This window comes from Streptosporangium sp. NPDC002544 (assembly GCF_040295965.1).
Classification (GTDB): Bacteria; Actinomycetota; Actinomycetes; order Streptosporangiales; family Streptosporangiaceae; genus Streptosporangium.
The window spans coordinates 284,171-340,514 of the sequence record NZ_JBEOWJ010000003.1; the positions used below are offsets into that span (position 1 = coordinate 284,171).

General features: G+C 69.9%; 56 protein-coding genes (2 of these 56 cut by a window edge). 31 read left to right on the forward strand and 25 right to left on the reverse strand.

The features are described from left to right. The 3 genes from ABT061_RS06060 to aceB all read right to left on the reverse strand — a co-directional run. On the reverse strand, positions 1–294 hold the start of the coding sequence (locus tag ABT061_RS06060; RefSeq protein WP_350913197.1) for an FAD-binding oxidoreductase. It extends 1,164 nt beyond the left edge of the window; the window shows 294 of its 1,458 coding nt (coding positions 1–294); the start codon lies at positions 292–294; the stop codon falls past the left edge of the window. A 94-nt stretch (positions 295–388) separates the two neighbouring features. Next, a complete protein-coding gene (locus ABT061_RS06065) occupies positions 389–1,003 on the reverse strand; it encodes a DUF1016 N-terminal domain-containing protein (protein WP_350913199.1) in 615 nt (204 codons plus the stop codon). A 109-nt stretch (positions 1,004–1,112) separates the two neighbouring features. Then, positions 1,113–2,699, reverse strand: a complete 1,587-nt coding sequence (gene aceB, locus ABT061_RS06070) for a malate synthase A (protein WP_350913201.1) — start codon at positions 2,697–2,699, stop codon at positions 1,113–1,115. A gap of 232 nt (positions 2,700–2,931) precedes the next feature. On the opposite strand from aceB, the gene ABT061_RS06075 reads away from it, so the two are divergent. Next, positions 2,932–3,621 (forward strand): DUF4097 family beta strand repeat-containing protein, encoded by a 690-nt coding sequence (locus tag ABT061_RS06075; protein ID WP_350913203.1) that lies wholly within the window; start codon positions 2,932–2,934, stop codon positions 3,619–3,621. A 188-nt stretch (positions 3,622–3,809) separates the two neighbouring features. Next, positions 3,810–5,219 (forward strand): GTPase HflX, encoded by a 1,410-nt coding sequence (hflX, locus tag ABT061_RS06080; RefSeq protein WP_350913205.1) that lies wholly within the window; start codon positions 3,810–3,812, stop codon positions 5,217–5,219. Positions 5,220–5,279: 60 nt separating this feature from the next. Here hflX and ABT061_RS06085 read toward each other — a convergent pair whose 3' ends face one another. Genes ABT061_RS06085 through ABT061_RS06105 form a run of 5 tightly spaced genes read right to left on the reverse strand, consistent with a single transcriptional unit; the run spans position 5,280 to position 9,285 of the window. Beyond that, on the reverse strand, positions 5,280–6,857 hold the full coding sequence (locus tag ABT061_RS06085) for a SpoIIE family protein phosphatase (RefSeq protein ID WP_350913207.1): 1,578 nt from the start codon (positions 6,855–6,857) through the stop codon (positions 5,280–5,282). Then, the gene (locus ABT061_RS06090; protein WP_350913209.1) at positions 6,850–7,059 is read right to left on the reverse strand and encodes an ATP-binding protein; all 210 of its coding nucleotides are present in this window, start codon (positions 7,057–7,059) and stop codon (positions 6,850–6,852) included. Before ABT061_RS06090 ends, ABT061_RS06085 begins: the two co-directional genes overlap by 8 nt. Next, a complete protein-coding gene (locus tag ABT061_RS06095) occupies positions 7,056–8,066 on the reverse strand; it encodes an ATP-binding protein (protein WP_350913211.1) in 1,011 nt (336 codons plus the stop codon). The genes ABT061_RS06090 and ABT061_RS06095 overlap by 4 nt, the downstream gene beginning before the upstream one ends. Further along, complete coding sequence (locus ABT061_RS06100) at positions 8,063–8,455, reverse strand: anti-sigma regulatory factor (protein ID WP_350913213.1); 393 nt, start codon at positions 8,453–8,455, stop codon at positions 8,063–8,065. The genes ABT061_RS06095 and ABT061_RS06100 overlap by 4 nt, the downstream gene beginning before the upstream one ends. Then, entirely contained in the window at positions 8,452–9,285 is an 834-nt protein-coding gene (locus tag ABT061_RS06105; protein ID WP_350913215.1) for an STAS domain-containing protein, read from the reverse strand. Before ABT061_RS06105 ends, ABT061_RS06100 begins: the two co-directional genes overlap by 4 nt. 736 nt (positions 9,286–10,021) lie before the next feature. Between ABT061_RS06105 and hutI the strand changes: the two genes are divergently transcribed. The 4 genes from hutI to ABT061_RS06125 all read left to right on the forward strand — a co-directional run bounded on the left by hutI (position 10,022) and on the right by ABT061_RS06125 (position 15,761). Then, positions 10,022–11,230 (forward strand): imidazolonepropionase, encoded by a 1,209-nt coding sequence (gene hutI / locus ABT061_RS06110; RefSeq protein WP_343979893.1) that lies wholly within the window; start codon positions 10,022–10,024, stop codon positions 11,228–11,230. A 58-nt stretch (positions 11,231–11,288) separates the two neighbouring features. Next, the gene (locus ABT061_RS06115; protein WP_350913217.1) at positions 11,289–12,140 is read left to right on the forward strand and encodes a DegV family protein; all 852 of its coding nucleotides are present in this window, start codon (positions 11,289–11,291) and stop codon (positions 12,138–12,140) included. 139 nt (positions 12,141–12,279) lie between these two features. Continuing rightward, positions 12,280–13,257: a helix-hairpin-helix domain-containing protein gene (locus ABT061_RS06120; RefSeq protein WP_350913219.1), complete on the forward strand. Its 978-nt coding sequence runs from the start codon at positions 12,280–12,282 to the stop codon at positions 13,255–13,257. A gap of 26 nt (positions 13,258–13,283) precedes the next feature. Further along, positions 13,284–15,761 carry a ComEC/Rec2 family competence protein gene (locus ABT061_RS06125; RefSeq protein ID WP_350913221.1) on the forward strand — a complete coding sequence of 826 codons (2,478 nt, stop codon included), beginning with the start codon at positions 13,284–13,286 and terminating at the stop codon, positions 15,759–15,761. On the opposite strand, the gene ABT061_RS06130 is transcribed toward ABT061_RS06125, so the two are convergent. Further along, complete coding sequence (locus tag ABT061_RS06130; protein WP_350913223.1) at positions 15,758–15,913, reverse strand: hypothetical protein; 156 nt, start codon at positions 15,911–15,913, stop codon at positions 15,758–15,760. The genes ABT061_RS06125 and ABT061_RS06130 overlap by 4 nt on opposite strands. A 109-nt stretch (positions 15,914–16,022) precedes the next feature. Here ABT061_RS06130 and holA point away from each other — a divergent pair, with 109 nt between their 5' ends. Next, positions 16,023–16,994, forward strand: coding sequence for a DNA polymerase III subunit delta (holA, locus tag ABT061_RS06135; protein WP_350913225.1), 972 nt, complete (start codon positions 16,023–16,025; stop codon positions 16,992–16,994). Positions 16,995–17,273: 279 nt separating this feature from the next. Here holA and rpsT read toward each other — a convergent pair whose 3' ends face one another. After that, positions 17,274–17,549 (reverse strand): 30S ribosomal protein S20, encoded by a 276-nt coding sequence (gene rpsT, locus ABT061_RS06140; RefSeq protein WP_350913227.1) that lies wholly within the window; start codon positions 17,547–17,549, stop codon positions 17,274–17,276. A gap of 168 nt (positions 17,550–17,717) precedes the next feature. Next, complete coding sequence (locus ABT061_RS06145) at positions 17,718–18,719, reverse strand: glycoside hydrolase family 18 protein (RefSeq protein ID WP_350913229.1); 1,002 nt, start codon at positions 18,717–18,719, stop codon at positions 17,718–17,720. 74 nt (positions 18,720–18,793) lie between these two features. Between ABT061_RS06145 and lepA the strand changes: the two genes are divergently transcribed. Then, positions 18,794–20,632: a translation elongation factor 4 gene (gene lepA / locus ABT061_RS06150; protein ID WP_350913437.1), complete on the forward strand. Its 1,839-nt coding sequence runs from the start codon at positions 18,794–18,796 to the stop codon at positions 20,630–20,632. Between the two features lie 95 nt (positions 20,633–20,727). Further along, the gene (locus tag ABT061_RS06155) at positions 20,728–21,363 is read left to right on the forward strand and encodes an MOSC domain-containing protein (protein ID WP_350913231.1); all 636 of its coding nucleotides are present in this window, start codon (positions 20,728–20,730) and stop codon (positions 21,361–21,363) included. 76 nt (positions 21,364–21,439) lie between these two features. Here ABT061_RS06155 and ABT061_RS06160 read toward each other — a convergent pair whose 3' ends face one another. Further along, on the reverse strand, positions 21,440–22,717 hold the full coding sequence (locus ABT061_RS06160; RefSeq protein ID WP_350913233.1) for a glycoside hydrolase family 18 protein: 1,278 nt from the start codon (positions 22,715–22,717) through the stop codon (positions 21,440–21,442). A gap of 185 nt (positions 22,718–22,902) precedes the next feature. On the opposite strand from ABT061_RS06160, the gene hemW reads away from it, so the two are divergent. Further along, entirely contained in the window at positions 22,903–24,114 is a 1,212-nt protein-coding gene (hemW, locus tag ABT061_RS06165) for a radical SAM family heme chaperone HemW (RefSeq protein ID WP_350913235.1), read from the forward strand. Between the two features lie 13 nt (positions 24,115–24,127). Here the strand turns inward: hemW and ABT061_RS06170 are convergent, their stop codons facing one another. The 3 genes from ABT061_RS06170 to ABT061_RS06180 are packed head-to-tail and all read right to left on the reverse strand — an operon-like array spanning position 24,128 to position 26,417. Then, the gene (locus tag ABT061_RS06170) at positions 24,128–24,778 is read right to left on the reverse strand and encodes a DUF4870 domain-containing protein (RefSeq protein ID WP_350913237.1); all 651 of its coding nucleotides are present in this window, start codon (positions 24,776–24,778) and stop codon (positions 24,128–24,130) included. A 24-nt stretch (positions 24,779–24,802) separates the two neighbouring features. Next, positions 24,803–25,618: a DUF3097 domain-containing protein gene (locus ABT061_RS06175; protein ID WP_350913239.1), complete on the reverse strand. Its 816-nt coding sequence runs from the start codon at positions 25,616–25,618 to the stop codon at positions 24,803–24,805. A gap of 58 nt (positions 25,619–25,676) precedes the next feature. After that, positions 25,677–26,417, reverse strand: a complete 741-nt coding sequence (locus tag ABT061_RS06180) for a hypothetical protein (RefSeq protein ID WP_350913240.1) — start codon at positions 26,415–26,417, stop codon at positions 25,677–25,679. Positions 26,418–26,600: 183 nt separating this feature from the next. Between ABT061_RS06180 and hrcA the strand changes: the two genes are divergently transcribed. The 3 genes from hrcA to ABT061_RS06195 are packed head-to-tail and all read left to right on the forward strand — an operon-like array spanning position 26,601 to position 29,533. After that, positions 26,601–27,614 carry a heat-inducible transcriptional repressor HrcA gene (hrcA, locus tag ABT061_RS06185; RefSeq protein ID WP_350913439.1) on the forward strand — a complete coding sequence of 338 codons (1,014 nt, stop codon included), beginning with the start codon at positions 26,601–26,603 and terminating at the stop codon, positions 27,612–27,614. A gap of 14 nt (positions 27,615–27,628) precedes the next feature. Beyond that, the gene (gene dnaJ / locus ABT061_RS06190) at positions 27,629–28,768 is read left to right on the forward strand and encodes a molecular chaperone DnaJ (RefSeq protein ID WP_350913242.1); all 1,140 of its coding nucleotides are present in this window, start codon (positions 27,629–27,631) and stop codon (positions 28,766–28,768) included. 33 nt (positions 28,769–28,801) lie between these two features. Beyond that, complete coding sequence (locus tag ABT061_RS06195) at positions 28,802–29,533, forward strand: 16S rRNA (uracil(1498)-N(3))-methyltransferase (protein WP_350913244.1); 732 nt, start codon at positions 28,802–28,804, stop codon at positions 29,531–29,533. A gap of 142 nt (positions 29,534–29,675) precedes the next feature. On the opposite strand, the gene ABT061_RS06200 is transcribed toward ABT061_RS06195, so the two are convergent. Further along, positions 29,676–30,371, reverse strand: coding sequence for a hypothetical protein (locus ABT061_RS06200; protein WP_350913246.1), 696 nt, complete (start codon positions 30,369–30,371; stop codon positions 29,676–29,678). Further along, entirely contained in the window at positions 30,368–30,847 is a 480-nt protein-coding gene (locus tag ABT061_RS06205) for a SigE family RNA polymerase sigma factor (RefSeq protein ID WP_089209491.1), read from the reverse strand. Before ABT061_RS06205 ends, ABT061_RS06200 begins: the two co-directional genes overlap by 4 nt. A gap of 282 nt (positions 30,848–31,129) precedes the next feature. Between ABT061_RS06205 and ABT061_RS06210 the strand changes: the two genes are divergently transcribed. The 7 genes from ABT061_RS06210 to era all read left to right on the forward strand — a co-directional run bounded on the left by ABT061_RS06210 (position 31,130) and on the right by era (position 36,817). Continuing rightward, on the forward strand, positions 31,130–31,480 hold the full coding sequence (locus ABT061_RS06210) for a histidine triad nucleotide-binding protein (protein ID WP_030903982.1): 351 nt from the start codon (positions 31,130–31,132) through the stop codon (positions 31,478–31,480). Positions 31,481–31,572: 92 nt separating this feature from the next. Continuing rightward, positions 31,573–32,637 (forward strand): PhoH family protein, encoded by a 1,065-nt coding sequence (locus ABT061_RS06215; protein WP_350913248.1) that lies wholly within the window; start codon positions 31,573–31,575, stop codon positions 32,635–32,637. Between the two features lie 55 nt (positions 32,638–32,692). Then, complete coding sequence (gene ybeY, locus ABT061_RS06220) at positions 32,693–33,175, forward strand: rRNA maturation RNase YbeY (protein ID WP_343979833.1); 483 nt, start codon at positions 32,693–32,695, stop codon at positions 33,173–33,175. Further along, entirely contained in the window at positions 33,172–34,473 is a 1,302-nt protein-coding gene (locus ABT061_RS06225; RefSeq protein ID WP_350913250.1) for a hemolysin family protein, read from the forward strand. The genes ybeY and ABT061_RS06225 overlap by 4 nt, the downstream gene beginning before the upstream one ends. 383 nt (positions 34,474–34,856) lie before the next feature. Next, on the forward strand, positions 34,857–35,465 hold the full coding sequence (locus tag ABT061_RS06230) for a hypothetical protein (protein WP_350913252.1): 609 nt from the start codon (positions 34,857–34,859) through the stop codon (positions 35,463–35,465). Positions 35,466–35,546: 81 nt separating this feature from the next. Continuing rightward, complete coding sequence (locus tag ABT061_RS06235; protein ID WP_350913254.1) at positions 35,547–35,879, forward strand: cytidine deaminase-like protein; 333 nt, start codon at positions 35,547–35,549, stop codon at positions 35,877–35,879. Between the two features lie 17 nt (positions 35,880–35,896). Continuing rightward, positions 35,897–36,817 carry a GTPase Era gene (era, locus tag ABT061_RS06240; protein ID WP_350913256.1) on the forward strand — a complete coding sequence of 307 codons (921 nt, stop codon included), beginning with the start codon at positions 35,897–35,899 and terminating at the stop codon, positions 36,815–36,817. An 80-nt stretch (positions 36,818–36,897) separates the two neighbouring features. Here the strand turns inward: era and ABT061_RS06245 are convergent, their stop codons facing one another. The 7 genes from ABT061_RS06245 to ABT061_RS06275 form a co-directional block, all read right to left on the reverse strand. Then, positions 36,898–37,614 carry an urease accessory protein UreD gene (locus ABT061_RS06245; protein ID WP_350913258.1) on the reverse strand — a complete coding sequence of 239 codons (717 nt, stop codon included), beginning with the start codon at positions 37,612–37,614 and terminating at the stop codon, positions 36,898–36,900. 96 nt (positions 37,615–37,710) lie between these two features. Beyond that, positions 37,711–38,379: an urease accessory protein UreG gene (gene ureG, locus ABT061_RS06250; protein WP_350913260.1), complete on the reverse strand. Its 669-nt coding sequence runs from the start codon at positions 38,377–38,379 to the stop codon at positions 37,711–37,713. 27 nt (positions 38,380–38,406) lie between these two features. Next, entirely contained in the window at positions 38,407–39,084 is a 678-nt protein-coding gene (locus ABT061_RS06255) for an urease accessory protein UreF (protein WP_350913262.1), read from the reverse strand. A 28-nt stretch (positions 39,085–39,112) separates the two neighbouring features. Then, positions 39,113–40,840 carry an urease subunit alpha gene (locus ABT061_RS06260; protein ID WP_451934983.1) on the reverse strand — a complete coding sequence of 576 codons (1,728 nt, stop codon included), beginning with the start codon at positions 40,838–40,840 and terminating at the stop codon, positions 39,113–39,115. Further along, on the reverse strand, positions 40,818–41,144 hold the full coding sequence (locus ABT061_RS06265; protein WP_350913266.1) for an urease subunit beta: 327 nt from the start codon (positions 41,142–41,144) through the stop codon (positions 40,818–40,820). The genes ABT061_RS06260 and ABT061_RS06265 overlap by 23 nt, the downstream gene beginning before the upstream one ends. Positions 41,145–41,166: 22 nt before the next feature. Beyond that, the gene (locus ABT061_RS06270) at positions 41,167–41,469 is read right to left on the reverse strand and encodes an urease subunit gamma (protein ID WP_343978549.1); all 303 of its coding nucleotides are present in this window, start codon (positions 41,467–41,469) and stop codon (positions 41,167–41,169) included. A gap of 139 nt (positions 41,470–41,608) precedes the next feature. Beyond that, positions 41,609–43,165, reverse strand: coding sequence for an endonuclease/exonuclease/phosphatase family protein (locus ABT061_RS06275; RefSeq protein WP_350913268.1), 1,557 nt, complete (start codon positions 43,163–43,165; stop codon positions 41,609–41,611). A gap of 303 nt (positions 43,166–43,468) precedes the next feature. Here ABT061_RS06275 and urtA point away from each other — a divergent pair, with 303 nt between their 5' ends. From urtA to ABT061_RS06310, 7 genes are all read left to right on the forward strand, one after another. Next, positions 43,469–44,704, forward strand: a complete 1,236-nt coding sequence (gene urtA / locus ABT061_RS06280) for an urea ABC transporter substrate-binding protein (RefSeq protein ID WP_350913270.1) — start codon at positions 43,469–43,471, stop codon at positions 44,702–44,704. Positions 44,705–44,823: 119 nt separating this feature from the next. Beyond that, positions 44,824–45,690, forward strand: coding sequence for an urea ABC transporter permease subunit UrtB (gene urtB / locus ABT061_RS06285; protein WP_350913272.1), 867 nt, complete (start codon positions 44,824–44,826; stop codon positions 45,688–45,690). Next, positions 45,687–46,796, forward strand: coding sequence for an urea ABC transporter permease subunit UrtC (gene urtC, locus ABT061_RS06290; RefSeq protein WP_350913274.1), 1,110 nt, complete (start codon positions 45,687–45,689; stop codon positions 46,794–46,796). The genes urtB and urtC overlap by 4 nt, the downstream gene beginning before the upstream one ends. Next, positions 46,793–47,551, forward strand: a complete 759-nt coding sequence (gene urtD / locus ABT061_RS06295; RefSeq protein ID WP_350913276.1) for an urea ABC transporter ATP-binding protein UrtD — start codon at positions 46,793–46,795, stop codon at positions 47,549–47,551. Before urtC ends, urtD begins: the two co-directional genes overlap by 4 nt. Continuing rightward, complete coding sequence (gene urtE / locus ABT061_RS06300; RefSeq protein WP_343978534.1) at positions 47,529–48,218, forward strand: urea ABC transporter ATP-binding subunit UrtE; 690 nt, start codon at positions 47,529–47,531, stop codon at positions 48,216–48,218. The genes urtD and urtE overlap by 23 nt, the downstream gene beginning before the upstream one ends. Positions 48,219–48,331: 113 nt before the next feature. Next, a complete protein-coding gene (locus ABT061_RS06305; RefSeq protein ID WP_350913280.1) occupies positions 48,332–49,705 on the forward strand; it encodes a transporter substrate-binding domain-containing protein in 1,374 nt (457 codons plus the stop codon). After that, positions 49,702–50,766 carry a hypothetical protein gene (locus tag ABT061_RS06310; protein WP_350913282.1) on the forward strand — a complete coding sequence of 355 codons (1,065 nt, stop codon included), beginning with the start codon at positions 49,702–49,704 and terminating at the stop codon, positions 50,764–50,766. Before ABT061_RS06305 ends, ABT061_RS06310 begins: the two co-directional genes overlap by 4 nt. Here ABT061_RS06310 and ABT061_RS06315 read toward each other — a convergent pair. Next, positions 50,760–51,005 carry a DUF2630 family protein gene (locus tag ABT061_RS06315; protein WP_350913284.1) on the reverse strand — a complete coding sequence of 82 codons (246 nt, stop codon included), beginning with the start codon at positions 51,003–51,005 and terminating at the stop codon, positions 50,760–50,762. The genes ABT061_RS06310 and ABT061_RS06315 overlap by 7 nt on opposite strands. A gap of 294 nt (positions 51,006–51,299) precedes the next feature. Here ABT061_RS06315 and leuA point away from each other — a divergent pair, with 294 nt between their 5' ends. The 4 genes from leuA to ABT061_RS06335 form a co-directional block, all read left to right on the forward strand. Further along, positions 51,300–53,012, forward strand: a complete 1,713-nt coding sequence (gene leuA, locus ABT061_RS06320) for a 2-isopropylmalate synthase (RefSeq protein WP_350913286.1) — start codon at positions 51,300–51,302, stop codon at positions 53,010–53,012. A gap of 198 nt (positions 53,013–53,210) precedes the next feature. Next, on the forward strand, positions 53,211–54,905 hold the full coding sequence (locus ABT061_RS06325) for an FUSC family protein (RefSeq protein WP_350913288.1): 1,695 nt from the start codon (positions 53,211–53,213) through the stop codon (positions 54,903–54,905). A 13-nt stretch (positions 54,906–54,918) separates the two neighbouring features. Continuing rightward, the gene (locus tag ABT061_RS06330) at positions 54,919–55,422 is read left to right on the forward strand and encodes a MarR family winged helix-turn-helix transcriptional regulator (RefSeq protein ID WP_350913290.1); all 504 of its coding nucleotides are present in this window, start codon (positions 54,919–54,921) and stop codon (positions 55,420–55,422) included. A 719-nt stretch (positions 55,423–56,141) separates the two neighbouring features. After that, positions 56,142–56,344: the 5' portion of an SSI family serine proteinase inhibitor gene (locus ABT061_RS06335; protein WP_350913293.1), read on the forward strand. It continues 112 nt past the right edge of the window; only the first 203 of its 315 coding nucleotides appear in the window; the start codon lies at positions 56,142–56,144; its stop codon lies off the right edge, out of view.

Here is a 56,344-nt window from a genome sequence, read left to right on the forward strand (position 1 = left end):
CCGCATCTTCGAGGTCACCACCAGCACCCCGTCGGTCCTCGGCAGAGCCCCGCCGGACAGACCCGTCCCGGCGCCCCTGGCCACGAACGGCAGGCCGTACTCGTTGCAGATCCTCACCACGGCCGCGATCTGCTCGGCGCTCTCCGGAAGCACCACGACGCCGGGAGTGGCCCGGTGGTGGGTCAGCCCGTCACATTCGTAGGTGCGCAGCCGCACGGGGTCGGTGATCACCGACCCGGGGCCGAGGAGCTCCTCGAACCTGCGGGCCGACTCGTCCAGCGTCTTCGTCGACATCGTTCCTCCTGCGATGTGACCGAGGGTCCGGCGACGACGGGAATGCCGTCGCCGTCGCCCACCGGCCTGCATCGGCCGATTAACGACATAACCCTCATCTCGCATTCTCGCTCAGTGCGGGGGCACCGGCGTTCCTGCCGTGCCTGGGGCCCTCGTCCAGCAGGCCGGCGAACTCCCGCTGGGCGGACCGGCAGTCGGGGACCGGCGAGATACGGGCGGGGCCTGGCGGGGAGTGACGGATACGGAGGTGGAGCCGACCTTTGATCATCGTGATCAGGACGCCCCTGGCCCACCCCTCGTCCGCGGTCTTGCGCGCGTAGAACTCCCTCGTCGTCCGGCTGTCCAGCATGTCCAGCAGGACGATGTGGTGGCCCCACGGGATCGGCCGCCCGGTCTGCGGGACGGAGTCCGGCCAGGCCGCCGCGAATGCCCTCATGTAGAGGAGGTTGGTCCGCGAGTAGCCCATGGCCTCGGGGAACGCGCCGCGCAGGTCGATCGAGAGCCGGGGCACCGCCTTCCTGCCCCAGTCATCGTCCGTCTGCCGTTCGAGGATGTGGCGGCCGATCCGCCAGTACTGCCGGATCAGCTCGGCATCGGTGGTGAGCAGGGCCACCCGCCCCCGGCTGCCGGTGATCTCGCGCTTGACGGCGTCGAGCAGCGACCCGTAGTCGCCCCGACCGGCTTCCTCGCCGTTCCTGTCATCACTCATGCACGCAAAGTATCCACTCGGCCCGGCCTCCGCATCCGCCGCCGGTGACCGCCTGGAGTGAGGAATCCTCGTCAGGGGATGAGGATTCCTCACCGTCGGGCCGGTCATGTCATGGCATACGCGCATAGGCAGGGAGAGTAAGGAACTCCGCGAAGTCGTCGTCCAGGGCGACCTCCTTGAACAGCGCGGTCGCCTGGTCGTAAAGGGCCTCGTCGTATCCGGGCTCTTCCTTGATCTTGGCGAGCTCCTCGTCGATGATCTGCTCGACCAGTTCCCTGGTCACCACGGCGCCGGTGTCGGCGAGCTTGATGTCGTTGTGGATCCACTGCCAGATCTGGGAGCGGGAGATCTCGGCGGTCGCCGCGTCCTCCATCAGGTTGTGGATCGCGACCGCGCCCAGCCCGCCCATCCAGGCGGCCAGGTAGCGCAGTGCCACGTCCACGTTGTTGCGCAGCCCCGCCTCGGTGATGTCGCCGGGAGTCTGGGCGACCGCGAGCAGGTCGGCGGCGGAGACGGAGACATCCTCGCGCAGGCGGTCGAGCTGGTTCGGCCGTGACCCGAGGACGGCGTCGAAGACGTCGCGGCAGATCGGCACCAGGTCGGGGTGGGCGACCCACGAACCGTCGAAGCCGTCGCCGGACTCGCGGGTCTTGTCGGCGGTGACCTTCTCCAGAGCGATCTTGTTGACCTCGGGGTCGCGGCGGGAGGGGATGAACGCGGCCATCCCGCCGATGGCGTGGGCCCCGCGCCGGTGGCAGGTGCTGACCAGGAGTTCGGTGTAGGCGCGCATGAACGGGGCGGTCATCGTCACCGCGTTCCGCTCGGGCAGCAGGAACTCGCGGCCGCGGGTGCGGAACTTCTTGATCACGCTGAAGAGGTAGTCCCAGCGGCCCGCGTTGAGGCCGGCGGAGTGGTCGCGGAGCTCATAGAGGATCTCCTCCATCTCGAACGCGGCCGGGTAGGTCTCGATGAGCACCGTCGCCCGGATCGTGCCCTGGGTGATGTCGAGCAGTTCCTGGGCCCTGACGAAGACGTCGTTCCAGAGGCGGGCCTCCAGGTGTGACTCCATCTTCGGCAGGTAGAAGTAGGGGCCCTTGCCCTTGGCGATCTGCCGCTGCGCCGAGTGGAAGAAGTAGAGCCCGAAGTCGACGAGGGAGGCGGAGAACGGCACCCCGTCGAGGGTGAGGTGCTTCTCGTCCAGGTGCCATCCACGAGGGCGGACCACGATGGTGGCCAGCTCGGAGTCGGGCTTGAGGGCGTAGCTCTTCTCCCCGGCGGAGAAGTCGATGGTCCGGTCGAGCGCGTCGCGGAGGTTGAGCTGGCCGTTGACGGTGTTTTCCCAGGTGGGAGCGTTGGCGTCTTCGAAGTCGGCCAGCCAGACCTTGGCGCCGGAGTTCAGCGCGTTGATCGTCATCTTCCGGTCGACCGGGCCGGTGATCTCCACGCGGCGGTCCTCCAGGCCGGGCGCGGGCGGGGCGACGTGCCACTCGGACTCGCGCACGTGCCTGGTCTCGGGCAGGAAGTCGAGGGTGCCGCCCGCCGACAGCTCCGCCTGACGGTCCTGGCGGGCCTGGAGCAGCTCCAGACGCCGGTCGTTGAACTCGCGCTGGAGGGTGGCCACGAAGGCCAGTGCCTCCGACGTGAGGATCTCGTCAAAGCGGTCCTGACCGGGGCCACTGATCTCAACACCGTCCATGAGCCCTCTTTCCGTATCATGGAAAACCACTTCTGAATTGTGGAATAGACGCTACTTGACGGCCGGTTCTCGGTCAAAGGCAGGGTCCTCCTCAGGGGTCGCTCGGGGAATTCCCCGATGATCCGGGGGATGTACTGGGAGACAGTTGGATCAGCGCCTCCCGGTAGAGGGAGAGGACGGACAAGTCGCGAATGGGAAGCGGAGACTTCCCGGGAAGTCGAGGATTGAGCGCATGAAGAGGAACACGCTCGTCGCCGGTGGGCTGTTGGGGGCGGTTTTCATGCTCTCGGGGTGCGAGTTCGCCCTGGACTTCCGTGACCGGCAGCAGGACGTCGTCTCCTACGACGTCACCGGCAGGGTGACGGCCCTGGACGTCGCCACGGGCTCGGGCGACATCGTGGTCACCGAGTCGGACCGGCAGGCCGTCCACGTGACCGAGACCATCCACTGGCGCGGCGGCGACAAGCCCACCACCGAGCATCCGGTGGACGGCGGCACGCTCACCCTGCGGCACCGCTGCGACGGGATGAGCTGCTCGGTCGACTACAAGGTCGAGATCCCGCCAGGTCTGACGGCCAAGCTCGACACCGGTTCCGGGACCATCACGCTGCGTGGGCTGACCGGGGGAGTGAGCGCCGAGAGCGGCTCCGGCGACATCGAGGCGGGAAACCTGGGTTCCAAGCAGTTCACCGCCGACACCGGCTCCGGCGAGGTCGAGGCGAGGTTCGCGGTCATGCCCGACAGGGTGGAGATCAAGACCGGTTCCGGCGACGTGGCCGCGTACCTTCCCAAGGGCGGCTACGACGTGACCACCGAGACCGGCTCCGGCGACGAGACCGTGGAGGTCGTCAGGGACCCCTCGGCGCCGCACAAGATCACGCTGAAGACCGGCTCCGGCGACGCCCGGGTCCTGCTCTCCTGAACCCGACACCGACACCGCGCCGGTCGGGGGGGCGGAGCGGTGATAACCAGGTGATGACGGAGCGGTTCCCATGGCACCATCGAGGGGAAGAGACCCGGGGTGTTCGGGCGTTCACTCATATGAGAAGAACGCATACGGACCCACCATCTGAATGGAGCGACGACATAGACACTCGTGAGCCGCTGGACATGGACATCGATCGATTCGACGACCTGCTCGACACCGGTGAGATGGATCTGGCCGAGCGCCAGGCGCTCCGCCGGGTGGCGGGCCTTTCCACGGAGCTGGAAGACGTCACCGAGGTCGAATACCGCCAGCTGCGACTTGAGCGGGTCGTCCTGGTCGGCGTCTGGACCTCCGGTACGGCGACCGACGCCGAGAACTCCCTCCTGGAGCTCAAACTCCTCGCCGAGACCGCGGGTTCACAGGTGCTGGAGGGGCTGATCCAGCGCCGCCAGAAGCCCGACACGGCGACCTACATCGGTTCGGGCAAGGCGCAGGAGCTCGCCGACATCGTCTCCGCCACCGGTGCCGACACCGTGGTGTGCGACGGTGAGCTGAGCCCCGGCCAGCTCCGCCAGCTCGAGGAGACGGTCAAGGTCAAGGTCATCGACCGGACCATGCTGATCCTCGACATCTTCGCCCAGCACGCCAAGAGCCGCGAGGGCAAGGCCCAGGTCGAGCTCGCGCAGCTCAACTACCTTCTGCCGCGCCTGCGAGGCTGGGGTGGCAACCTGTCCCGCCAGGTCGGCGGGCGCGCCGCGGGCGGCGTCGGCATGGGCGGTCGCGGTCCCGGTGAGACCAAGATCGAGCTGGACCGCCGCCGGATCCGCGAGCGGATGGCCAAGCTACGCCGCCAGATCGGCGAGATGACCACCGCCCGCGAGACCAAGCGGGCGCGACGCCTGCAGCGCGAGGTCCCGGCCGTGGCCATCGCCGGATACACCAACGCGGGCAAGTCCTCGCTGCTGAACCGGCTGACCGGTGCCGGAGTGCTGGTCGAGGACGCCCTGTTCGCCACGCTCGACCCGACGGTCCGCAGGGCGCACACGCCCGACGGCCGCCTGTTCACGCTGGCCGACACGGTCGGGTTCGTCCGGCACCTGCCGCACCAGCTCGTCGAGGCGTTCCGCTCCACGCTTGAGGAGGTCGGCGATGCCGACCTGATCCTGCACGTGGTCGACGGCTCGCACCCCGACCCCGAGTCGCAGCTCGCCGCGGTGCGTGAGGTGTTCGCCGATATCGAGGGCGCCCGCGACATCCCGGAGATCGTGGTCATCAACAAGGCCGACGCCGCCGACCCGGTGGTGCTGGCCCAGCTGACCGCGCGGGAGAAGCACACGGTCGTGGTCTCGGCCCGCACGGGCGCCGGGATCGACGAGCTGAGGGCCGTGATCGAGCGGGAGCTGCCCCGGTTCGACCAGGAGGTCAGGCTTCTCGTGCCGTACGAGCGCGGCGACCTGATCTCCAGGGCGCACGGGGAGGGCGAGGTTCTCGGCATCGAGCACACCGAGGACGGCACGGTGCTGCACGCCAGGGTTCTGCCCGGCCTCTTCGCCGAGCTGGAGAAGACCGCCAAGCCGGTCGAGACCGTCTGATCGGCTCCTTCCGCCGTACCGCCTCCTTGGGGCGGTACGGCGGGACGGCGACGCCTTCCCTCACCTCTCGCGGCGGAACATGACCAGTGCCACGTCGTCCTCCCTGGCGCCGAACCTCCCGATCAGCCGGTCGCAGAAGACCTCCAGGTCCTCCTCCGTCTCCTCGGCCAGGTGCCGTACGATCTCCAGACTCTCGTCGAGCAGCTTGTCGCGGTCCTCGATGAGTCCGTCGGTGAACATCAGCACCGCGGCTCCCCGCGGCACGTTCACCCGGTCGACCCGGTAGCTCTCCTCGGCCACGCCCAGCAGGAGATTGCCCAGGCGGTGGTAGCGGGCCCGGCCGTCGGCGATGAACAGGGGCGGGATGTGCCCGGCATTGGCGATCTCCATCTCCCCGGTCACCGGGTCGAGCAGGAGCAGGCAGACGGTGGCGGTCATACCGGGGTGGTAGCGCCGCAGCACATCGTTGAGCAGGGCCATCGACGTGCCGAGGTCCGAAGTGCCGATGATGGAGGCACGCAGTGCGTGGCGCAGCTCCGCCATGACGGTGGCGGCCAGCAGCGAGTGTCCCTGGACGTCGCCGATGGCGATGAGCACCCGGTGACCCAGCCGTAGGACCTCGTAGAAGTCGCCGCCGACCTCGACGTTGTCGACCGCGGGCTGGTACCGCCAGCCGATCGTGAGCCCGGGGGTCTCGGGGATCCGCGCCGGCAGCAGGCTGCGCTGCAGGGTGAGGGCGATCGCGTGCTCCTCGGCGTACGCCCGGAGCGCGTCCACGGCGAGGGCGAGGGCCTGGCCGAGCTGGCGCAGCACGTTGAACTCGTCGACGTCGAGCGGCGGGACCCCGTCCACCCCGAGATAGACGGGGGGCCTGTCCAGCTTGGTGCGGCAGACCACGGCCGAGACATCGCCGCTGATCTTCGAGTCGGGCACCAGCCCCATCCACTCGGCGGCGGGGACCGTGAAAACCCGGGTGCCCGCGGAGTCGCCCAGGGACATCGCGCTCAACCTGTTCAGCGTGTCCGGCGCCGCGACCTTGGCGACGGCGACGTTCTCCGGGGGCATGGCGGAGAACCTGCGGGTCCGGCCGTCGGGAGGCAGGGCGAGCGTGCCCGCCTGCCGCTCCAGGATCCTGGAGGTCCCCTCGACGGCCGTGCCGAGGAGCTCGTCGAACGTCTCGGCGGAGTTCATCGAGAGCGTGACCTCGGTGAGGGCGGCCAGCCGCCGGGCCATCAGCTCGGCCCGTTGCCGGGCTCGGTAGTAGCGCAGCGTGGCCTCGACCGTCGCGGCGAACTCGTCAGGCTCGACCGGTTCCGCCAGGTAGGCGTCGGCTCCGCGTTCGAGCCCCTGGGCGCGGTCGGCCGGGGTGATCGCCGCTCCGGAGATCTGGATGACCGGTATCGACGACGTCGCCGGGTCGGCCTTGATCTGCTCGCAGACCTCGTAGCCGCTGATGTCGGGCAGTCGTACGTCGAGGACGACCAGGTCCGGCTGGAGCTCCCTGACCTTGGCGAGTGCCTCCATGCCGCCGGTGGCCTGCACGACCTGGTGTCCCGAGCGGCGCAGCCAGCTCGACAGGATGTACAGCTTGGTCGGGGTGTCGTCCACGACCAGTACCGTCGCTCCTTCGCTACCCATGGGCGTGCCCCAGAACGCTTCCGATCGCCTCGATCTCGGCCTCGAGGAGTTCCCTGCCGATCTCGCTCAACGCGGTGGCCACCCGGATCTGGTCCTGGGCCTCCAACCCGACGCTCTCCGCGACCTCCCGGCCGAGCCTGCGCATGGCGAAGACGTCGTGGTCGTCCCGGACGCCGACCCTGATCAGCTCGTCCCCGGTCATGCGCCCGGCCTGACGGCGACCACGCAGGCGTCGTCCCTGCGGGTACCGGCCTCGCGCAGCAACGTGCCGGCGACGACGGAGGGGAGGCGCGTGACCAGCCCGGGGTAGGAGGTGATGTCCCAGCGTTCGGACAGGCCGTCGGAGTGGAGCAGGACGACACTGTGCCGCGGCACGATGTACTCGTACTGGCGCAGGGCCCTGGCCTGGTGGCCGGCGATGCCCGGTACCGAGATCATCTCCTGACGGCCGTCGCCGTGGGCGATCCACGCGGAGATGTTGCCGAGGCCGGCGAAGCTCACCGTGCCCGCGGCGCCGTCGACGCGGGCCACGGCGACCGCGCCGCCCCTGGTGTGGCCCAGGCCGGTGTGGATGCGCTCCAGGGCGGCGACCGGTGCGAGGTCCGCGTGCCGCAGGAACAGGCGCACCGCCTCCTGGGAGGCATGGGCGGCGGCGGGGCCGTGGCCGAGCCCGTCGCAGAGCATCACGGTCATCGCGGTGCCGGTCTCGGCGACCACGAAGGCGTCGCCGCAGACGGTTTCCTCGCCGATCGGGCGTGTCAGGCCGCTCACCTGGGACGGGGGCCGCGGGGCGCCCTGCGCGACGAAGTACATGCCGAGCACGGTTCCCCGGCCGGGCATGGAATGAACCTCGTATCCGCTGGCCATCCGGGCTATGCCGCCCAGCCCGATGCCGAGCGTGCCCGCCGTGGAGTAGCCGTCGCGCAGGGCGCGGGAGACGTCCTGCATCCCCGGCCCCCGGTCGATCGCGAGGACCTCGACCGCCGAGTCCAGCTCGGGGTGCGGCCGGATCAGCATGACCCCCTCGATCGCATGCTTCACCAGGTTCGACGCGGCCTCGCTCACCGCCACGGCGACCCGCCCGATGTCCTCCTCGCCGAATCCCCGGATCTCGGCGAGCGCCACGGCGGTGCGGCGGAGCGCGCCGATCGCACTGGCGTCCTCGGCGCGCACCCAGACGTCGTGCCGCGAGCGGATCAACGTGCTCATTTCGTCACCGTGATCAGCGTGCCCTCACCGGGAGTCGACTCCAGGGCGAATTCGTCGACCAGACGGCGGGAGCCGCTGAGGCCGAGACCGAGGCCGTTGCCCGTGGTCCACCCGTCGGTCAGCGCCTGCTCGATGTCCGGGATGCCGGGCCCGTTGTCGCTGAAGGTCATCCGTAGGCCGCGCCGTACCCCCTTGTGCACGACCTTGACCCGTACCTGTCCCCCTCCCGCGTAGACCAGGGCGTTGCGGGCCAGCTCGCTGGCCGCGGTCACCACCTTGGTCTGGTCGACCAGGGACAGGCCCACGTTCACGGCGACGGTCCTGATGCGCCGGCGGACCAGCACGACGTCGCCGTTGACGTTGATGGGCAACTCCTCGGCGGTTGTCACCGGGTGGCCGCAGAGGTCTGGGAGCCTTCGATCTGGTTCAGCAGCGCGACACCCTTCTCGAGATTGAGCGCCGTGCGCACGCCACCGAGGGAGAGGCCGGGCTCGACGAGGGTGATCGCCACCGCCGGTCGCATGCCGACGACGATCGTCTCGGCGCCCATCAGCCGGGCCGCCACCACGGTCTTGAGCAGGTGCTGCGCGACCCCGGTGTCCACGGCAGGCACCCCGGTGATGTCGATGACCGCGTGCTCGGAGCCGGTGTCGACGAGCGCCTGCAGCAGCTTCTCCATGACGACCTGGGTCCTGGCCGAGTCGAGCGTGCCGACCAGCGGCACCGCGACGATGCCGTCCCAGAGCTTGACCACCGGGGTGGACAGCTCCAGCAACTGCTCCGCCTGGTCGATGATGATCTTCTCCCTGGCCGCCGCGTAGCTCTCCACGGTGAAGAGCCCGAGGTCGTCGATTACCCGGGAGAACCAGATGAAACCTCGCAGGGCCTCGGGGGAGGCGTCCTCCTCGACGGTCTCGTAGAGTGCCTCCTTCAGGCCGAACACCACGATCGCGGTCTCGGTCGGGGTGAACCCCTGGCGGGCGCGGTCACGGGAGAGTTCGGCGAGGAGGCCACGCAGGTCGCTGAGGTCGCCGGAGTCGCCGAACGACCGACGCAGTGCCCGGTAGAGCTCACGTAGCTGCCCGGCCAGTCCTCCGCGATCCACCTGGCCTCCGGTAGCGGAGCCGGCGACCTCAAGCCAGCGCTTGAGGAGGCGTTCCTCGTGCCCCTGGAGAAGTTCTTCAATGCGACGACGGCCGGCGTCCGCGTGGACGGACAAGGCAACTTCTATGCGTGTGACCTGCAGACAACTCGCACGAAAGGCTACATTGAGCGTCCTGCTTGCGGCCTTTTCTAGGGATTTGGTCGATAGGTGTCGGGGGTCGATGTCGCTGCCATCCCAGGTGCCCGCACGGCAACGCGACCGCCCGCCGATGTGGAGGGGAGTAAGGATCATGGTCCAAGCCTCCCGATTGCCAGCCTAGGTTGATCGCGAATCGCGTTTCAATGGCGGGGCTTGCGCTGAAAGGCTCTGTGGGGTGCACTGTGGTCGCGAAAACGTACAAAAGCCGCGAAAGCCGCAGTGGTCGGCCGGGGTTTAGATTGCTACCATAAGGCAAATCTAGCGAGATGTTATGACGCAAGTTGCTCTGGTGACTACTGTTACGGACGATGAAGAAGTAGTCTGAGCTGTGGAAAGGTGCTCAACGCCACGCGTGATCGTCGAGCCGGCGGGCGAGGTGCGGTCGCGGTGAGGCGGCGTTCTTCCCAATTAGCCTGTACAGCGGGCTGACTTGTGAAATAACGTAACTGAACTGAAATCGCCCGATCATGATCCCGGCGATACTGTCGCCGCACAACAGATACGCGGATGAGAGCAGGAGACCCCCGATGCCGTCCGGAGTCACAGCGGGCTTGAAGGGCACGGTGCCCGGCAGTGTCAGGGGCGACTCGTCCCGTCCGGGTGTGGTCCTCCTCCTCCAAGCGTCTTCCCCTGAACACAAGGCGGTGATGCGATGACGGTCCGCCTTCTGACCAACATCGGCCGGCTCTGGACCGGAAACGATGTGTTCAGCAACGCGGCGATCCTTGTCCACAACGACAGGATCGCCTGGGTCGGCCGGGCCGCGGATCTACCGCAGAGCGTGCCCGGCGTCGTCGACGACATCGTCGACGTCGACCACGTCGAGAACCTGGGCGGCGCGCTGGTCACCCCCGGCCTGATCGACGCGCACACCCATCCGGTCTACGCGGGCAACCGCTACGCCGAGATGGCGATGCGCTCCGGTGGTTCCACCCCCTCCGCGATCACCGCGGCGGGCGGCGGCATCGGTTCCACCGTGACGGTCACCCGGGGCACCGATCCCTGGACGCTCTGCAACGGTGTCCGTGAGCGGCTCCGAGACTGGCTGCTCAGCGGCACCACCACCATCGAGGCCAAGACCGGCTACCACCTCACCCGCGACGGCGAACTCGCCGACGTGCGGCTCCTGCGCGAGCTGGAGAAGGAGCCGATGATGCCGCGGGTGCACGTGACCTTCATGGCCGCGCACGTCGTCCCGCCCGAGTACTTCGGCCGCCAGCGCGACTACGTCGAGGCCGTGGGCTCCTGGTGCGCCGACGCCGCGGCGGCGGGAGCCGACAGCGTCGACGTCTACTGCGACGAGGGTCACTTCACCGCGGAAGAGGCCCGCTGGGTCCTGGCCTCCGGGCGCAACGTCGGCCTGCAGCCCCGCGTGCACGCCGGTGCGTACACCCGCCGGGGCGCCGTCCAGCTCGCCGCCGAGCTCGGCTGCGCCTCCGCCGACCTGCTCCACCACACCACCGACGAGGACATCGCGATCCTGGCCCGCTACGGAGTCCCCGCCGTGGTCTGCCCGGGAACCGCCCTCCAGCGTGGCAGCCTGCCTCCCGTCCGCCGGATGCTCGCCCAGGGGGTCACCGTGGCCCTCGGCAGCGATCACAACCCGGGCCACTGCGGCATCACCTCGATGTCACTGGTCATCAGCCTCGCGGTGGCGGCCTTCGGCATGAGCGTCGGCGACGCCCTTCGCGCCGCCACCCTCGGCGGTGCCACGGTCCTCGGGGCTTCCGACCGCGGTGTTCTCGCCCCAGGTCGCCTGGCCGACATCGTCCAGTGGGACGCCGACCACGAGGGCGCCTTCGCCTGGGCCTTCGGCCTCAAGCCCCGCCGGGTCTGGCGTGGCGGCACCCCCGTCCAGTAGGTCCAACGTCCGTGTCTCCGGCCTTCTTCGTCTGATCTTCCCCGAGTAATCTCTGGACATGTCGCCATCGGTCGCCGTCGTCACCGACTCCACCGCCTACCTTCCGCGAGAGCAGGTCTCCCGCCTGGGAATCATCGTGGTACCGCTCCAGGTGATCGTGGGAGGCAGGTCGCTCGACGACATGGCGCGGCTCGACGGCGCGAGCGTGGACGACGTGCTCGGGGAGCGGGCTCCGGTGACGACCTCCAGGCCCGCTCCGCGGCGTTTCGCGGACGCCTACGACCAGGCGGCGGCCCAAGGCGCGACCGGCATCGTCTCCATCCACCTGTCGGCGGAGATGTCCGGCACGGTCGAGGCCGCCCGCGCGGGAGCCGAGGATTCACCGGTTCCGGTCGAGGTCATCGACAGCAGGTCCATCGCGATGGGCCTGGGATTCCCCGTCCTCGCCGCCGCGGGTGCCGCCGCCGCGGGCGCGACCCGGACGGAGGTGGCGGATGCCGCCCGCCGCCGTGCGGAGTCGATCCGCAGCTTCTTCTATGTCGACACCCTGGAATACCTGCGCCGGGGAGGCCGGATCGGTGCGGCGGCGACCCTCCTCGGCTCGGCACTGATGATCAAACCGATCCTGCACATCCGTGACGGCGCGATCGTTCCGCTGGAGAAGGTCCGTACGGCGAGCCGGGCCATCGCCCGTCTCGAGGATCTCGCGGTCGAGGCCGCGGGCACCGTCCCGGTGGAGGTCGCCGTCCAGCATCTCGGCGCCGCGGCCCGTGCCGAGGCGCTGGCGGCGCGCCTGCCCCGGCGCATCCCCGCACTCGTCGAGGTCACAGTCGTCGAGGTCGGTTCGGTCATCGGCGCCCACGTCGGCCCCGGGATGCTCGGCATCACCGTCTCCTTCCCGCCCTCCTGACACCCGTGGGCGCGCATGCCCGGTCCGGGCGCCCGTCCGCCGGATCGCCGTCCACAGCCTGGCCGTACGGTCGGCCGGATATCCACAGAACGGAGTTCGGCAAGGATATTCCCGGTGCCGCCGCCGTAGCGTCCTGCGGGTGCGGACCACAGGCCAGAACATCGAGCGGTTCCGAGCCGAGTCGCGGCTGCGGATCCTGACAGGGCGTGGCTCACCTACCGCCGTGCCCCTCCCTCGCAGGTCGACCGACCTGCTCGCCCTGCCGCCGCCCAACGATCGGTTCTCGCCGTTCCGGCCGGTAGGCCCCGCCGATCCGGGAGATCCGCTCTCTCATGGGGAGGCCGGGGCCGGTCTGCCCTGTTCGGCTGGGGACGCGTGGTCCGGTGGGCAGGGCCGGCCGCCGGATGCCGTCTCCCTCGACGGTCCCGCCGCGCGCATGCGTTCCATGCCGCCTCCCCCGGCCTTCGAGGCACTGCGCAAGGTCGTGGCCGCACAGGGACAGGCTTTCGGTCCGGGCAGGCCGGGGTTGCGCCTCCTGCTGCTCGTCGCCCTGACGGCCGCCGTCGCCGGCGGCGTGTATGCCTGGAGGTCCCAGCCGGAGCCCGAGCCGCTGGCCCCGCCGGCACCGATCTCCGGGGCTCCGCTGTCGGAGCCTGTCAACGCCGCACGGTCCCGGCCCGCGCCGGCCACCGAGCTGACAGTTCACGTGACCGGCAAGGTCCGCCGCCCCGGGGTGATCACGTTGCCCGGAGGTTCCCGGGTCGCCGACGCGGTCCAGGCGGCCGGGGGCGTTCGCGGGGCAGCCGCCACGGGTTCTCTCAACCTCGCGCGCAGGCTCGTCGACGGCGAGCAGATCGTCGTCGGCTCGGCCGGCCCCGCCGTCGCGGCGGCACCCGCCTCGGTGGATCCGGCCGACCCCGCCACCGCCGTCGTCGACCTCAACACGGCCACGGCCGAGCAGCTGGAGCGGCTACCGGGCGTGGGCGAGGTGCTCGCCCGGCGCATCACCGAGTACCGCGCCGCCCATGGCGGCTTCCGCGCCGTTGAGCAACTCCGCGACGTGAGCGGCATCGGCGACCGTAAGTATGCCGAGATGCGCGACAAGGTCCGCGTGTGATCCGCCGGTCGGGGAGGGCGGTCGCGATGCGAGCCGGCCCGGCCGTCGAGGTCGGGCGCGCCGGGGATACCAGGGGCACCGGGGATACCGAGAGCTCTGATGGTTCCGGTGCTCCCGGGAAGGCCGGCGGTTCCAGGAGTTCCGGAAAGGGGTGGGGCGCGCACGCCGCGCATCTGCTCCTGCCCGCGGCGGCATCGTGGGTGACCGCCCTCGTCCTGCTGGGCTGTCCTGCGGCGACGGGTGCCGTGGTGGCCGGTCTCACGGCCGTGGGTGCCCTGGCCGTGGCTGTTCCGGTCCGGACAGGGAGGACGGCGGGCTGGCGTAACGCGGTGATCGCGGTCCTGGGGTGCACGGCCGCGGTGGCCGGGTCGGTGGCCTTCCGGGTGCACGCCGCGGGTACGGGACCGGTCGCCGAGCTGGCCGGAAGGCACGCCTCGGCGGTGGCGGAGGCGGTGGTGACCGACGACCCCCGGGAGGTGGCCCGGCGTGGTGGGCTGTTCCGACGGGAGAGCTTCGTGGTGCCCGCCCGGGTCGAGTCGGTCGGGACGGGAGCGGACAGGGTGACGCTGCGGGCTCCGGTGCTGCTTTTCGTCTCCGGCGCGGAGTGGCGCTCGCTGCTGCCCAGCCAGCGGGTCGAGGTCAGCGGGCGCTTCGGCCCGGCGGACCCCGGTGAGCTGCTCGCGGCGGTGGTGCTGGTCAGGGGGGCACCGCGAGTCCTGAGCGGGCCCTCCTGGGAGCAACGCGCGGCCGGGGTGCTCAGATCGGGGCTGAGGAAGGCGGCCGAGGTGTTGCCGCCGGCGCAGCGCGGGCTGCTGCCCGGCCTGGTGGTCGGTGACGTGTCCCGGATGGACGACCAGGTCAGAGCCGACTTCAAGGCGGCCGGTCTCAGCCACCTGCTCGCCGTCTCCGGCGCGAATCTCGCCGTCGTGGCCGGTGCGGCGGTCGCGATGGCCAGGATGGCCGGTCTGCCACTCGCCGCGCGGGCGGTGCTGGCGATCTCGGCCATGGTCGCCTTCTCGATCGTCGCCCGGCCCTCGCCCAGTGTGCTCAGGGCTCTCCTGATGGGCGGGGTCGCCGCCGTGGCACTCGGCACGGGCCGCTCGCGCGACGGCGTCGCGGCTCTGTCGGCGACGGTTCTGGGGCTGATCTTCTTTGTCCCCGACCTCGCCCGCTCCTACGGCTTCGCCCTGTCGGTCTTCGCCACCGCGGGCATTCTGGTCCTCGCACCGCGCTGGCGCGACCGGCTCTCGACCCGAATGCCCCGCTGGGCGGCGGAGGCGATCGCCGTGGCCGCCGCGGCCCAGGCCGCCGTCACCCCCGTCCTGGTCCTCATGTCCGGGCAGCTCGCACCGGTGGCGATCCCGGCCAACCTGCTCGCGGGCCCGGCCGTGGCCCCGGCCACCCTGCTCGGCTTCGTGGTGGCGCTGGTCGCCCCCCTGCACATGGGGCTCGCTCAGCTGCTGGTCCGGCCGGCGGGTCTGGCCACCGGATGGATCATCGAGGTGGCCGGGCACACCGCGGGGCTCCCGTTGGGTGTGCTCCCGTGGCCGGGCGGTGTCACCGGGCTGCTCCTGCTGGCCGCTGCCGTCCCGCTCGCCGTGCTGGTACTGCGGCACCGGGGGACACGCCTGATCGCCCTGGCGACCGTCGTCGGCCTGGTTCTCGCCGTGACGGTGGCCGCGCCGATCGTGACTCGCTGGCCGCCTCGCGGATGGTTGCTGGTGGCCTGCGATGTCGGCCAGGGAGACGCGTTGCTGGTCGCGGCAGGGCCTGGGCGAGCCGTGGTGGTGGACGCGGGGCCCGATCCCGTCCGGGTGGACCGCTGTCTGCGTTCCATGGGAATCGGGGAGGTGCCACTGGTCATCCTCACCCATCCGCACCTCGACCATGTGGGAGGGCTCGACGGTGTCTTCCGCGGGCGTGCGGTGGGAGCGGTGCTGGTGACCCCGCGCGGCGCCGGAGGCGATGCCGGGGAGCACGAGGAGGTGAGGCTGAGCGAGGATCTCGCCCGCCGCCGTGTGGTCGAGTGGGCGGCGAGTCCGGGGGCGAGCTGGCGGTTCGGGCCCTCCGAGCTGACGGTCATCGGCCCGGTGGCCGAGGCGTCCCTGATCGGCGCGGGGAAGGGAGCAGCCGTCAACAACGCCAGCGTCGTGGTGCATGTTCGCTGGGCCGCGGGGTCGGCTCTGCTCAGCGGCGACATCGAGACCGAGGCTCAGGCGGAGCTGCTCCGCAGGGGCCTGCCGCCCGCCGAGATCCTCAAGGTTCCGCACCACGGATCCAGCAGGTACGACCCGGCCTTCTTCGCCGCCATCGGTGCTCGTGCCGCCCTCATCAGCGTGGGGGCGGACAACGACTACGGCCATCCCGCCCCGTCGACCCTGGCCACGCTGTACCGGCTCGGTGTGCGCGTCCACCGGACGGACCTGTCGGGGGACCTCGCCGTGGTGGACAGTGGGGGAGCCCTGTCCGTCATCCCCCAGAGGAACGCTCCGGTGCGGGGCTAGGACGTGACCTTGGCCGGGCGGCGGAACTCAGTGTCCACGTCGGCGGCGTAGACCGACCGGCTGCAGCGCGCGCAGCGGTACATGATCGGGCCCTCGTCGAGGGATGTTCCGCAGCGCGGGCAGGCATGGCGGCGAATGGTGGATTTTGTCATGATTTTCACCTCCTGTGATGTTCCCAGGGTGCCTCACGGCACCTGCATTCCAATTGCGAACGACTTGCCGATGCCCTTTCCGCCACCGGGACGTGGCATGCTGCTCGGCATGGCGGCAACCGATCCGGCACCCGTGATCCTGATACTCGGCGACGAGGAACTGCTGGCCGACCGCGCGGTGAGCGAGGTGACCTCGGCGGCCAGGGCGGCCGATCCGACCGCCGAGGTGCACGATCTCCCCGGTGCGAAGATGGAGCTCGGGGAGCTCACCCGTCTGACGTCGCCCTCGCTGTTCGGCGACAGGTCCGTGGTGGTCGTCCGCTCGGCCCAGGACCTCGGCAAGGACGTCATCGCCGAAGTCGTCTCCTATGCGGCTCACCCGGCCGAGGAGACCGTGCTGATCCTCGTCCATCCGGGGGGCGTCAAGGGGAAGGCACTGGTCGACGGGGTCAAGAAAACCGGGGCACAGGTGGTCTCGGTCACCAAGGTGACCAAACCGGCCGAGCGGCTGGCGTTCGTCAAGGCGGAGCTGAAACGGGCCGGGCGCACCATCGGGGCGGACGCCGCCGCCGCGCTCCTCGACGCCGTGGGCAACGACCTGCGCGAACTCGCCGCCGCCTGCAGCCAGCTCGCCTTCGACACCCCCGGCAAGGCGATCGACGAGGCCGCCGTGGCGCGCTACCACCGGGGCAGGGCCGAGGTCAGCGGGTTCACCGTGGCCGACTCGGCAGTCGAGGGGCGCCTGGGCGACGCCCTGGAGCAACTGCGCTGGGCCCTGGCGACCGGTACGGCACCGGTTCTGCTGGTCAGCGCGCTCGCCGGGGGCCTGCGCTCGCTGGCGAAGGTGGGCGGTGCTCCCCGCAACCTGAGGGGCGGTCAACTCGCCGGCCGGCTCGGCATGCCGCCCTGGAAGATCGAACGGGTCCAGCGGCAGCTGAACGGCTGGGGGCCCGAGGGCCTCGCCCGCGCGATCCAGGCCGTCGCCACCGCCGACGCTCAGGTGAAGGGCGGCGGCGCCGACCCCGCGTACGCGCTGGAGCACATGGTCCAGACCGTGGTCGCCAGCCGCACCGGACGCTAGCCTGCATTCCGCACATGACCCCGATCGACCCGGGGTGATCACCCGCTGCATCGGATCAGATATGGCTGCTGATCTGCAACGATGCGGCAGGTGCGGAAAACGGGGCCAGCCGGGCGGGGACACGCTCGGCATCACGCCGCCCCGGCCCGCGAGGCGTGCCGTCGGCGACGCGTCCCGAGGCCACCAGGGGCGAGAAACTCGATGCGCCAAGCGTCACGGGCGGATGAAACGCAAGAACGCCGCACCCCGTGAGGGAGGCGGCGTCCGCGAAACCTGAAACTACTTGGTGGCCGTCGACAGGGCGGCGGCGCGCTGGGCGATCGCCGACTTGCGGTTGGCGGCCTGGTTCTTGTGGATGACGCCCTTGCTGGCAGCCTTGTCCAGCTGGCGGGCGGCGGCGCGCTGGAGCACAGCGGCCTGCTCGACGTCACCCTGGTCGGCGGCCTCGCGGAACTTGCGGATGGCCGTCTTCAGGGAAGACTTGACAGCCTTGTTACGCAGCCGGGCCTTCTCGTTCTGCCGGTTGCGCTTGATCTGGGACTTGATGTTCGCCACGAAGAAGCCTCGGTGAATGTCGTTGGATGGGGCGCGCGGGCAGAGAGGGCGCGCCACACGCAGTTGACTAGGCTACCAACTGCCGAGGTCGTCGCTCAAATCGACAGGCCGGGCAGAGGGATGCCTGATCAGTTTAGCGTGTGATTTTGATCGCTCGGACCGTAATCCTCACGGCTTGAACCAGAACTTGTCGTACTCAGCCCAGTCCTCCTTGGTGGCGGCGAAGTCGACGTAGATCGCCAGCCCGAACCGCTCACGGGGTTTGCCGTACGAGGTCAGCGCCAGCCGGGCGCCCCTGGCCGCCTTCTCGACGCTCTCGGCCTCGTCGGCCCAGGAGACGCCGTGGTCGTGGTAGGCCGGGGCGCCGATCAGCACCGTCTTCTCCTCGGGGACGAGTCCCAGCGCCAGCGTGCTCTGCCGCACGACGTAGCCGCCGTATACGGAGGGGAAGGGGAGATACGAGTCATAGGTCATGATCGCTACCTGGTCGGTAAGCTTCGCCACCTGGCTGAAGTAGTCGGGCGACCAGTACTTGTCGTGGCCGAGGACGGCGCGTACGGCCGGGCGGGTGAGCGGGAACGGCTCGATCTGCGGGGTCGAGGTGGAGAGCAGACCGTCGCCCACGATCGCGCGGGTCCGAGTCAGCAGGTCGAGGAACTCGGTGTCGCCGTCGCCGATCGGCTCGAAGTTGTAGTGCACGCCGTCGAAGCCGAGCGCCATGATCGCGCGCGCCCCGTCCAGCACACGCTGCCTGGAGGCCGCGTCGTCGAGGTCCAGGGTGCCGTCGACCTTCTGGCCGAGCCAGGCCGAGATCCTGACCTTCGGCAACTCCTCGCGCCACCACTTCAGAAGGTCGACGGCCCTGGGATATCTCTCGATGGGCAACGTCCCGTCGTGGTCGAACGGTCCCGAGTGGAGATAGACGTCCTTGATACCGGTCTTGCGGAGCCTGGCGGCGAGCGTTCGCACGTCGTCGTGGGTCTTCCTGCCGTCGACCCATGCGTGGCCGAGCCACAGGGCGTCGTGGCCGGTCGTCTTCGCCCACGGGGCGGGCGTCCCGGTAAACTGCAGGGTGAGGGTGGCCACGGCCAACCCTGGAAGCGCAAGGAGCAGGGCCGCCACCACAGCGAGAAAACGCAGGCCGAGTCGTGCTCTGGTCCGGGCAATCACCCGGACATGTCACCATGGAAGGCGGCTGGCATGCCAGTCGTGTGATCGTCATCAATCTGTTGAAACGGACCCCGGTGCGCATTCAGCCTGGCCAGACCGACCCCGCGGTGCTTCGCAACTTCTGCATCATCGCGCATATCGACCATGGCAAGTCGACGCTAGCCGACCGCATGCTGCAGATCACCGGAGTGGTCGACGACCGTTCCATGCGCGCCCAGTATCTCGATCGGATGGACATCGAGCGCGAGCGCGGCATCACGATCAAGTCGCAGGCGGTCAGGCTGCCATGGAAGGTCGGCGAGACCGACTACGTCCTCAACATGATCGACACTCCCGGGCACGTCGACTTCACCTATGAGGTCTCCCGGTCGCTCCAGGCGTGTGAGGGCGCGATCCTGCTGGTCGACGCCGCACAGGGGATCGAGGCGCAGACCCTGGCCAACCTCTACCTGGCCATGAACAACGACATGACGATCATCCCGGTGCTCAACAAGATCGATCTGCCCGCCGCCCAGCCGGAGAAGTACGCCGCGGAGATCGCCCACCTCATCGGCTGCGACCCGGAGGACGTGCTGAGGGTCTCCGGCAAGACCGGTGTGGGCGTTCGCGAGCTCCTGGACCACGTGGTCGAGAACATCCCGGCCCCGGTCGGCGACGCCGACGCGCCCGCCCGCGCGCTGATCTTCGACTCGGTCTACGACACCTACCGAGGCGTGATCACGTACGTCCGGGTCATGGACGGGCACCTGGGCAAGCGTGAGCGCATCCTGATGATGTCCACCGGCGCGGCCCACGAGACGCTGGAGATCGGCGTCATCTCGCCCGAACCGAAGATCGCCGACCAGGGGCTGGGCGTCGGTGAGGTGGGCTACCTGATCACCGGTGTGAAGGACGTCCGCCAGTCGCGGGTCGGTGACACGGTGACCTCCGTGTCGAGGTCGGCCGCCGAGGCGCTCAGCGGATACCAGCACCCCAAGCCCATGGTCTTCTCGGGTCTGTATCCCATCGACGGTGACGACTATCCCGAGCTCCGCGAGGCGCTGGACAAGCTCCAGCTCAACGACGCGGCCCTGGTCTACGAGCCGGAGACCTCCGCCGCCCTGGGCTTCGGCTTCCGCTGCGGCTTCCTCGGCCTGCTCCACATGGAGATCGTCCGCGAGCGGCTGGAGCGCGAGTTCAACCTCTCGCTCATCTCCACCGCGCCCAACGTGGTCTATCGAGTGATCATGGAGGACGGTAAGGAGGTCGTCGTCACCAACCCCTCGGAGTTCCCCACCGGCAAGGTGGACAAGGTCTTCGAGCCGATGGTGAAGTCGACGGTGCTCGTCCCGTCGGAGTTCATCGGCGCCATCATGGAGCTCTGCCAGAACCGCCGGGGCAACCTGCAGGGCATGGACTACCTGTCCGAGGATCGCGTCGAGATCCGCTACACGATGCCGCTCGGCGAGATCATCTTCGACTTCTTCGACCAGCTCAAGTCCCGTACGCGCGGCTACGCCTCGCTGGACTACGAGCCCTCGGGTGAGCAGGAGTCGGACCTGGTCAAGGTCGACATCCTGCTCCAGGGTGAGGCCGTGGACGCCTTCAGCGCCATCGTTCACCGGGAGAAGTCCTACGCCTACGGCGTCGAGATGGCCAAGAAACTGCGCGAGCTCATCCCCAGGCAGCAGTTCGAGGTGCCGATCCAGGCGGCCATCGGCGCCCGGGTCATCGCCCGTGAGAACATCCGCGCCATCCGCAAGGACGTCCTCGCCAAGTGCTACGGCGGCGACATCTCCCGCAAGCGCAAGCTGCTGGAGAAGCAGAAGGAGGGCAAGAAGCGGATGAAGATGGTCGGCCGCGTCGAGGTGCCCCAGGAGGCGTTCGTCGCCGCGCTGTCCACCGAGTCCTCCGCGGACAAGTCCAAGAAGTAAAGGACGCCGAGGGCCCGGCCAGGCTTGGAACCGGGCATGGACTAGCGGTGGATATCGGTTCGCCTCCCGATCGAGGGCTCCGGTACCGTCCGGTCATGCACATTGTCTCGGTGAACGTGGGTCGCGCGGTCGACGCGGAGTGGGCCGGTCGTCTCAAGCGCACCGCGATAGACAAGACCCCCGTGGACGGCCGGGTCGGGGCCTCGGAGAGCGGTCTGGCCCAGGACGAGAGGGCCGACCTGGAGCACCACGGCTCTTCCGATCAGGCGCTCTACGCCTACGCGCGGGAGGACTATGACTGGTGGCAGGCCGAGCTGGGCCGGGAGCTGCGCGACGGCATGTTCGGGGAGAACCTCACGACAGCGGGGCTCGACGTCAACGGGGCCAAGATCGGGGAGCGCTGGCGGATGGGCACGGTTCTGGCCGAGGTGACCGGACCGAGGGTGCCGTGCTCGGTGTTCCGCAGCTGGATCGGGGAGCAGGGCTGGCTCAAGAGCTTCACCCGGGCCGGGCGGGTCGGTGCCTACCTGCGGGTGGTCGAGCCGGGCGAGCTGGGCCGGGGCGACACCGTCGAGATCGTCTCGCGCCCCGAGGGCAGCGTCACGGTCACCGAGTCCTTCCGCGCCTACCACGGTGACAGAGACCTGCTGCGCCGCCTGCTCGCCCACCCGGGCTACCCGGAGAGGTGGGACAGGGTCGCCGAGCGGGTGCTGGGCCGCGAGCGCGGTTAGGCGTCCGGGGACGAACGTGCAGGCGGGGCCGCAGGTGACCCAGATTCTGCGGCCCCGCCCGGTATGAGAGGGTCGCTCAGCGCAGGATTCTGTAGAGCGCCGAGGTGAGCGACGCCGAGGTGTCGTCCTGGTCGATGGACCACATCATCGAGCCGCCGAGACCCTTCAGGCGGATGTAGGCCGCCTTCTGGGCCAGCGAGGCCGGGTCGTCGTAGGACCAGAACTCGTTGCCGTCGTAGAGCCACACGGTTCCGGTCAGCAGGTCGCGGTAGCGCTTGCCCGGCTTGTTCACCAGGATCTTGTAGTCCTCGCTGCCGGCGGCGAAGGTGCCCGGCGCGGGACCGGTGGCGGTGCCGTACAGGCCGTTCCTGCCGCCGGTGACGCCGGTCCAGCCCTGACCGTACGCGGGCACGCCCACCACGATCTTCTTGGCCGGGGCGCCACGCGTGAGGTAGTCGCGGACCGTCTGGTCCACGCTGTACTTCACCGGGTTGGGGTCGCGCCGGTCGTTGAACAGGTTGCCGTTGTGGCCGGTGACGTTCTCCCACGAGCCGTGCAGGTCATAGCCCTGGACCGTGGCGAAGGTGAGCTGCTTGAAGACGTCGCGGACCTCGAAGCCCGCGTCGATCTTCGCGGCGGCGGCGGGCAGGAAGGCGGTCAGCTCGGTGCGCCGGTCGAACTCGTTCATCTGGCGGCGCAGTTCGGTGACGAACAGGGTGAAGTTCCGCTTGTCCTCGGGACGGATGACGTTGCCCTCGTTGCCGGAGGAGCCCGGCCACTCCCAGTCGAGGTCGATGCCGTCGAACACGCCCGCTCCGGTGCCGGGGGCGGTGCCGGGCAGGTTGCCCCTGAGCCACAGGTCGATGCAGGAGGAGGCCAGCCTGGCGCGTCCGGAGGGGGTCAGCACCGCGTCGGAGAAGTACTTCGAGCCGGTCCAGCCGCCGAGGGAGATCAGCGTCTTGAGGCCGGGATGCTTGGCCTTGAGCTTCTTCAGCTGGTTCAGGTTGCCGTTCAACGCCTGGCCCTCGGCGTCGCCGACGCCGTCCACGCTCTGCTCAGCGGCCACCGGGCGTTGCCAGTCGGCCCACGGGTCGGCGGAGTAGCAGTCACCCTCGGCGTTGACGAAGCCGAAGGCGTAGTTGATGTGAGTCAGCTTGGCGGCGGCGCCGCTGCTCTCCATGTCCTTGACGTGGTAGTCGCGGCCGTAGACGCCCCACTGGATGAAGTAGGCGACCCGCTTGAAGCGGTCACCGTTTCCTGAGGGGGTCTGGGCCTGGGCCGGGGCCGGTAAGGCCACCGCCGCGAGACCTGCGGCGAGGGCTGCCGCGATCATGTTCCGGAGGAGTCTCTGCACGGGCTTCTCCACTGCTCGGAATAGTAACTTATAGGAAACTTTCCTTTAAGTTTTCCCGGATCGTAGACCTGTGCGATCCGGCCGTCAACGGCCCGCGGTGGTTTGACCGATGAACGGCCGGCGGCGGGCGCTCCACGGCCGGGGCGACGTCCCGGGCATCGCGTGGGGAGCGGCAGACTTGGGGCGTGCCATCCACACTTCCCGACGGGGATCCCGTACCCGCCTCGGGCGAACTCCCCGAGAGCGCGCTCGCCGGACTCGGCGAGCGGCCCTTCGGCTTCTACGTCCACGTGCCCTTCTGCGTGACCCGGTGCGGTTACTGCGATTTCAACACCTACACGGCCTCGGAACTCGGTCCCGGCGCCGCGCAGCGGGACTACGCGGACACCGCCGTCGACGAGGTGCGGCGGGCGCGGGCCAACCTCGGCGCCGCGCGCCTCCCGGTCGAGACAGTGTTCTTCGGCGGGGGCACCCCGACCCTGCTACCGGCCGGAGACCTGGTACGGATCCTGGGGGCGATCGAGGAGGAGTTCGGGCTCGCTCCCGGCGCCGAGGTGACCACCGAGGCCAACCCCGAGTCGGTGGACCCCGCCTACCTGGCGGAGCTTCGCGAGGGTGGGTTCAACCGGATGAGCTTCGGGATGCAGAGTGCCCGTGAGCACGTGCTCGCGGTGCTGGACCGTCGCCACACCCCCGGCCGCCCGGCGCGGGCCGTACGGGAGGCGAGGCAGGCGGGGTTCGAGCACGTCAACCTTGACCTGATCTACAGCACGCCGGGGGAGAGCGACGACGACTGGCGTGCTTCGCTGGCCGCGGCGATCGAGGCGGGACCCGACCATGTCTCCGCGTACTCGCTGATCGTCGAGGACGGGACGAGGCTGGCCGCCAGGATCAGGCGGGGTGAGCTCCCGATGCCCGACGACGACGTGGCCGCCGACCGTTACCTGATCGCCGACGCCATGCTGGCCGAGGCGGGGTTCGAGTGGTACGAGGTGTCCAACTGGGCGACCTCCGAGGCCGGGCGATGTCGGCACAACCTGCTCTACTGGACCGGCGGAGACTGGTGGGGCGTCGGTCCGGGGGCGCACAGCCACGTCGGCGGCACCCGCTGGTGGAACGTCAAGCACCCCGCCGCCTACGCCCGGCGACTGGCCGCGGGCACCTCGCCCGCCCAGGCGCGAGAGGTGCTGGGGCCCGGGGACAGGGCGGTGGAGCGGTTGATGCTGGAGCTGCGGCTCGCCCAGGGCTTCCCGCTCGGGGAGCTCGACCGCCCCCGGGTGGTCGCCCGCGCGCTGGCCGACGGCCTGCTGGAGACGGAGCCGTTCAAGGCGGGCCGGGCGGTGCTCACCCTGCGCGGCCGCCTGCTGGCCGACGCCCTGGTCCGCGACCTCACCTGAGCTCCGGCCCCGGTCAGCTGACGAAGCGGATGCTCATCGGATAGCGGTGGTTCTCCCCCCGGTTGGCCGCCACCGCGGCGATGACCATCATGATGATCGACCCGATCCAGACGAGGAACATCAGCACGAAGCCGATGAGCACGAACGCCAGGACCATGCAGACGAAATAGGCGATCATCACCGTGAGCTGGAAGTTGAGGGCCTCGGCGGCCTGGTCCCGCACGTAGGGTGACTCGTCCTTCTTGGCGAGGTAGAGCACCAGCGGGCCGACGAAGCTGGTCAGCAGGCCCAGCAGGTGGGCGAGCATCGCCATGGTGGTGTCGTCACTGCCGGGCCGCGGGCCGTAGGTCCCCGGCGGCGCCTGGTAGCCGTGACCCACCGGCCGGCCGTACCCGCCGTACTGGGCGTATCCCTGGTAGCCGTGACCGCTCGGGTCGTACGGGGGGGAGGGGTAGCCCTGGCCCGGCTGCCCGTAGCCCTGGCCCGGCGGCGGGGCGCTCTGGCCGGGCATGGTGTATCCAGGCGTCGTGTATCCAGGCGTCGTGTGGCCCGGCGTCGTGTGGCCTGGCATGGTGTATCCGGGTGTCGTGTGGCCGGGCGGAGGATCGCCGATGCGCCGCTCCGTCCGGTCCTCGCCCGGTGAATCCCCAAGGTTCTCGTTCATGGCCCCTCCTGATGGGTTGACGGCCTAGCCATCCTCGCCGGGAACCGTGACGAAGTCGATCAGCTCTTCGACCGGACCGAGCAGCTCGGGCTCCAGATCGGCATATGTCGTAACCGATCCGAGGATGCGGCGCCACGCGTCGCCGGGTTCCGTCTTCCAGCCCAGCGCGGCGATGACGCCCTCCTTCCAGGACACGCCGCGCGGCACCGACGGCCAGGAGGAGATCTTGAGCGTGTGCGGCTTGACCGCCTGCCAGACGTCCACGAACGGGTGCCCGACGATCAGCACGTGCGGGGAGGAGATCCGCGCGGCGATCCGGCTCTCCTTGGAACCGGGGACCAGGTGGTCGACGAGCACACCCAGGCGGCGGCCAGGGCCCGGTCGGAACTCCTCGACGACGGCGGGCAGGTGATCGACCCCCTCCAGATACTCCACGACCACCCCCTCGACCCTCAGGTCATGGCCCCAGACCTTCTCCACGAGCGCGGCGTCGTGCACGCCCTCCACGTATATCCGGCTCTCCCTGGCCACCTGGGCCCGCAGGCCCTCCACCGCGATGGAGCCCGACGCGCTCCGCCTGGGGCCACGTGGCGCGGCGGCCGGGCGCACGAGCGTCACCGCCTTGCCCTCCAGGAGGAACGCGGCGGGCTCCAGTGGGAAGACCCGCCGGCGGCCGAAGCGGTCCTCCAGGGTGACGGCCTCCTTGTCGCAGGCCACCACGGCGCCGCAGAAGCCGCCGTCGGCGTCCTCGACGACCAGATCGAGTTCGGCGGGAACCTGGGGAATCCCCCCTCTGCGGGGGCGCCGCCAGTCTCCCGCCAGAACGTCACGCTCGTACATCACCGACCGCCCACCGTCTCTCGCAAAGGATCACGTGGGACGCTAGCAAACGCCACGGTCACCTGCCGTAGGGTCCCGGCGCTCCCCACTGCCCCGCCGACGCGGCGGCCCTGCGCTTGCGGACGTTGCTCCGCTTCACCAATACGACGATCGTCACGATGATGGCCAGCAGGATCCCGATGCCGGGCACCGCGAACAGGGCGATCACCCCGCCGACCAGTGATCCGGCGGAGAGTTCCCGGCCCACGCCGAACGTGGTGCCCTCCACGGGGTCGGCGGTACAGGTGACCTGGTAGTCGCCTGCCTGCTCCACGCCGATCTGCAGGCCCATCTCCCAGACGACGCCGTCGGAGCCCGCCACGGTCTGCTGGACGAGCGGCTTCTGCAGGCTGGGCGTGCCGGTGCCGCCGGTCAGCGTGCACTCGAAATTGGTGGGTCCACTGGTGGAGACATAGATGGCGGGCTTGTCGGCCGGGTCGAGCGTGACCGTCGTGTTTTCGCCGGGGGCGAACGTCTTCGTCGGCGCCGCGCTGGTGACCGCGCCCAGCACGCCACCGGCGAAGCCGCCGATGCCGACGATGATGCTGACCAGGGCGAGCAGCCATACCCCGACGATCCATCCGATACCGGGCTTGATCTTCCCGGTGGGGGGCGGGCTCTGCGGGGCGCCGTAGCCGGGAGGTGCGTAACCGTAGGAGGGGCCGTTCTGGTGGGGCTGCTGGCCATACGGCTGCTGGGGGGAGCCGTAACCGGGGCCGCGGGAGGCGTCGCCCGGAAAAGAACCAAAATCGTTGGACATGTACGAATTGTGATGGGAACCGGTTGAAACGCGATAGCAGTTGACTTGCCAATGGCTTGGCGTCATCATCCGCACCTCTTGCTTATCGCGCCTTCCGCACGGGGGCCGTACACTTGGCACTCGGGAACACAGAGTGCCAGACCTCGTGTTTCCCATCTGAACGCAGGCAGGGAGGTGACCACGTTGGTCGACGACCGGAAGCTCGCCGTGCTTCGCGCCATCGTCGAGGACTACGTGTCCACCAACGAGCCGGTGGGCTCCAAGGCTCTCGCGGATCGGCACAGTCTGGGGGTGTCCCCGGCGACGATCCGTAACGACATGGCGGTGCTGGAGGAGCAGGGCTACATCGCCCAGCCCCACACCAGCGCCGGCCGGGTGCCCACGGACAAGGGCTACCGGCTCTTCGTTGACCGGCTCTCGCAGGTGAAACCCCTGTCGAGCGCGGAGCGCAAGGCCATCGAGAGCTTTCTCGCGGGTGCGGTGGACATCGACGACGTCGTCATGCGAACGGTGCGGCTGCTTGCCCAGCTCACCCGGCAGGTCGCCGTGGTGCAGTACCCGACGCTGACCAACTCGACGGTCCGGCACGTCGAGCTGGTGCCGCTGAGCGAGCGCCGGCTGATGTTCGTGCTCATCACCAACACCGGCCGGGTGGAGCAGCGCGTGGTCGAGCTGCCCGACGTCGTGGACGAGCAGCGGGTGGCCCATCTGCGAGCGATCCTCAACACCTCCCTCGACGGGTGCGGGCTCACCGGCGTTCCCGACAAGGTCGCCGACCTGCCGGAGCGGCTGCCCGCCGAGGACCGGCCGCTCGCGGCCACGATCCTGTCCGTGCTGCTGGAGTCCCTGGTGGACAGGCACGATGAAAAGATCGTTTTTGCCGGGGCCGCCAACCTCGCGGGAGCCGACTTCACGGTCGGGCTCCGCGATGTGCTGGAGGCGCTGGAAGAGCAGGTCGTGCTCATGCGACTGCTCGGTGAGACCTCCGACCTGTCGGCGCTGACCGTGCGGATCGGCTCGGAGAACCCCTACACCGGACTCCAGGGCACGTCGATCGTCGCCGCCGGATACGGTTCTGGGGACAAGCAACTGGCCCGGCTAGGTGTGCTGGGCCCAACGCGGATGGACTATCCGGTCACGATGGGCGCGGTGCGCGCGGTGGCACGCTACGTCAGCCAGATCCTGGCTGCATCATAAGAGGTCAACTAAAAGTGGCTAAGAGCGACTACTACGGCACCCTCGGGGTGCGCCGTGACGCCAGTGCGGAAGAGATCAAGAAGGCGTACCGACGTCTGGCGCGCGAACTGCATCCTGACGTCAACCCCGACCCCGAGACTCAGGAGCGCTTCAAGGAGATCACACAGGCCTACGAGGTCCTGTCCGACTCCAGCAAGCGGCAGATGTACGACATGGGGGCCGACCCGTTCGCCTCGGGCGGTGCGGGGGCCGGAGGCTTCGGTGCCGGTTTCCCGTTCAGCGACATCATGGACGCCTTCTTCGGCGCAGCCGGTGGCGGCGGCGGTCGCGGCCCCCGCTCGCGTGCCCGTCGCGGACGCAACGCCACCATCCGGGTCGAGCTCGACCTGCGCGAGTCGGGCTTCGGCACGACCCGTGAGCTGGTCGTCGACACCGCGGTGGTCTGCGAGGTCTGCACGGGTTCGGGCGCCGCCGCAGGCACCCACCCCGACACCTGTGACATGTGCCATGGCCGGGGCGAGGTCTCCCAGGTCACCCGCTCCTTCCTCGGCCAGGTCATGACCTCACGGCCCTGTCCCCAGTGCGGCGGCTTCGGGTCGATCATCCGTCACCCCTGCCAGGAGTGCTCCGGCGACGGCCGGGTCCGTACCCGGCGGACCATCAAGGTCCGCATCCCGGCCGGGGTGGAGGACGGCACCCACATCCAGCTCGCCGGAGAGGGCGAGATCGGCCCAGGTGGCGGCCCGCCCGGCGACCTGTTCCTGGAGATCGTCGAGCGCCCCCACGAGATCTTCGAGCGGCGCGGCGACGACCTGCACTGCACGGTGCAGATCCCGATGACCGCGGCCGCGCTCGGCACCGTCCTGACCATGGAGACGCTCGACGGAGCCGAGGAGCTGGACATCCGTCCCGGTACGCAGTCGGGGCAGACGATCCCGCTCTACGGCCGCGGTGTGCAGCGCCTGAACGAGACCGGTCGTGGCGATCTGCTGATCCACGTGAACGTGGAAACCCCCTCCCGTCTCGATACGGCACAGGAGGAGCTGCTGAGGGAGCTCGCCAAGCTCCGCGGCGAGGAGCGCCCGCCCGGCAAGTTCGCCCCCGGGCAGCAGAGTTTCTTCTCCCGGCTGCGGGACGCCTTCAATGGCCGCTGACCCGGACCGCTCCCGCTCACGCCCCGACGGCTCATGACCGTTCCGGTCTTCCTGGCCGAACCCACCGACCTGGCCAGGCCGGAGTTCGTCTTCGGCGGCCCCGAAGGGCGCCACGCGGCGGCCGTACGGCGGCTGCGGGCCGGGGAGCGGCTTGACCTGACGGACGGGGCGGGCTCCGTCGCCGAGTGCGTGGTGATCGAGGCGGGCAAGGATTCGCTCCGGGTCCAGGTACTGCGCCGTCACGAGGTGCCCGTGCCGTCCCCGCGTCTGGTCGTGGTCCAGGGGCTGCCCAAGGGCGACCGGGGCGAGCTGGCCGTGGAGATGATGACCGAGGCGGGGGTGGACGTGATCGTCCCCTGGGCCGCGGCCAGGTGTGTCACCCAGTGGAAGGGCGAGCGCGCGGCCAAGGCGCTGGCCCGCTGGCGCTCCACGGCGCGTGAGGCGGGCAAGCAGTCACGTCGCTTCCGCCTGCCCGAGGTGACCGAGCTCGCCTCCACCGCCGGGGTCGCCGCCCTGCTGTCGGCGGCGGCGCTCGGCGTCGTGCTGCACGAGGAGGCCGCCTCCCCGCTGTCCGGCCTGCCGCTCCCCGCGGGCGGCGACATCGTCGTGGTGGTCGGCCCGGAGGGCGGGGTGTCGCAGGAGGAGATCGCCGTCTTCCGCGAGGCCAAGGCGGTGCCGGCGCTGCTCGGGCCGACGGTGCTGCGTACCTCGACGGCCGGGGTCGTCGCGGCGGCGGTGCTCCAGGCACGCAGCGGCCGCTGGTGATCCCCGGCCGACGGTCCTGAGCCCTGCGCCCGGCGCCTTCCGCCTACCGCGTCGGGCACCGTGGCACGCCGCGGCTCCCTCCTCCGCCTCGGGAGAGGCCGTCTGACCGATCCTCGGCACGCCGGGATCCGCCGGACAGGGCCTAGCTGCTGACCGGGGTCGGCACGGGGATGCTCGCCTCCGTCGGCATCGGGGGCGACGCGTCATCGGACGGCCCGCACTCATCGGCCGAGCACGGGCTCTCCGAGGGAGCCGACGGTCTCGCCTTCGTCGGCGTGGGGGTCGCCTCGGCCTCCTCGCACTGCTTGGAGATCCCGCTGGGGTCGACCGGCGGTTCGTCGAGGGGGGTGGGGCAGGTGGGCGTCGGCGTCGGCCTGGGAGCCGACGGTGCCGGGGTCGCCCTGGAGGTCGGCCTCGTGCTGGGCGTCGTGCTCCTGGACGGTGTGGGCGTCGGCGGGAGCGTGCCGTTGCCCGCCTCCGACTTGCCGACGGCGGGGAGCTGGGCGGGGCCGGACGACGGCTGGGACGGAGCCGGGGGCCTTGAGGTGGCTGATCCGTCCGGCGGGGGAGTGGACTCGGTGAAGTTGACCGTGCCGGTGCTCACCTGGGGGATCACCTGTTCGCGGAACTGGGGGACCACCATGACGATGGTCGCCGCGACGAGGAGCGCACCGGCGACGGAGGCTCCGGTCCGCCACCACGTCAGCCAGCGGAGCCCACGTCGCTCGATACGGGCGCGAATTATCTCCAGCCCGTCAGGGGAGGGAACGACCGAGTTCGCCTCCGCGCTGAGCGCACGGCGGAGCAGCTCGCCGTACTCATCCGGGGAGTCGGTCATGACAGTTGCTCCAGTGAGGTTCGTAGGGCGGCCATGCCGCGAGCGGTGTGGCTCTTGACCGCGCCTTTGCTGATGCCCATCGCGTGGGCGATCTGCGCCTCGGACAGGTCTCCGTAGTAGCGCAGGACCAGGGCCTCCCGCTGGCGCGTGGGCAGCCCGCGGAGCGCCTCGATGACGGCGGAGCGCTCGAACTCGCCGATCGCCCCGTTCTCGGCGCTCGGCGCGTCGGGCATGCCCTTGGGCGCGTACTTCTCGACGACCGCCCGGTGCCGAAGCACCGAACGTGATCGGTTCACGACCGACTGTCGCAGGTAGGCCAGTGCCTTGTCGGTGTCGCGCAGGCGACGCCAGGCGCCATGGATGGCGACGAACGCGTCCTGCACGACTTCCTCCGCGGTCGCCATGTCGCGAACGAGGAGTACGGCGAGACGGACAAGAGACCGATAGTGCGCGCTGTAGAGCGCGGTAACGGCCATGTCGGCATCCCACCCGACGGGCGCCGCCCCGAGCGATCTGTCTGCCACGAGGGTCTCGGTGGTCACATCAGTGGGACGCTCGGCCTTCCCAGAGGGTTTACGCTCTTCCGGTTCATTAAGGGGCATGACCCAGTCGTGTCCTCGCCAGGCGGCCATATGGTGCTGTGCGCAAAGGCTGTCTTGGTTGAAGTTTTGCACAACCACCATATCCGGGCGGATCTTTGTTTGCCGACGGGAACCATCACCGATTCACAACGTCCTCGGCGGTAAGGTGCCTGCATGGTGAGCGAAGCCGACTGCCTGTTCTGCAAGATCGTGGCCGGGGAGATCCCCGCGGAGATCGTCTATGAGACCGATCGCACGCTGGCCTTCCGCGACGTCAACCCCCAGGCGCCGACCCATGTGCTGGTGGTCCCCAGGGAGCACCATCGGGACGCCGCGGCGCTGGCGGCCGCCGACCAGGGGCTGGCCGACGACGTGCTCAAGACCGCGCACGCGGTCGCCAGTCAGGAGGGAGTCGCGGAATCGGGCTACCGGCTGGTGTTCAACACCGGACCCGAGGCCGGTCAGACCGTCTTCCACGTGCATGGACACGTGATCGGGGGGCGCGGGCTGAAGTGGCCGCCCGGCTGAAAACCGGCAAGCGCGATCCTGGCGATCACGGATACGATGGCGTTGAAGTTCCACGCCTATATCTGGAGGCGAACAGGCCGTAGGGCCAGCTCATGTCCGAGACAAACGATTCCAGCAGAACGTCGCCGAGGTCCAGAGGTTCCAGCCGGACTCAGGCAAAGGTGGTGATTCCGGACGATCAGTCGATGGTCAGCCTGCTGGGCTCGCGCGATGAGCTGTTGCGCGTCATCGAGGGCGCCTTTCGCGCCGACATCCACGTCCGGGGCAACGAGATCACCGTCACCGGCAGCCCGGAGGAGAGCAGCACCGTGGTGCGGCTCTTCGAGGAGATGTCCGAACTCGTCCGCGGAGGCGCGCAGCTCACGGTCGACGCGGTCGAGCGCAGCATCGCCATGTTGCGGATGACCTCCGACCGTCCCGCCGAGGTGCTCTCGCTGGACATCATCTCCTCGCGGGGCCGGACCATCCGCCCGAAGACCGTGAACCAGAAGCGGTACGTCGACGCGATCGACAAGTTCACCGTCGTCTTCGGCATCGGCCCGGCCGGCACGGGCAAGACCTACCTCGCGATGGCGAAGGCCGTGAAGGCCCTCCAGGAGAAGAAGGTCAACCGGATCATCCTCACCCGCCCCGCGGTCGAGGCGGGCGAGCGGCTGGGCTTCCTGCCGGGAACGCTCTACGAGAAGATCGACCCTTACCTGCGCCCGCTCTACGACGCGCTGCACGACATGCTCGATCCCGAGTCGATCCCCCGGCTGATGGCCGCGGGCACGATCGAGGTGGCCCCCCTCGCCTACATGCGAGGCCGCACGCTCAACGACGCCTACATCATCCTGGACGAGGCGCAGAACACCTCGCCGGAGCAGATGAAGATGTTCCTGACCCGGCTGGGGTTCAACTCGAAGATCGTCGTCACCGGCGACGTCACCCAGGTCGACCTGCCGAACGGCACGCAGAGCGGTCTGCGGGTCGTCCAGGACATCCTCGAAGGCATCTCTGACATCCACTTCAGCCGTCTGACCAGCGACGACGTGGTGCGCCACAAGCTGGTGGGCGACATCGTGGACGCGTACGGGCGCTATGACGAGACGCAGCGCCAGCGCGCGCCGCAGCAGATCAAGGGCATGGTCAAGCAGCGTCCTCGGGAGAGGACATGAGCGCGGAACGATTCCGGAGCGGGTCGCGCGGCACGGGGGAAGCAGGGGGGGACCTGTGAGCGTCGAGGTCAACAACGAGTCCGGCGTCGAGATCGACGAGGGGCTCATCGTCTCGCTGGCCGGGCATGTGCTGGAGCGGATGGGCATCAACCCGCTCGCCGAGCTGTCGATCCTGGTCGTCGACGAGGAGACCATGTCGGTTCTGCACGAACGGTGGATGGGGGAGCCGGGCCCCACGGACGTGCTCGCCTTCCCGATGGACGAGCTGCGGCCGGGACCGGGCGCGGGGGCACGGCAGGAGGGTGACTCGCCCACCGACCCGGCGCTCCTCGGTGACGTGGTGCTCTGCCCGCAGGTGGCCGCCAAGCAGGGGGCCGAGGCCGGGCACGGCACCGAGGCCGAGCTGGAGTTGCTGTGCACGCACGGCATCCTCCACCTGCTCGGCTACGACCACGCCGAGCCCGAGGAGCACAAGGAGATGTTCGGCCTTCAGGGCGAGCTTCTGGAGTCGTGGCAGGAGGTGCGCCCCCAGCGGTGAACCTCGCCAACGGGTGGTTGTTCTCCGCCGTCGTCCTCGTCGTGGTCGGCGGGTTGATCGCCAGCGCGGAGACGGCTCTGACTCGTATCTCAAGGGTTCGCGCGGAGGAGTTCGTCCGTGACGGCCGCCGGGGCGCGGTGCGTCTGCAGGCCATCGTCGCCGACCCGCCGCGCTACCTGAACCTCCTGCTCCTGCTCCGGCTGAGCTGCGAGCTGGTCGCCACGGTGATCGGCACGCTGCTCTTCATCGACTGGCTCGGGGACCAGGGCTGGGCCTACGCCGCGGCGGCGGCGGTCATGATCGTCATCAGCTACGTGATCGTCGGGGTCTCCCCGCGCACGCTGGGCCGCCAGCACGCCGAGCCCATCGCGCTCGCCAGCGCCCCCGTGGTGTACGGCCTGACCCGGATCTTCGGCCCCCTGCCCAAGCTGCTCATCCTGCTCGGCAACGCGGTGACGCCGGGCAAGGGCTTTCGCGAGGGCCCCTTCACCTCCGAGGCGGAGCTGCGGGACCTGGTCGATCTGGCCGAGGAGCGCAGGGTCATCGAGCCAGACGAGCGGGAGATGATCCATTCGGTCTTCGAGCTCGGCGACACCCTGGTCCGCGAGGTCATGGTGCCCCGCACCGACATGGTGTTCATCGAGCGCGGCAAGACGCTGAGCCAGGCCATGTCCCTCGCGCTGCGCAGCGGTTTCTCCCGGATTCCCGTGGTCGGCGAGAACGAGGACGACGTCATCGGCATCGCCTACCTCAAGGACATCGCACGCCGGGTGCAGGACACCGGTGACGACGGGCGCGCCGAGCCGGTGGAGTCCATCATGCGCCCGGCCACCTACGTGCCGGAGAGCAAGCCGATCGACCAGCTGCTGCGCGAGATGCAGGCCCGCCAGATCCACCAGGCCATCGTCATCGACGAGTACGGTGGCACGGCCGGCCTGGTCACCATCGAGGACATCCTGGAGGAGATCGTCGGTGAGATCACCGACGAGTACGACCAGGAGGTCCCCAGGGTGGAGCCGCTCGAGGGCGGCGCGGTGCGGGTGACCGCCAGGCTCCCGGTGGACGATCTGGAAGACCTGTTCGGCATCGAACTGGAGGTCGACGACGTCGAGACCGTCGGAGGGCTGCTGGCACACGCGCTGGGCCGGGTGCCGATCGCCGGTTCCCAGGCGGTGGTGGAGGGTCTCAGCCTGACGGCGGAGAGCCTCGCCGGGCGCCGCAACCGGATCGGCACGGTCCTCGTCACCAGGATCGCCCCCGCGGAGCCCGACTCGGTCTCGGCCTCCCCCGACCAGTGACGGGTCGGGGCGGTGGATTCGCCCCAAGTCGTCCGCAAGTGCCCTGCAAGCGGCACGGGGGATGCTTCTCGCACGGCACCTGGTCGCGCGGGAGCCGGTGGGAGATTCCCGCGTCCGGAGGGGTTCGTGGCGCGCGGGTCGGCCCATGGGGGAGAAGAGTTCACGTAGGGCTTCGTGGCTGTCCTGCGTCACTCGCTTAGGGGTGTTCTCGACCGTGAAATACGGTTGAGGGCACCCTTAGGCGTTTCTTAATGATTGCCGCTTTTGCGGACGGGGAAGAAAGCGAATCGGCGAGGACGAGACGCCTCGCACATGACATCGGGGGGATGGTCATGACGCGGGGGATGAATATTGTCGCTTTTGTGGTGTTATGTGGATTTATCGTGGGCGGGGCGGCCGGATGCGCCGGCGGAGCGGGGGCCGGCGACGCGATGGACGGCGCCGCGGAGCTGAACCGGCTGCGGGGAGTGCTCGACGAGACGCGAGGGCTGCCCGACGGGTTCTCGGCCCGTCCGCAGGACGGCTGGCGCGCCCCGTTCCAGCCGGTGAACGAGGACTGCCGGCTCGTTCTCGACACCGCGGGAGGCAGGCCGCCGCAGCGGGCACTGGGGGCGCGGGCGGCCGTGACCTACCAGGGTGACGGGGTCGGGGAGCTGGCCGGATTCGGTCTGGCCTCCTACCGCGGTGACGACGCCGAGCTTCACTTCAACGAGCTCACGGAGGCGCTGAGCGGCTGTCCGGTCGCACGTGCCCAGGTGGCGGGCCGCGGCACCGCCCTTCGGGTCTCCCCCCTGAACCTGGCAGGGGTCGGTGACGAGGTGCAGGCCAGGCGGCTGAACGGCAGGCTGAACGGATATCCGTACGAGATGCACCTGGTGTTCGCCCTCAGCGGCCACACCCTGATCTCACTGGTGCACGCCGGTGTCAGGGACGTCGACGCCGAGCGCACCCGGGAGCTCGTCCGCCTGCTGGTCGACGAGGTCGCCGCCTGAGCGAGGCGGCAGCCGTGTCGTTTTGGTGCCGGGGCCGCACCCGTGTCGCCCTTGGCGCCGGGAGCTGAATACCCTTGTGCTGTGAGTGACGCGACCCTCGATCCCGAGGACAAGAAGATCATCGTGCTGGCCCGTTCCGCCCGTGCACGCAACGGAGCCGCCGAGGGCGCGGCCGTACGGGACGAGACAGGCCGGACCTACTCGGCGACCAACGTGGCGCTGCCGTCGCTGACCCTGTCGGCGATCCAGGTCGCCGTGGCGATGGCGGTGTCCGGTGGAGCGGAGTCGCTGGAGGCGGCCGCGCTGGTCACCGCGGGTGAGGGGCCCTCCGACGACGACACGCGGGCGGTCCGCGACCTGGGTGCCGAGACCCTGCTCGTGGCCGGTCCTGACGGGACACCGCGTCAGAGCTGAGTCCGGCATCGGCGACAATGGTTGACGTGAGTTCCTCAGCTGCTGATTTCCATGCCGGTTTCGCCTGCTTCGTCGGCCGGCCCAACGTCGGCAAGTCCACGCTGATGAACGCGTTGGTCGGCACGAAGGTGGCGATCACCTCCTCCAAGCCCCAGACGACCCGCCGGGCCATCCGTGGCATCGTGCACCGTCCCGACTCCCAGCTCGTCATCGTCGACACGCCGGGCCTGCACCGGCCCCGCACGCTCCTGGGTGAGCGGCTGGACAGCCTGGTGCTCTCCACCCTCACCGAGGTCGACGTGATCGGCTTCTGCGTGCCCGCCAACGAGCCCATCGGCAAGGGCGACCGGTTCATCGCCGAGAAGCTCGCGGGCGTCAAGAAGACCCCGGTGGTCGCCGTGGTGACCAAGTGCGACCTGGCGACCCGCGAGCAGATCGCCGCGCAGCTGCTCGCGGTCTCCCAGCTCGCCGAGTTCGATGACATCGTGCCGGTCTCCGCGCAGTCGGGTGAGCAGCTCGACGTGCTGGCCGACGTGCTGGTCCAGCGCCTGCCCCAGAGCCCGCCGCTGTACGAGGGAGGGCAGCTCACCGACGAGCCCGAGCAGGTGCTGGTCGGCGAGCTGATCCGGGAGGCGGCCCTGGAGGGGGTGCGCGACGAGTTGCCGCATTCGATCGCGGTGGTCGTCGACGAGATGCTTCCCAGACAGGGGCGTGACGACCTCCTCGACATCTACGCTCACATGTTCGTCGAGCGTCCGTCCCAGAAGGCCATCGTGATCGGGCACAAGGGCTCCCGGCTGAAGGATGTCGGCAGCCGCGCCCGCCGGCAGATCGAGGCGCTCCTCGGCACCCGCGTCTACCTCGACCTGCGCATCAGCGTCGCCAAGGACTGGCAGCGCGATCCCAAGCAGCTCCGCCGCCTGGGTTTCTACGACTGACGGTTCCCGGCACGGTGGCGCGAGCCGCGGCTGTGCGGGCCCGGCTCCCGAGGCCGTGGCAGTGCTCCCTCAGTGCTCCCTCAGCGGCGGTCGGTGATGGCCTCCTCTCCGTGCCCGAGCCGTCGCCGCAGCTCGACCGCGTCCCGGCCGAGCGCGGAGACCAGGGTGGCCAGCCCGGCCAGGGGCAGGGCGGCCCAGCCCTGGCCGACCACCGTCTCCGGCGCCCGGCCGGTGATCAGGATGCTGCCCACGCAGCGGGCGTCGCCGTAGACGGCGGGACTGCCGTCGATCTCCGGGTCGCCCACCACGAACTCCTGCCGGAGCAGCGGGACCCCTCCGAGAACGGCGTCGAAGCGTGAGTGGCAGCGTCCGGGGCGCTCGCCGTACCGGCCGAAGACGATCTCCTCGCGCCAGCGCACCCGTGCGTCCTCGGCCAGGTCGAGCCGGACGACCATGCGGTGCAGGCAGCCCGCCGCGAGCACCGTCGGTTCTGGCGCGAACCTGAGCGAGGCGCCCGCGCCGACCCGGGCCGTGATCGTCATCAGTGACTCGGCCCCCGCGGGGCCGGGCAGCACCAGAGTGCTCGCGACCGACCGCACCTCCAGTTCGGTTCCCGGCGCCACCTCGATGTCGAGGGCCAGATCGTCACCGCCCAGCGGACCCGCCGCGGTGGACACCAGATGCACCCGGCCGGGCGCGGTCGCCCGCAGCGTGAGCGGTGGGCCGGAACGCATCGTGGCGAGGACGGTCCGGCCGGCCGCGTCCCGCCGGGTGGCGATCGCCGCCCGTGCCCTCATCTCCCGCCGTCCTGCCTGCTCCGGCCGTGGTACGGACCCCGCCGGCGCCGGAGCAGGCAGGGCGGGTGCGGGGACCGGGTCGGTGCGGGGCATGGGTCAGGCGTGGGAGTGCTCGTGGGCCCAGGACTCGACGAGGCCGGTGACCCATTCGGAGACCGCGTACGCTCGTGGATCCTCCCTGATCGAGGTGAAAAGCACGGGTTTGCCGTCCCGTACGGCCGCCGCGTCGTGTGACATGACCGTGAGGTCCGCGCCGACCATCGGGGCCAGATCGGTCTTGTTGATCACGAGCAGGTCGGCCGTCGTCACGCCGGGGCCGCCCTTGCGCGGGACCTTGTCGCCGCCGGACACGTCCAGCACGAAGATCTGCCGATCTGCCAGGCCCCTGCTGAAGGTGGCGGTGAGGTTGTCCCCGCCGCTCTCCACGATCACCAGGTCGAGCGGGCCGAACCGCTCCTCCAGGGTCTCCACCGCGTCGAGGTTGGCCGCGATGTCGTCCCGGATGGCGGTGTGCGGGCAGCACCCGGTCTGCACGGCGACGATCCGCTCCGGGTCGAGCACGCCCGCCCTGCGCAGGAAGTCGGCGTCCTCGGTGGTGTAGATGTCGTTGGTGACCACGCCCAGGTGCATGAACGGGCCGAGCGTCCGGCACAGCGCCGCGGTCAGCGCGGTCTTGCCGCTGCCGACGGGGCCTCCGATGCCCAGGCGTAACGCCCGGCCGTGCGGGTCGGCCGCGTGGTGGTGGTCGTCGTGGTTGGCGCCCATGTGGGTCACCGTCCTTCCAGGTGGTCGTCAGGAGACGAAAAGCCGTAGATCCGCACGAATGTGTTGTTCGGCGAGCAGGTCGAGCGCGGGGGAGGCATGCGCGGGCAGCGCCTCCCAGCCGGTGGGGACGGTGGCCGCGACCCTTTCCAAGGCCGGGGCGAGATCGGCGAGCAGTCGGTGGACGGCGACGGGGTCGAGGCCGAGCAGCCGTACCGCCGCCGTGGCGGGCCCGGTGACGGAGGTGTAGGCCGCCGCGAGGGCGGCCTCGGCGGGGGAGCATCCCGCCACGGCCGCCACCGCGCCGAGCGCGAGGGGGTGGTGGGCGCCCTGGGGCAGCGCCCCGGCCAGTGTGTCGAGCACCGGGGAGGGCCAGATCCTCCGCGAGGTCCGCAGCAGCAGCCTGCCCTGGGTGCGGCTCGCCTCCCGCTGGGCGGGCGAGGAGATCCTGGCGTCCGCCTCCGCGTCCAGCCGCGTCCACTCCGGGCGGCCGGTCGCCGCGGGGGGAGACGCGCCGAGATCGCAGGCCGCGGCGGCGAGGGCGGCCGTCACCAGGCCCGCGGTGGCCAGCCGGCCCCGCAGGAAGGCGGCGAGGCCGGCGAGGTCGTGGATCGCGCCGATCCTGACCGCCTCCTCGGCGCCACCGGAGTGACCGTGCCCCCCGGCGGGCAGCCGGGAATCGGCCAGCAGCAGCAGCGCGGCGTTCATCTGGGGCTCCCTTCGGCCGGGCAGGAGATCAGAACAGGAAGTAGCGCTGGGTCATGGGCAGGGTCTCGGCGGGGGCGGGTTCGATCAGGTCGCCGTCGACGCTGACCGCGAAGGTGTCGGGGTCGACGTCGATCCTGGGCATGGCGTCGTTCAGCGGCATGCTCTCCTTGCCCCTGCGGCGGACGTCGGCCACCGGCAGCAGGCGCCTGCGTACGGCCAGCCGGTCGGCGAGGCCGTCCTCGATCGCCGGCGGGGCGACGAAGTGGACGGACGTGGCGGCGGCGGTGACCGGGGCGGCACCGAACATCGGGCGCGGCATGACCGGCTGCGGCGTCGGGATGGAGGCGTTCGCGTCGCCCATCTGGGCGTAGGCGATCACACCGCCCTTGACCACCAGGTTCGGTTTGATACCGAAGAAGGCCGGGTCCCACAGGACCAGGTCGGCCAGCTTGCCGGTCTCCACCGAGCCGACCTCGCCGTCCAGGCCGTGGGCCACGGCCGGGCAGATCGTGTACTTGGCGACGTAGCGCCGGGCCCGGAGGTTGTCGGCGGGGCCGTCACCCGGCAGAGCCCCCCGACGGCGCTTCATCACGTGCGCGGTCTGCCAGGTCCGGATGATCGTCTCGCCCACCCGGCCCATCGCCTGCGAGTCCGAGCCGATCATCGAGATCGCGCCCATGTCGTGCAGGATGTCCTCGGCCGCCATCGTGGACGGCCGGATCCGGGACTCGGCGAACGCCAGGTCCTCGGGGATGGACGGGTTGAGGTGGTGGCAGACCATCAGCATGTCGAGGTGCTCGTCGAGCGTGTTGACGGTGTGCGGGCGGGTCGGGTTGGTCGAGGACGGCAGGATGTTGCCGTAGGAGGCGACCCGGATGATGTCGGGCGCGTGCCCGCCGCCGGCTCCCTCGGTGTGGTAGGCGTGGATCATCCGGCCGCCGATCGCCGCCAGCGTCGACTCCACGAACCCGGCCTCGTTGAGGGTGTCGGTGTGGATCGTGACCTGGGTGCCGGTGGCATCGGCCACCGACAGGCAGGCGTCGATGGCGGCCGGAGTGGTGCCCCAGTCCTCGTGCAGCTTGAAACCGGAGGCTCCGGCGCGGAGCTGTTCCAGCAGCCCCTCGCGGCTGACCGTGTTGCCCTTGCCGAGCAGCGCGACGTTGATCGGGTAGGAGTCGAGAGACTCCAGCATCCGGGCGAGATACCAGGTGCCGGTGACGGTGGTGGCCTTGGTGCCCTCGGCGGGTCCGGTGCCGCCGCCCACGATGGTCGTCACTCCCGCGGCGAGGGCCTCGTCGAGGATCTGCGGGCAGATCAGGTGGACGTGGGAGTCGATCGCCCCGGCGGTCAGGATCTTCCCGTTGCCCGCGAGGATCTCGGTCGAGGGGCCGATCACCAGGTCCGGATGGACACCGTCCATGGTGTCGGGGTTTCCGGCCTTGCCGATCGCCACGATGCGGCCGTCCCTGACTCCGATGTCCGCCTTGACCACGCCCCAGTGGTCGAGGATCACCGCGCCGGTGATCACCAGGTCGGGCGCGCCCTCGGCCCTGGTGGTCCTGGCCTGGCCCATCGACTCCCTGATGACCTTGCCGCCGCCGAAGACCGCCTCGTCGCCCGCTCCGGCGGGCCCCGTCGACAGGTCCTCGGTGACCTCGATGAGCAGGTCGGTGTCCGCCAGCCTGATCCGATCACCGACGGTGGGGCCGTAGAGCGCGGCGTAGCGGGATCGTTCAATGAACACCGGGACTCCCATCGAGAGGTCCGGCCCATTCGGGACGGAGACCGGGGACGATCCGCAGCCCGCCGATCGGCACGAGGGTCACGTCGCGCTCCACACCGGGTTCGAACCGCACCGCCGTACCCGCGGGGACGTCGAGCCGGGTGCCCCAGGCCGCCTGGCGGTCGAACTCCAGGCCGGGGTTGCACGCGGAGAAGTGGTAGTGCGAGCCGACCTGGATCGGCCGGTCCGCGGTGTTGATGACGCGGACGGTGACGCGCTCGCGGCCCGGGTTGAGTGGGATGGGCGTGTCGCCGTACAGGATCTCGCCGGGTGTCATCGGCGCTCACCGCTCTTCGGGGTCACGGGATCGGCTGGTGGACGGTGACGAGCTTGGTGCCGTCGGGGAAGGTGGCCTCGATCTGCACGGACGACAGCATCTCGGGCACCCCCTCCATGACGTCGTCGCGGGAGAGCACCTTGCGCCCCGCCTCCATCAGTTCGGCGACGGTCCGCCCATCCCTGGCCCCCTCCATGAGGAAGGACGCGATGATCGCGGTGGCCTCGGGGTGGTTGAGCCGGAGGCCACGTGACCTGCGGTCGCGGGCGAGACCGGCGGCGACGTGGATGAGCAGGCGTTCCTGCTCGTGTGGTGTGAGCCGCATTCCCGGACCATAGGAACCGGTGGTTTCGGTGACGTTGCACGTCGATGTCGTGTCGGTTTCCAGGTGGCGCGGGCTGTACGGACGAAGGAAGGGCGGCATGGAGCCGCCCTTCCTCCGCGGGGAGGTTCGGTGCGCCGGGTCAACGCATCCTGAAGGTGGTCAGAACCGCGGCGTGGTCGGAGGTCCAGGCATTGCCGGAGTGGCCGGGGATGGGGGCGGGGGTGCCCTCGACCAGGGCGCTGGAGTCCAGCACCCGGAGATCGCCCGCGTAGTGTACGAAGTCGATCCGGTCCTGCGGCTCCGGCTCGCCCTTGTGGGCGTCGTGGCCGTAGCCGCCGGTGAAGGTCGGGTAGATCGGTGACCAGGTGATGCCGGGGGCGGCGACCGGGTCGGGGTGGGCGACCCGGTAGGAGTCCTTCAGGCCCGCCTTCTCCGGCAGGACCGAGGCGGGCCAGGCCACGGAGTCATAGCCGCAGCGCCTGGTCGCGGGCGTCCAGTCCAGGTGTGAGGGGGCGTTGAAGTCACCGGTCAGCAGGACGGGGGTCCGCTTCGCGTCCCGCAGGTCGGACTGCATGGCCGCGAGGACCGCGGTGATCTGCGGGGTGCGCCCCGAGGAGACCTCGTTGGCCAGGAGCCGCTCGTGGCTCATCTTCCCGAAGCAGGCGTCGTAGGGACCGTAGGGCGTGTAGCCGAGGTGGACGTTCCAGATGACGACGTCCTGCCTGTGCTGGTCGTCGACCCGGATCCTGGCGGTGATCCCGGCCAGTCCCGACGCGGCCGGGAGCGGGCCGCGCGAGGTGATCGGGTAGCGGCTGACGATGCCCAGGTCGTTCCCGGCCTGGAAGTGTTCCCACCCCAGCGCCTCGGCCAGTTCCTTCGCGGAGGTGCCGGAGGTCTCCTGCATACCGACCACGTCCACGTCGTGGTCGAGCAGGAACTTCAGCTGCTTCTCGCGGGCGCCCTTCACCTGGCTGCCGCCGTGCCAGAGGTTCCAGCTCATCGCCTTGAGGTCGGGCACGAGCTTGGCGCCCGGAACCCTGACCTCGATCGCCGCGGTCACCGAGGCGGTCTCGCCGGCGCCGTTGCGCGCCTCGATCCGCACGGCCGCGGGCCGGAGCGCGTCCGGCGGGCGCGGGGTGCCCGAGATGCTGCCGTCCGAGCCGACGGTGACCCAGCGGGGCCCGGAGATCTTGCGGAACGTCAGGCCCTCGGCGTCACCCCGGGTGAGGCCGCCGACGGTCGCGGCGTACGGCTTCAGCGCGCGGGCGTTGCGCAACGGGGCGCGGTCGCTGACGAAGTGCAGCGGTTCGGCGCTCACGATCTTCAACTTGACGGGCTGGGCGAGCCAGGCATAGCCGTCCTTGGCCAGGGAGTAGGCGACGTAGTCACCCGGTTCGAGACCGTCGGTGGGCAGCGTGGCGGTGCCGGAGCCCTCGGGGATGTAGACCCACTTCAGGGAGGGGCCGACGTATTTCTCGGCGACCGGGCCGTTGCCGGGGTCCGTATACAGGCCGATCCAGTTCTTCGGGTCGGGGCGGGGGGTGGAGTAGGTCAGGCTGATCGGTTCACCGGCCTTCACCGAAGCCGAGATGACGTTCAGCGTGCCGTCCGTGGCGGCGAAGGCAGGGACGTTCACCAGGCCGCTTGTCAGACCGAGTGTCACTACGGCTGCCGCCACCATGAATAACCGGCGCATTCAGGCTCCTTATGGGGTTCTTGAGGCGAGATAAGCCTGAAGCGCCCCGGTAACGGCATGGTGTATGACGACTGTCATTCAGATTGCGCGCACCGGAAACTCATTACCGCTGCTCAGTATCACGTCGATTCGTGATTTGTCTGTACAAGTGTGTGCAGCCTGTCTGCATCGCCGCGCTCTGTCACGGCGGTGATATGCCGGTAAACCGCAATTAACAACCGCGAACTAGGCGGGAAACCTCACTCAGTCACCTTGGCGGCAGATAGATCGGTGCGGGGGCCGTACCGGCAAGGAGGAAAGTCATTGAGGAAGACAGCATGGTGCTCCGTGGTGGCCGTCGCGGCGCTGGCCGCGACGCTGACCGCCTGCGGCGGTGAAGCCCCTGCGAACAAGGACGCGGCTGCCGCGAGTGGCGGTGACGGAGACATCAAGGTCGGCATCCTGCACTCGCTGAGCGGCACCATGGCCATCAGCGAGGTGACCGTCAGAGACGCCGAACTGCTCGCCATCGAGGAGATCAACGCCGCCGGGGGAGTGCTCGGCAAGAAGCTGGTCCCCGTGGTGGAGGACGGCGCGTCCGACTGGCCCACCTTCGCGGAGAAGGCCACCAAGCTCATCCGCCAGGACAAGGTCGCCACCACCTTCGGCGGGTGGACCTCCGCCAGCCGCAAGGCGATGCTGCCGGTCTTCGAGCGGAGCAAGGCCCTGCTGTGGTATCCGGTGCAGTACGAGGGCCTGGAGAGCTCGCCGTACATCTTCTACACCGGCGCCACCACCAACCAGCAGATCATCCCCGGCCTCGACTACCTCAAGGAACAGGGCAAGAAGAAGATCTTCCTGGTCGGCAGCGACTACGTCTTCCCCCGGACCGCCAACAAGATCATCAAGGCGTACGCGGCGGCGAACGACATGGAGATCCTCGGTGAGGAGTACACCCCGCTCGGCCACACCGAGTACAGCACGCTGACCAACAAGGTCCTCCAGGCCAAGCCGGACGCCGTCTTCAACACCCTCAACGGCGACAGCAACGTCGCCTTCTTCAAGCAGCTCAACAGCGCCGGGGTCACCGCGGAGAAGATGCCCGTGCTGTCGGTGAGCGTCGCCGAGGAGGAGGTCAAGGGCATCGGCGTCGACAACATCGCCGGCCACCCCGTCGCCTGGAACTACTACCAGACCACCGAGAACGCGGCCAACGAGAAGTTCGTCGCCGCGTTCAAGGCCAAGTACGGCGCGGACAAGGTGACCTCCGACCCGATGGAGGCCGGATACAACGCCGTCTACCTCTGGGCCGAGGCCGTCAAGAAGGCCGGCAGCGTCGAGGTCGAGGCGGTCAGGAAGGCGGCGGGCGGCATCGCGCTGGACCGTCCCGAGGGCCTCGTCACCATCGACGGTGAGAACCAGCACATGTACAAGACGGCCAGGATCGGGGTGATCCAGCCCGACGGCCTCATCAAGGAGGTCTGGAACTCCGGCCAGCCGATCAAGCCCGACCCCTACCTCAAGGGCTACCCCTGGGCGAGTGGCCTGGCCACCGGCTGACCCCCCTCAAGACCGGCTCCGGACCGGGCCGTGACCAGATCACGGAAAGCACCGTGGCGCGCCCACGACGCGGCGCGGCCCGGTTCCGGAGCCACACACTCGTAGGAAGGGGACCTTCGGTGGAGGCCTTTCTCAACCAGCTCCCGATCGGCCTGTCCATCGGCGCCGTGCTGCTCCTCATCGCCCTCGGGCTGACGTTCACGTTCGGTCAGATGGGCGTGATCAACATGGCCCACGGCGAGTTCATCATGGCCGGGGCGTACACCGCCTACCTGCTCCAGGACCTCACCGGCCGGATGGCGGTGATCGTGGCCCTGCCCGTCGCCTTCCTGGTCGCCGGGCTGATGGGGCTCATCCTGGAACGGGCCGCGATCCGGCACTTCTACGGCCGCCCGCTCGACACCCTGCTGCTCACCTGGGGCGTCAGCCTCGTGCTCCAGCAACTCGCCCGCGACCTGTTCGGGGCGCCCAACGTGCAGGTCCAGGCACCCACCTGGCTGCAGGGCGGCATCGCGTCCCTGCCGTACAACCGGCTGTTCATCTTCGGCCTGGCCGTCGCCACGGTCATCGGCGTCTGGGCCTACATGAACCGCACCGGCGCCGGCCGCCGGATGCAGGCCGTGATGCAGAACCGGCAGCTGGCCGCGGTCAGCGGCATCAACACCGCCCGGGTGGACCAGCGGACCTTCTTCATCGGCTCAGGGCTGGCCGGGGTCGCCGGGGTGGCGCTCACCCTCATCGGCCCCGTCGGCCCGGCGCTGGGCACCTACTACATCGTCGACGCCTTCCTGGTGGTCGTCGCCGGAGGGCTCGGCCAGCTGCGCGGCGCCGTCATCGCCGCCGCCGGCCTCGGCCTGCTCAACTCCTACGCCGAGTTCTGGAGTGACGCCAGCCTGGCGAAGGTCATCGTGTTCGCCGCGATCATCGCCTTCCTCCAGTTCCGCCCGCAGGGCCTGTTCGTACTCCGCTCGAGGGCGCTCACATGAATCTCACCCGCCTCAAGGGGCCGGGGCTCTTCGCGGCGGTGGCCGTGCTCGCCCTGGTCGTCGCACCGCTGCTGCTGGAACCCTTCCGCCTCGGCCTGCTGGCCAAGTACCTCTGCTTCGCGATCATCGCCCTGGGCATCGGACTGGCCTGGGGGCAGGGCGGCATGCTCGTCCTCGGCCAGGGCGTGTTCTTCGGGCTCGGCGGCTACGCGATGGGCATGCACCTGAAGCTGGTGGACGCCCAGGGAGACCTGCCCGACTTCATGGTCTGGAGCGGGGTCGAGCAGCTGCCCGCGCTCTGGAAACCGTTCGCCAACCCGGTGTTCGCGCTGGCCATGGTCGTACTCGGGCCGATGCTGATCGCCACCGTGCTGGGCCTGCTGGTGTTCCGCCAGCGGGTGCGCGGCGCGTACTTCGCGATCCTCACCCAGGCGCTCGCCGCCGCGTTCGTCATCCTGCTCGTCGGCCAGCAGGGCCTGACCGGCGGCACCAACGGTCTGACCAACTTCTTCGATCTGTTCGGCCAGGACCTGGCGGCGGACTCCACCCAGCGCGGGCTCTACTTCGTGGTCGCGATCGTCACCGGGCTGCTCTACCTCGGTGCCCGTCAGCTGGTGGGCAGCCGCTTCGGGCGGCTGCTCGTCGCGATCAGGGACGGCGAGGACCGCGTCAGGTTCCTCGGCTACGACCCGGCCAGGGTGAAGACCGTCGTCTTCGCGATCTCCGCGGGCATGGCCGGGCTGGCGGGTGCCCTGTTCGTGCCGGTGGTCGGCATCATCTCGCCCGCGCTGCTGGGGGTGGTCCCCTCGCTTGAACTCGTCGTCGCGGTCGCGGTGGGCGGCAGGTTCGCCCTCGCCGGGGCCGTCCTCGGCGCGGTCGTCATGGGGTACGCCAAGACCTCCTTCAGCGAGCAGTTCGCGGACGGCTGGCTCTACCTGCAGGGCGCGCTGTTCATCCTCGTGATGACCCTGGCCCCCAGAGGGATCCTCGGCCTGGCGGCGTCGGCCCGCGACGCCCTGGCCCGGCGGTCGAAGCGCCCCACGGCCCCGGAACCCCCGCCTGCGGACGACGCCCCCGGCAGGAGAGTCATGGAGGAGGTCGGATGAGCCCGATCATCGAGGTACGCGGGCTGTCGGTGGTCTTCGACGGCTTCCGCGCCATCGACGGCATCGACCTGACCGTCGAGGCGGGGGAACTGCGCTTCCTGATCGGCCCCAACGGCGCTGGGAAGACCACGCTCATCGACGTCATCACCGGCCTCACCCGCCCCACCACCGGCGAGGTCGTCTTCGACGGCCGCAGCCTGGCCGGCCTGCGCGAGCACAGCATCGTCAGGCTCGGCGTCGGGCGTACCTTCCAGACCTCGGTGGTCTTCGAGGAGCTCACGGTCCTGGAGAACCTCGACCTGGCGGCCTCCTTCCGCCGCCCGCTCTGGTCGCTGGCCCGGCGCAGGCGCGGGATCTCCACGGCCGTCGCCGACGCGCTGGAGACCACGGGGCTGCGGGAGCTGGCGGACCGGCCCGCGGGGGTGCTCTCCCACGGGCAGCGGCAGTGGCTGGAGATCGGCATGCTGCTCACCCAGAGCCCCAAGCTGCTCCTGCTGGACGAGCCGGTGGCCGGGATGTCGAAGGACGAGCGGGAACGGACCGGCGAGCTGCTGACGTCCGTGGCCAACGACCACACGGTGATCGTGATCGAACATGACATGGAGTTCCTGCGCAGGTACGCCTCGCAGGTCACCGTCCTGCACGAGGGCAAGGTGCTGATCGAGGGCTCGGTGGACCAGGTCCGCGACGACCCGCGCGTGCAGGAGGTCTATCTCGGAAGGAAGCGCGGAGATGCTGTCAGTACAGGATCTTGACGCCGGGTACGGCAGGGCCCGGGTGCTGTTCGGGGTCTCCCTGCGGGTGGAGCCAGGGCAACTGGTGTGCGTGATGGGCCGCAACGGGGTGGGCAAGACCACCCTGCTCAACACCGTGATGGGCGTGCTGCCCGCCACCGCGGGTTCGGTCACCTTCGAGGGCCGGGACGTGACGCGCCTGCCGCCGCACGAGCGGGTACGGCTCGGCATGGCGTACGTCCCCCAGGGGCACGAGACCTTCCCTCAGCTCAGCGTGCTCGGCAACCTTCAGGTCACGCTGGAGGCCTCCGGCGGCCCGCAGGAGGCGCTGGAGGAGGCGCTGGAGACCTTTCCCCGGCTGAAGCCGCTGCTCAAGCGGCGTGCCGGATTCCTGTCCGGCGGACAGCAGCAGCAGCTCGCGATCGCCCGCGCGCTCGTCACCCGGCCCAGGCTGCTCATCCTGGACGAGCCCACCGAGGGCATCCAGCCCTCGATCATCATCGAGATCGAGGAGGCGATCGAGCGGCTGCACGCCTCCGGCCTGTCGCTCCTGCTGGTCGAACAGTATCTGGACCTGGCGCTCCGCCTCGCCGACCGTTTTCTCATCCTCGACGCCGGGCACGTCGCTCATTCGGGGGCGGTGGAGGAATTACACGGGGAGGAAATTCACCGCCTTCTCGCTGTGTGAACCGCACTATTTCATATCAAGAAAGTCGTATTTGATCTCTTCTTGATGAAGAACCTCCCGCTGCGGGCGGTGGCGGCATAACCTACCCAGCAAAAAGGGAGTCCGGGGGTGTCATGGCGGAGGAACCTGCGGACGGGGGGACGCGAGCGGAGGGGACACCGGACCCTCCCGGGAGTCACGGTCGCTCCGACCGGCAGCCCGGCCGCGAGACCGGCAGGCCGGCCGACGACGAGCGCGAGGGGCGATCGGGCGCCGAGACCGGCGGATCGCCCGGTGACGATCGTGACCGATGGTCCGACGATCGACATGACCGTGAGCGGCGCTTCGACGGCCGGTACGAGCGCGGCCGGTGGGACGACGACAGATACGGTCAGGAGCGCCGGTTCGACGAGCGATACGAGCGTGACCGGTGGGACGACGACAGGTACGGCCGCGACCCGCGGCCCGGGGATGTGCGGCCCTTCGAGGACGCGTACCCCGGGGCGCGGATCGATCCGCCGGGGACGCCCGCCAGGCGCGGGTTCCGCCGGTTCCGGCTGACGGCCTGGATCGCGCTGGTCGTCGCAGCGGTCGTGGTCGGGGTGTCCATCGCATGGGTGAACGGGCCGCCCACCGAGGCCGAGCTGCGGGAGAAGGCGGGACTCCTCAGCAAGGACAGGCTCCGGATCGGGGTGAAGGACGACACCCCGGGCATCGCCCTGCGGTCGAAGGACGGGAGCGGCTTCGAGGGCTTCGACATCGACATCGCCTACATGATCGCGGCGGATCTGGGCTTCCGGCGCGACCAGGTCGAGTTCATGTCCATCGAGACCGAGGACAGGGCGCGCATGCAGGCCCGGAACGAGAACGGGGAATTCGTCAGGGTCGACCTCGTGGTGGCGACCTTCAGCGTGACGCCCGACCGCAAGGCGGACCCCTCGGTCGGCTTCTCCACGCCCTACCTCTTCACCGAGCAGTCGGTGGTGACCAGATCCGACTACGAGGACGAACACGTCGCCTCCCTGGGGCAGCTCGAGGGCAAGAAGGTCTGCTCGCTCGGGACCTCGACCTCCCTGGTCGAGCTGAGCAAGGCGATAAGGGGCAATCCCATCGCCGAGGGCCTGATCAGCAAGTGCGTGGAGCGTCTTCAGAGGGGCGACATCGACGCGGTGACCACCGACGCGGCACTCCTGGCCGGGTTCGTCGCGCAGGACAGGAACCTGCGCCACCACGACATCGCGCTGGAGAAGACGGAGATGTGGGCTGTCAACGCGGGGCCCAACGCCGCGCTGCGCACCCTGGTCGACCTCGCGCTCTACCGTTCCTACGCCGATCCGCAGAACCAGCGCTGGGAGGAGGCGTACAAGACCCACATCGAGCCGCTGCTGAAGACCAACCCGGGGGTGAACGTGGCCCAGGCGGAGCAGCCGTGCGCGCTTCCCCCGCCGGTGCGCCGCTGGCCGTGGGAGCGGACCCTCCCCGTCCAGGATTGTCCCTCCGCACCTTGAAGACCGACAGGCGGGTCAGGGACGCGCCGAGGAACCAGGAGTGGTTCCTCACGCTGCTGCCGGTGTTCCCGATCGTCCTGCTGGTGATGCGGCTGTGGTACGCCAGCCGGCAGGACACCCAGACGCTGCTCCTGCTCGTGCAGACCATCAGCCCGCTGGGCATGCTGAGCGCGATCCTGCTGACCACGGTGTGGGTGCTGCCCGTCGTCGTCGTCGGCGGCCGGCTCCTCGGCACCCTCTGCTGGATCAGCACGGGCCGCTCCTCATGGCTGGTGCGCGCGGCCCGGCGGCTGCCCGGCTGGGTGGCGGGCCTGGCCGTCGTGGTGGGCGTGGGCACCTGGCAACTGCGCTTCCTGCCGACGCTGATGATGTTGTCGCTCGCGCTGGCGGGCCTGATCGTGCGCGAGCGGTTCCCGGCCCACGAGGAGTTGCGGACCACGTTCTGCTACGCGCTGCCGCTGATCGCCGCGGTGCTGTCGTACGTGCTGCTGTGGCCCGCCATCGTCACCGCGTTCGCCGAGCGGGACATGGCGACCGCGATCCTGCTGACGCTTCCCCCGGTGTGCGCGCCGCTGCTGACCGGCCCGGTGCCCGCGGCGTCGGCCAGGGTGCTGACCCATGGCATCGCGATCGCGATGGCGGTGTTCACCCCGTTCCTGGTCGGCGCGGTCGTGATGAGGGCGCCGATCCTCCCGCTGATCGCCCTGGAGATCACCGGGGAGGAGTCCTCCGAGGTGCTCGTGGGCTACATGGTCGCCAGTGACGACCTGATGACCACGGTCCTGCACCGCGACGGTGCGGTGAGCTTCATCTCCAACGAGCGGCTGCGGTCGAAGGTGCTCTGCCCCGACCCCGGCGAGGTGCCCAGGACATGGGCGAACCTGCACGGCTGGTACGTCGAACAGAGCGTGATCTCCTGGCTCGCCCCGGTCTCGCAGCGGACCCCGGCCGATTCACGCTGCGAGGGCCGCCCGGCCGCGGAACCCGCTCCCGTCCCACCGTCCCCGTCCCCGACTCCGACCCCGACTCCGGCAGGGGCCTTCGGGGCGGGCGGTCACTGACGGTAGTCCTCGACCTCGTCGATCGGGCGGGGCGCGGCGGAGTCGGGGTCCTCACCGAACTCGCGGCGTGCCCGGCGCTGCCTGAGCAGGTCCCATGCCTGGTCGAGAGCCTCCTCCAGCTGCTGGATCCGGTTGTTCTCCTCATGCGAGGAGATCGAGTGCGAAGTCAGTCTCTTCCGGAGCTCCCGCTCCTCGGCGATGAGTTCGTTGATGTGGGCGAGGATGTCGACGTCCCTCATGGCAGTTCCCCCTGTCAGAGTTCTCCTCAGGTGACCGTACCGTCGGAAGCCGAGCCGGTGGCGCCGGCGTGCTTCGCGTCGCGTGCCCATCCTCGGAAGGACTCCCGGAGATCTTCGAGTTCCGCCATGTGAGACCGGGGCTCGGGCATTCGGACCCGTCTGATAGCGTGCTATGCATGCTGCGCGGGCTGCTTCTTAGCTGCCGCGACGAGGGCCTGTAAGGGCCGGCTCCCTCGTCGCGGAGCGAGCCATGCGTGTCGGCCACGATTGTTTTCCCAGTCGAGGAGCCTTTGCATGTATCCGCAGCAGCAACCCAGCCCCATGCCGTTCAAGCGTTATGAGTCCTTCGCGCCGATCCGGCTGGCCGACCGGACCTGGCCGGACAAGGTCATCGAGCGGGCACCCCGGTGGTGTGCCGTCGACCTGCGTGACGGCAACCAGGCGCTGATCGACCCCATGGACCCCCACCGCAAGCTCAAGATGTTCGAGCTGCTGGTGAAGCTGGGCTACAAGGAGATCGAGGTGGGCTTCCCCGCCGCATCCCAGACCGACTTCGACTTCGTACGGCAGATCATCGAAGAGGATCTGATCCCTGACGACGTGGTGATCCAGGTCCTGACCCAGGCCAGACCCGAGCTGATCGAGCGGACCTTCGAATCGGTGCGCGGGGCCAAGCAGGCGATCATCCACCTGTACAACTCCACCTCCACCCTCCAGCGCAGGGTCGTCTTCGGCCAGGACCGCGAGGGCATCACCGCGATCGCGGTCGAGGGCGCCAAGCTCTGCAAGAAGCTGGCCGCCGAGATGGACGGCACGGAGATCTACTTCCAGTACTCCCCGGAGTCCTTCACCGGCACCGAACTGGAGTACGCGGTGGAGGTCTGCGACGCCGTCAACGACGTGTGGCAGCCCACCCCCGACCGCAAGGTCATCATCAACCTGCCCGCCACCGTCGAGATGGCCACGCCCAACATCTACGCCGACCAGATCGAGTGGATGCACCGCAACCTGGCCTATCGCGACTCGATCGTGCTCTCCCTGCACCCCCACAACGACCGGGGCACCGCCGTCGCCGCCGCCGAGCTGGGCTACCTGGCCGGGGCGGACCGGATCGAAGGCTGCCTGTTCGGCAACGGAGAGCGCACCGGCAACGTCTGCCTGGTCACGCTGGGCATGAACCTGTTCTCGCAGGGCATCGACCCGGAGGTCGACTTCTCCGACATCGATGAGATCCGCCGGATCACCGAGTACTGCACCCAGCTCCCCGTCCACCCGCGCCACCCGTGGGGCGGCGAGCTGGTCTACACCGCCTTCTCCGGATCCCACCAGGACGCCATCAAGAAGGGCTTCGAGCACCTGGAGCGCGACGCGGCCGCCGCCGGCGTCCCGGTCGAGGAGTTCACCTGGGCGGTCCCCTACCTGCCGATCGACCCCAAGGACATCGGCCGTACGTACGAGGCGGTCATCAGGGTCAACAGCCAGTCGGGCAAGGGCGGGGTCGCCTACATCATGAAGGCCGACCACCAGCTGGACCTGCCGCGCCGCCTGCAGATCGAGTTCTCCCGCGTCGTCCAGGGCCGCACCGACGCCCTCGGCGGCGAGGTGAGCCCGGCCCAGATGTTCGAGATCTTCACCGACGAGTACCTGCCGAACGAGGTCGGCCCGTGGGGCCGGCTGGGCCTGCTGGCCCACCGCACCGCCTCCCAGGGCGACGAGAAGGACGCGATCAGCGCCGACCTGCGGATCGACGGGGAGATCCGGGAGGTCGAGGGGGTCGGCAACGGTCCCATCTCCGCCTTCTGTGAGGCCCTGGCCAGGGTCGGCATCGAGGTTCGCGTCCTCGACTACGCCGAGCACGCCCTGAGCGCCGGCACCGACGCCAAGGCCGCCTCCTACATCGAGTGCGAGATCGCCGGCCAGGCCCTGTGGGGTGTCGGCATCGACGCCAACACCACCGCCGCCGCGCTCAAGGCCGTCATCTCCGCGGTCAACCGCGCCAACCGCTAGTCCCCACGACCCGCCGGGGCAACGCGTCCGACAACGATCCACAAGGTCATCTGTCGCCTGTTCGACCGCGCCTCCCGCGTAACCCGCGGACGCGCGGTCGAGTCGTCTCGGCAGGTGGCCGGGGCGACGGGGAAACCGGTCGTCCTGCCGCCATATGATTTATAGGTAAAACACTTGCTAATCATATGAACGGGGATCATGAAGGAACAGCCGGGCGGACGGACGCGGCGGCTGCCGCTGAGGGGAGTGTTCCGGCTCGGCCGGTTCGGCGACATCTGGCACAAGCACGCGCTCAGCGCGGTCATCGCGCTGGCGATCCCCGACCTGATCCTTCTCGCCATGGGCCGGCTGGATCTGGCGGTCTACACCTCCGCCGGAGCGATGTGCGCCCTGTACGCGCACGGCCTGCCGTACGCGGCGCGGGCGCGCAGCCTGATCTGGGTGGCGCTGGGCATGATCGGCGGGGTGGGGGTGGCGCTCGTCGCGTCCGGCCTCACCCGGTCCACCGCGATCCTGATCATCGTGTCCGCGGTGCTGGCCGCCCTGCACAAGGTGGTCTGCGACGCCACCCGGATCGGCCCGCCCGGGAACCTGATCTTCACCTTCATGGCCGCCACCTGTGCCTTCATCCCCCAGCGGCTCAGTGAGGTGCCCTTCCACCTGGCGCTCGCCGCGCTGGGCGCCCTCCTTGCCGCTCTGGTCTGCATGGCCCCGGCGCTCGTCCGGCCCGAGGGCCCCCAGCGGATCGCCGTCGCCCGCGCGCTGGAGGCGGTCGCGCGGCTCCCGCGGGCGGCCTCCTCGGGATGCGACCCCCAGGACGACACCCCGGCGCGGATCACCCCGGTACCCCGGGTCCGCCATGACGCCGCCGCGGCGGTGAACGCCGCCTGGCGCACTCTCCTGCCGGTGCCCGCGAGCCCGAACCGCGGCGCGCTGGAGCGCCTGCTGGTACACGCCGAGGAGACCCTCGCGACGGGTTTCACCACCGAGGCCGCCCGGCTGACGGGCTGGGCCACCGACCTGCGCCGGAACCGGCCGCTGCCTCGCACGAGCCTCACCGAGAACGAGGCCGCCGAGTTGACCGGCATCGCGATGGAACGGGCCGTCCGGAGCCGCGAGCCGAGTGTGCTGCGGGCGTTCCATCCGGCCTCCGCGCTGTTCCCGATCGGGATCAGGGTCGCCGTCGGCTCCGCTCTGGCCGGGCTGACCTCGATGGCGCTGGGGGTCGGTCACCCCTACTGGGCGGTCGTGATGGCCGCCTCCGTCTTCCAGGCCAATGCCATGCTGTCCTGGCAGCGGGCGCTGCAGCGCGCCCTCGGCAGCGTGTTCGGACTGCTCGCCTTCACCCTGCTGCTGCCGATCAGCCGCACCGGGCAGCTCGCGCTGGTGTTGCTGGTGCTGCTCCTCCAGTTCTGCACCGAGGCGTTGATCACCCGGAACTACTGGCTCGGCACGGTGTGCGTGACTCCGATGGCCCTTCTGCTGACCGAGTTCTCCGGGTACCAGCCCGCCGGGCAGCTGATCGCCGACCGCTGGCTGGACACCTGCGTGGGCGTCGCGGCGGGACTGCTCGGCTGCCTGCTGGTGACCAACCGCCGTACCGCCGGCCGGGTCGACGCCGCCCTGCACCGGGTGGCCGTCACCCAGGCCGCGGCAGGACACCTGCTGGAGAGCGGCTCCGCGGGCCCCGGCGACATCTCCCGGGCCCGAGGCCTGCTCGTCGCCGCCCTGGTGGAACTCCGGGAGGCCGCCGAGATCGCCGCCGGCGAGTGGTGGCAGCGGGTGCTGCCGACGGAACAGATCGCCCAGGCCGAGCAGGAAGGCCACCGTACGCTCGCGCGCCTGAGGGGACCCGCCCGGGATAGAGTCGCCTCAAAGTCGATCAGCGGGTGAGGGAAGCGGGGGCGTGGAGGACATCGTCGCGCAGGTGATGCGCCAGTGGCAGCGTGTCCACCCGGGGCTGGACACCGCGCCGATGGCCGTGATCGGCCGCCTCAACCGCTGTTCCCTGCTGATCCAGCAGGCCGCCGACGCGCCGCTGCGCGAGCACGGTCTGACCCGGTCCGAGTTCGACATCCTCGGCGCGCTGCGACGGCTGGATCGGGAGCTCACCCCCAGCCAGATCGCCAGGGAGACCTTCGCCTCCGGCGCCGCCGTCACCAAGCGGCTACGGTTCCTGGAGGAGCGCGGACTGGTGGCCCGCCGTCCCGACGACCGGGACGGGCGGGTGTCCCACCTCTCGCTCACCGAGCAGGGCCGTACGCTCATCGACCGGATGCTCCCCGAGCAGGTCGACTACGACGCGTCGCTGCTGGCCGGCCTGGCCGTGGAGCGGCAGCGGGAGCTGGCGGAACTCCTCGGCGAGCTGCTCCTCCTGCTGGAGGGACGGCCGGGCGTCCGGTCGCTCTGAACGTGCGCCGGTGCGGGCGCCGTCACCTGGCATCCTGCTTCCGCAGTGGCGACCGGCGGTACGAAGCGGGTTCGGCCGAGGCCTTTCCAAACTGGTGAATTCATGGCATTCCACGGCGAGTCGCTCCGAGGTGCCCCATCGTTAGCGACATAGCATCTTTCCAGTTCAGGGCGTAATTCGCTCCCCCCGAACACACCGAAAACGACATTTTCGGCTATGTACGAAATTCGTATTCATCGGGGGAATTCATGCGATGTATCTTTGGCCTGGCCACCGCCGGGCTCGTCCTTCTCAGCGGCACGACGGCCGCCGCGGACGCGCTGCCGCAGCCGCCGGGCCGCGGGCCCGACCCGGCCGTGGGCCGGCCGATCGCCGATCCGCCTCCGTGGCCGCCGCGGCCGATGCCTCCGGGACCCGGATCGATCATGCTGCCCCCGCGACCGCCGCTGCCTCCGGGGCCGGGGCCGCTGCCCCCGGGGCCTGGGCCGTTGCCTCCGGGACCCGGGTCGATGATCCCACCCCCACGACCTCCGTGGCCGCCGCGGCCTCCGCTCCCGTGGCCACCCGGCACCTGGGGCCAGCCGATCCCACCTCGCCCGACCCCGATTCCGCCGTGGCCGACTCCGTGGCCGCCGCGCCCGTTCCCGCCAAGGCCGACCGGATGGCCGCTTCCGCCGTGGCCGACCCCGTGGCCGCCGCGCCCGATTCCGTCGTGGCCCGTGACGGTGGGCGTACCACTGGGCAGGGATCTCTCACTGACCATCGCGGGCAGGTTGGGCACCCGTAGCGTCCAGCTCAGTTGCTCGCCGGTCTTCGGGACGCACCCGCGCGCGGCGGACGCGTGCGCGGCGCTCTACCCGGCGCAGGGCGACCCGGCCCTGGTCGGGCCGACGTGGATGGGGTGCGCGCGGGTGTACGACCC

Bases quoted from the DNA above. Each gene is read 5' to 3' on its own strand.
- ABT061_RS06325 (WP_350913288.1), top strand. From the start codon at position 53,211: ATGAAGGAACAGCCGGGCGGACGGACGCGGCGGCTGCCGCTGAGGGGA.
- ABT061_RS06125 (WP_350913221.1), top strand. From the start codon at position 13,284: ATGCGAGCCGGCCCGGCCGTCGAGGTCGGGCGCGCCGGGGATACCAGG.
- ABT061_RS06245 (WP_350913258.1), bottom strand. From the start codon at position 37,614: ATGAGGGCACGGGCGGCGATCGCCACCCGGCGGGACGCGGCCGGCCGG.
- hflX (WP_350913205.1), top strand. From the start codon at position 3,810: ATGGACATCGATCGATTCGACGACCTGCTCGACACCGGTGAGATGGAT.
- era (WP_350913256.1), top strand. From the start codon at position 35,897: ATGGTTGACGTGAGTTCCTCAGCTGCTGATTTCCATGCCGGTTTCGCC.
- ABT061_RS06215 (WP_350913248.1), top strand. From the start codon at position 31,573: ATGTCCGAGACAAACGATTCCAGCAGAACGTCGCCGAGGTCCAGAGGT.
- ABT061_RS06315 (WP_350913284.1), bottom strand. From the start codon at position 51,005: ATGAGGGACGTCGACATCCTCGCCCACATCAACGAACTCATCGCCGAG.
- ABT061_RS06170 (WP_350913237.1), bottom strand. From the start codon at position 24,778: ATGAACGAGAACCTTGGGGATTCACCGGGCGAGGACCGGACGGAGCGG.
- ABT061_RS06270 (WP_343978549.1), bottom strand. From the start codon at position 41,469: ATGCGGCTCACACCACACGAGCAGGAACGCCTGCTCATCCACGTCGCC.
- ABT061_RS06305 (WP_350913280.1), top strand. From the start codon at position 48,332: ATGGCGGAGGAACCTGCGGACGGGGGGACGCGAGCGGAGGGGACACCG.
- ABT061_RS06130 (WP_350913223.1), bottom strand. From the start codon at position 15,913: ATGACAAAATCCACCATTCGCCGCCATGCCTGCCCGCGCTGCGGAACA.
- ABT061_RS06255 (WP_350913262.1), bottom strand. From the start codon at position 39,084: ATGAACGCCGCGCTGCTGCTGCTGGCCGATTCCCGGCTGCCCGCCGGG.
- ABT061_RS06090 (WP_350913209.1), bottom strand. From the start codon at position 7,059: ATGACCGGGGACGAGCTGATCAGGGTCGGCGTCCGGGACGACCACGAC.
- ABT061_RS06275 (WP_350913268.1), bottom strand. From the start codon at position 43,165: ATGCGCCGGTTATTCATGGTGGCGGCAGCCGTAGTGACACTCGGTCTG.
- ABT061_RS06065 (WP_350913199.1), bottom strand. From the start codon at position 1,003: ATGAGTGATGACAGGAACGGCGAGGAAGCCGGTCGGGGCGACTACGGG.
- ABT061_RS06075 (WP_350913203.1), top strand. From the start codon at position 2,932: ATGAAGAGGAACACGCTCGTCGCCGGTGGGCTGTTGGGGGCGGTTTTC.
- ABT061_RS06205 (WP_089209491.1), bottom strand. From the start codon at position 30,847: ATGGCCGTTACCGCGCTCTACAGCGCGCACTATCGGTCTCTTGTCCGT.
- urtC (WP_350913274.1), top strand. From the start codon at position 45,687: ATGAATCTCACCCGCCTCAAGGGGCCGGGGCTCTTCGCGGCGGTGGCC.
- ABT061_RS06195 (WP_350913244.1), top strand. From the start codon at position 28,802: ATGACCGTTCCGGTCTTCCTGGCCGAACCCACCGACCTGGCCAGGCCG.
- ABT061_RS06085 (WP_350913207.1), bottom strand. From the start codon at position 6,857: ATGGGTAGCGAAGGAGCGACGGTACTGGTCGTGGACGACACCCCGACC.
- ureG (WP_350913260.1), bottom strand. From the start codon at position 38,379: ATGGGCGCCAACCACGACGACCACCACCACGCGGCCGACCCGCACGGC.
- ABT061_RS06155 (WP_350913231.1), top strand. From the start codon at position 20,728: ATGCACATTGTCTCGGTGAACGTGGGTCGCGCGGTCGACGCGGAGTGG.
- ABT061_RS06260 (WP_451934983.1), bottom strand. From the start codon at position 40,840: ATGGGAGTCCCGGTGTTCATTGAACGATCCCGCTACGCCGCGCTCTAC.
- ABT061_RS06175 (WP_350913239.1), bottom strand. From the start codon at position 25,618: ATGTACGAGCGTGACGTTCTGGCGGGAGACTGGCGGCGCCCCCGCAGA.
- holA (WP_350913225.1), top strand. From the start codon at position 16,023: ATGGCGGCAACCGATCCGGCACCCGTGATCCTGATACTCGGCGACGAG.
- aceB (WP_350913201.1), bottom strand. From the start codon at position 2,699: ATGGACGGTGTTGAGATCAGTGGCCCCGGTCAGGACCGCTTTGACGAG.
- leuA (WP_350913286.1), top strand. From the start codon at position 51,300: ATGTATCCGCAGCAGCAACCCAGCCCCATGCCGTTCAAGCGTTATGAG.
- ABT061_RS06115 (WP_350913217.1), top strand. From the start codon at position 11,289: ATGTCGCCATCGGTCGCCGTCGTCACCGACTCCACCGCCTACCTTCCG.
- ABT061_RS06180 (WP_350913240.1), bottom strand. From the start codon at position 26,417: ATGTCCAACGATTTTGGTTCTTTTCCGGGCGACGCCTCCCGCGGCCCC.
- urtE (WP_343978534.1), top strand. From the start codon at position 47,529: ATGCTGTCAGTACAGGATCTTGACGCCGGGTACGGCAGGGCCCGGGTG.
- ABT061_RS06095 (WP_350913211.1), bottom strand. From the start codon at position 8,066: ATGAGCACGTTGATCCGCTCGCGGCACGACGTCTGGGTGCGCGCCGAG.
- ABT061_RS06265 (WP_350913266.1), bottom strand. From the start codon at position 41,144: ATGACACCCGGCGAGATCCTGTACGGCGACACGCCCATCCCACTCAAC.
- ABT061_RS06200 (WP_350913246.1), bottom strand. From the start codon at position 30,371: ATGACCGACTCCCCGGATGAGTACGGCGAGCTGCTCCGCCGTGCGCTC.
- hutI (WP_343979893.1), top strand. From the start codon at position 10,022: ATGACGGTCCGCCTTCTGACCAACATCGGCCGGCTCTGGACCGGAAAC.
- urtD (WP_350913276.1), top strand. From the start codon at position 46,793: ATGAGCCCGATCATCGAGGTACGCGGGCTGTCGGTGGTCTTCGACGGC.